Source organism: Dorea sp. Marseille-P4042, assembly GCF_900290215.1.
Lineage (GTDB): Bacteria > Bacillota > Clostridia > Lachnospirales > Lachnospiraceae > Dorea > Dorea formicigenerans.
In genome coordinates this window covers 1,498,533-1,556,203 of record NZ_OLMI01000002.1, presented here as the reverse complement: position 1 = coordinate 1,556,203, position 57,671 = coordinate 1,498,533, and the positions used below count along the sequence as shown (strand labels likewise).

58 protein-coding genes and 4 pseudogenes (2 of these 62 cut by a window edge) are annotated in these 57,671 nt (G+C 39.8%); 29 read left to right on the top strand and 33 right to left on the bottom strand.

Annotated elements, in window-relative coordinates:
• Together dnaN and dnaA are read right to left on the bottom strand one after the other, a co-directional pair.
• Positions 1–564 carry the 5' portion of a DNA polymerase III subunit beta gene (gene dnaN / locus C7E02_RS13305; RefSeq protein ID WP_005342075.1) on the bottom strand. It extends 546 nt beyond the left edge of the window, so only the first 564 of its 1,110 coding nucleotides appear in the window; the start codon lies at positions 562–564; the stop codon falls past the left edge of the window.
• A gap of 340 nt (positions 565–904) precedes the next feature.
• Positions 905–2,293: a chromosomal replication initiator protein DnaA gene (gene dnaA, locus C7E02_RS13295; RefSeq protein WP_005334678.1), complete on the bottom strand. Its 1,389-nt coding sequence runs from the start codon at positions 2,291–2,293 to the stop codon at positions 905–907.
• Between the two features lie 193 nt (positions 2,294–2,486).
• Here dnaA and rpmH point away from each other — a divergent pair, with 193 nt between their 5' ends.
• From rpmH to C7E02_RS19840, 16 genes are all read left to right on the top strand, one after another.
• On the top strand, positions 2,487–2,621 hold the full coding sequence (gene rpmH / locus C7E02_RS13290) for a 50S ribosomal protein L34 (protein ID WP_005334681.1): 135 nt from the start codon (positions 2,487–2,489) through the stop codon (positions 2,619–2,621).
• A 49-nt stretch (positions 2,622–2,670) separates the two neighbouring features.
• Entirely contained in the window at positions 2,671–3,009 is a 339-nt protein-coding gene (gene rnpA / locus C7E02_RS13285; RefSeq protein ID WP_005334689.1) for a ribonuclease P protein component, read from the top strand.
• Between the two features lie 7 nt (positions 3,010–3,016).
• Complete coding sequence (gene yidD / locus C7E02_RS13280; protein ID WP_105309796.1) at positions 3,017–3,229, top strand: membrane protein insertion efficiency factor YidD; 213 nt, start codon at positions 3,017–3,019, stop codon at positions 3,227–3,229.
• A 33-nt stretch (positions 3,230–3,262) separates the two neighbouring features.
• A complete protein-coding gene (locus C7E02_RS13275) occupies positions 3,263–4,324 on the top strand; it encodes a YidC/Oxa1 family membrane protein insertase (RefSeq protein ID WP_242978826.1) in 1,062 nt (353 codons plus the stop codon).
• Between the two features lie 14 nt (positions 4,325–4,338).
• Positions 4,339–5,220, top strand: coding sequence for an RNA-binding cell elongation regulator Jag/EloR (jag, locus tag C7E02_RS13270; protein WP_105309794.1), 882 nt, complete (start codon positions 4,339–4,341; stop codon positions 5,218–5,220).
• Positions 5,221–5,484: 264 nt separating this feature from the next.
• Positions 5,485–6,897 (top strand): tRNA uridine-5-carboxymethylaminomethyl(34) synthesis GTPase MnmE, encoded by a 1,413-nt coding sequence (mnmE, locus tag C7E02_RS13260; protein WP_105309792.1) that lies wholly within the window; start codon positions 5,485–5,487, stop codon positions 6,895–6,897.
• Positions 6,863–8,785 (top strand): tRNA uridine-5-carboxymethylaminomethyl(34) synthesis enzyme MnmG, encoded by a 1,923-nt coding sequence (mnmG, locus tag C7E02_RS13255; RefSeq protein ID WP_105309791.1) that lies wholly within the window; start codon positions 6,863–6,865, stop codon positions 8,783–8,785. The genes mnmE and mnmG overlap by 35 nt, the downstream gene beginning before the upstream one ends.
• A gap of 135 nt (positions 8,786–8,920) precedes the next feature.
• Complete coding sequence (gene rsmG / locus C7E02_RS13250) at positions 8,921–9,640, top strand: 16S rRNA (guanine(527)-N(7))-methyltransferase RsmG (RefSeq protein WP_105309790.1); 720 nt, start codon at positions 8,921–8,923, stop codon at positions 9,638–9,640.
• Between the two features lie 1,062 nt (positions 9,641–10,702).
• Positions 10,703–11,467 carry a ParA family protein gene (locus C7E02_RS13245; RefSeq protein WP_005334704.1) on the top strand — a complete coding sequence of 255 codons (765 nt, stop codon included), beginning with the start codon at positions 10,703–10,705 and terminating at the stop codon, positions 11,465–11,467.
• A gap of 17 nt (positions 11,468–11,484) precedes the next feature.
• The gene (locus tag C7E02_RS13240) at positions 11,485–12,393 is read left to right on the top strand and encodes a ParB/RepB/Spo0J family partition protein (RefSeq protein WP_029731690.1); all 909 of its coding nucleotides are present in this window, start codon (positions 11,485–11,487) and stop codon (positions 12,391–12,393) included.
• A 1-nt stretch (position 12,394) separates the two neighbouring features.
• The gene (locus tag C7E02_RS13235; RefSeq protein WP_005334708.1) at positions 12,395–12,934 is read left to right on the top strand and encodes a DUF4446 family protein; all 540 of its coding nucleotides are present in this window, start codon (positions 12,395–12,397) and stop codon (positions 12,932–12,934) included.
• 14 nt (positions 12,935–12,948) lie between these two features.
• The gene (gene serS, locus C7E02_RS13230; protein WP_005334710.1) at positions 12,949–14,235 is read left to right on the top strand and encodes a serine--tRNA ligase; all 1,287 of its coding nucleotides are present in this window, start codon (positions 12,949–12,951) and stop codon (positions 14,233–14,235) included.
• 2 nt (positions 14,236–14,237) lie between these two features.
• Positions 14,238–15,113 (top strand): DUF3881 family protein, encoded by an 876-nt coding sequence (locus C7E02_RS13225; RefSeq protein ID WP_005334712.1) that lies wholly within the window; start codon positions 14,238–14,240, stop codon positions 15,111–15,113.
• Between the two features lie 1,240 nt (positions 15,114–16,353).
• Positions 16,354–16,812, top strand: coding sequence for a DUF4869 domain-containing protein (locus tag C7E02_RS13220; RefSeq protein ID WP_105309789.1), 459 nt, complete (start codon positions 16,354–16,356; stop codon positions 16,810–16,812).
• Entirely contained in the window at positions 16,813–17,379 is a 567-nt protein-coding gene (locus tag C7E02_RS13215) for a Fis family transcriptional regulator (protein ID WP_242978825.1), read from the top strand.
• Positions 17,366–17,617 carry a hypothetical protein gene (locus tag C7E02_RS19840; RefSeq protein ID WP_005342094.1) on the top strand — a complete coding sequence of 84 codons (252 nt, stop codon included), beginning with the start codon at positions 17,366–17,368 and terminating at the stop codon, positions 17,615–17,617. The genes C7E02_RS13215 and C7E02_RS19840 overlap by 14 nt, the downstream gene beginning before the upstream one ends.
• Positions 17,618–17,663: 46 nt before the next feature.
• Here C7E02_RS19840 and C7E02_RS20515 read toward each other — a convergent pair whose 3' ends face one another.
• A complete protein-coding gene (locus C7E02_RS20515) occupies positions 17,664–17,819 on the bottom strand; it encodes a response regulator (RefSeq protein ID WP_304412965.1) in 156 nt (51 codons plus the stop codon).
• Between the two features lie 250 nt (positions 17,820–18,069).
• Between C7E02_RS20515 and C7E02_RS13205 the strand changes: the two genes are divergently transcribed.
• On the top strand, positions 18,070–19,830 hold the full coding sequence (locus tag C7E02_RS13205; RefSeq protein ID WP_005342096.1) for a diguanylate cyclase domain-containing protein: 1,761 nt from the start codon (positions 18,070–18,072) through the stop codon (positions 19,828–19,830).
• Positions 19,831–19,926: 96 nt separating this feature from the next.
• Here the strand turns inward: C7E02_RS13205 and C7E02_RS13200 are convergent, their stop codons facing one another.
• The 3 genes and pseudogenes from C7E02_RS13200 to C7E02_RS20510 form a co-directional block, all read right to left on the bottom strand.
• Positions 19,927–21,330: an alanine/glycine:cation symporter family protein gene (locus tag C7E02_RS13200; protein ID WP_005342099.1), complete on the bottom strand. Its 1,404-nt coding sequence runs from the start codon at positions 21,328–21,330 to the stop codon at positions 19,927–19,929.
• Positions 21,331–21,491: 161 nt separating this feature from the next.
• Positions 21,492–22,787, bottom strand: a complete 1,296-nt coding sequence (locus C7E02_RS13195) for an ATP-binding protein (protein WP_105309788.1) — start codon at positions 22,785–22,787, stop codon at positions 21,492–21,494.
• A gap of 281 nt (positions 22,788–23,068) precedes the next feature.
• Positions 23,069–23,203, bottom strand: a pseudogene (locus tag C7E02_RS20510) (GNAT family N-acetyltransferase); the annotation flags it as partial.
• Between the two features lie 6 nt (positions 23,204–23,209).
• Here C7E02_RS20510 and C7E02_RS19330 point away from each other — a divergent pair.
• Positions 23,210–23,425: a hypothetical protein gene (locus tag C7E02_RS19330; RefSeq protein ID WP_162496217.1), complete on the top strand. Its 216-nt coding sequence runs from the start codon at positions 23,210–23,212 to the stop codon at positions 23,423–23,425.
• A gap of 21 nt (positions 23,426–23,446) precedes the next feature.
• Here C7E02_RS19330 and C7E02_RS13185 read toward each other — a convergent pair whose 3' ends face one another.
• Complete coding sequence (locus tag C7E02_RS13185) at positions 23,447–23,677, bottom strand: DUF6061 family protein (RefSeq protein WP_105309853.1); 231 nt, start codon at positions 23,675–23,677, stop codon at positions 23,447–23,449.
• 130 nt (positions 23,678–23,807) lie between these two features.
• Between C7E02_RS13185 and C7E02_RS13180 the strand changes: the two genes are divergently transcribed.
• From C7E02_RS13180 to C7E02_RS20695, 9 genes are all read left to right on the top strand, one after another.
• Positions 23,808–24,017 carry a plasmid mobilization protein gene (locus C7E02_RS13180; RefSeq protein WP_242978824.1) on the top strand — a complete coding sequence of 70 codons (210 nt, stop codon included), beginning with the start codon at positions 23,808–23,810 and terminating at the stop codon, positions 24,015–24,017.
• Positions 24,018–24,253: 236 nt separating this feature from the next.
• Complete coding sequence (locus tag C7E02_RS13175) at positions 24,254–24,613, top strand: ArsR/SmtB family transcription factor (RefSeq protein ID WP_105309787.1); 360 nt, start codon at positions 24,254–24,256, stop codon at positions 24,611–24,613.
• A 59-nt stretch (positions 24,614–24,672) separates the two neighbouring features.
• A complete protein-coding gene (locus C7E02_RS13170) occupies positions 24,673–26,796 on the top strand; it encodes a heavy metal translocating P-type ATPase (RefSeq protein WP_105309786.1) in 2,124 nt (707 codons plus the stop codon).
• Between the two features lie 16 nt (positions 26,797–26,812).
• The gene (locus tag C7E02_RS13165; protein ID WP_105309785.1) at positions 26,813–27,331 is read left to right on the top strand and encodes a DUF6921 family protein; all 519 of its coding nucleotides are present in this window, start codon (positions 26,813–26,815) and stop codon (positions 27,329–27,331) included.
• Positions 27,332–27,341: 10 nt separating this feature from the next.
• Positions 27,342–27,881, top strand: coding sequence for a pilus assembly protein PilX (locus tag C7E02_RS13160; protein WP_105309784.1), 540 nt, complete (start codon positions 27,342–27,344; stop codon positions 27,879–27,881).
• On the top strand, positions 27,878–29,422 hold the full coding sequence (locus C7E02_RS13155) for an FAD-dependent oxidoreductase (protein WP_105309783.1): 1,545 nt from the start codon (positions 27,878–27,880) through the stop codon (positions 29,420–29,422). Before C7E02_RS13160 ends, C7E02_RS13155 begins: the two co-directional genes overlap by 4 nt.
• Positions 29,419–30,132 (top strand): 2Fe-2S iron-sulfur cluster-binding protein, encoded by a 714-nt coding sequence (locus C7E02_RS13150; protein ID WP_330406790.1) that lies wholly within the window; start codon positions 29,419–29,421, stop codon positions 30,130–30,132. Before C7E02_RS13155 ends, C7E02_RS13150 begins: the two co-directional genes overlap by 4 nt.
• A 330-nt stretch (positions 30,133–30,462) precedes the next feature.
• Positions 30,463–30,852, top strand: a complete 390-nt coding sequence (locus tag C7E02_RS13140) for a DUF5301 domain-containing protein (RefSeq protein WP_105309781.1) — start codon at positions 30,463–30,465, stop codon at positions 30,850–30,852.
• 288 nt (positions 30,853–31,140) lie between these two features.
• Positions 31,141–31,443: a hypothetical protein gene (locus C7E02_RS20695; RefSeq protein ID WP_330406789.1), complete on the top strand. Its 303-nt coding sequence runs from the start codon at positions 31,141–31,143 to the stop codon at positions 31,441–31,443.
• On the opposite strand, the gene C7E02_RS13130 is transcribed toward C7E02_RS20695, so the two are convergent.
• From C7E02_RS13130 to C7E02_RS13010, 26 genes and pseudogenes are all read right to left on the bottom strand, one after another.
• The gene (locus C7E02_RS13130; protein ID WP_105309780.1) at positions 31,438–32,244 is read right to left on the bottom strand and encodes a class I SAM-dependent methyltransferase; all 807 of its coding nucleotides are present in this window, start codon (positions 32,242–32,244) and stop codon (positions 31,438–31,440) included. The two genes, C7E02_RS20695 and C7E02_RS13130, sit on opposite strands and share 6 nt — an antisense overlap.
• Positions 32,245–32,263: 19 nt before the next feature.
• Positions 32,264–33,997, bottom strand: a complete 1,734-nt coding sequence (locus C7E02_RS13125; protein WP_005342586.1) for an ABC transporter ATP-binding protein — start codon at positions 33,995–33,997, stop codon at positions 32,264–32,266.
• Between the two features lies 1 nt (position 33,998).
• Positions 33,999–35,771, bottom strand: coding sequence for an ABC transporter ATP-binding protein (locus tag C7E02_RS13120; protein ID WP_105309779.1), 1,773 nt, complete (start codon positions 35,769–35,771; stop codon positions 33,999–34,001).
• Positions 35,772–35,881: 110 nt separating this feature from the next.
• Positions 35,882–36,481: a TetR/AcrR family transcriptional regulator gene (locus C7E02_RS13115; protein WP_105309778.1), complete on the bottom strand. Its 600-nt coding sequence runs from the start codon at positions 36,479–36,481 to the stop codon at positions 35,882–35,884.
• An 817-nt stretch (positions 36,482–37,298) separates the two neighbouring features.
• Positions 37,299–38,762, bottom strand: coding sequence for an ABC transporter ATP-binding protein (locus tag C7E02_RS13110; protein WP_105309777.1), 1,464 nt, complete (start codon positions 38,760–38,762; stop codon positions 37,299–37,301).
• An 11-nt stretch (positions 38,763–38,773) separates the two neighbouring features.
• The gene (locus C7E02_RS13105; RefSeq protein WP_105309776.1) at positions 38,774–39,508 is read right to left on the bottom strand and encodes an energy-coupling factor transporter transmembrane component T; all 735 of its coding nucleotides are present in this window, start codon (positions 39,506–39,508) and stop codon (positions 38,774–38,776) included.
• A gap of 4 nt (positions 39,509–39,512) precedes the next feature.
• Positions 39,513–40,115: an MptD family putative ECF transporter S component gene (locus C7E02_RS13100; RefSeq protein ID WP_105309775.1), complete on the bottom strand. Its 603-nt coding sequence runs from the start codon at positions 40,113–40,115 to the stop codon at positions 39,513–39,515.
• 30 nt (positions 40,116–40,145) lie between these two features.
• Complete coding sequence (locus tag C7E02_RS13095; protein WP_105309774.1) at positions 40,146–41,888, bottom strand: ABC transporter ATP-binding protein; 1,743 nt, start codon at positions 41,886–41,888, stop codon at positions 40,146–40,148.
• A complete protein-coding gene (locus tag C7E02_RS13090; protein ID WP_105309773.1) occupies positions 41,881–43,668 on the bottom strand; it encodes an ABC transporter ATP-binding protein in 1,788 nt (595 codons plus the stop codon). The genes C7E02_RS13095 and C7E02_RS13090 overlap by 8 nt, the downstream gene beginning before the upstream one ends.
• A gap of 79 nt (positions 43,669–43,747) precedes the next feature.
• On the bottom strand, positions 43,748–44,362 hold the full coding sequence (locus C7E02_RS13085) for a TetR/AcrR family transcriptional regulator (protein WP_158683039.1): 615 nt from the start codon (positions 44,360–44,362) through the stop codon (positions 43,748–43,750).
• Between the two features lie 130 nt (positions 44,363–44,492).
• Positions 44,493–44,774, bottom strand: a pseudogene (locus C7E02_RS13080) (metal-dependent transcriptional regulator); the annotation flags it as partial.
• A gap of 104 nt (positions 44,775–44,878) precedes the next feature.
• A complete protein-coding gene (locus C7E02_RS13075) occupies positions 44,879–45,286 on the bottom strand; it encodes an ATP-binding cassette domain-containing protein (protein ID WP_203226962.1) in 408 nt (135 codons plus the stop codon).
• On the bottom strand, positions 45,243–45,713 hold the full coding sequence (locus tag C7E02_RS20690; RefSeq protein WP_278336561.1) for an ATP-binding cassette domain-containing protein: 471 nt from the start codon (positions 45,711–45,713) through the stop codon (positions 45,243–45,245). Before C7E02_RS20690 ends, C7E02_RS13075 begins: the two co-directional genes overlap by 44 nt.
• Before the next feature lie 144 nt (positions 45,714–45,857).
• Positions 45,858–46,115: pseudogene (locus C7E02_RS20685) on the bottom strand (ATP-binding cassette domain-containing protein); the annotation flags it as partial.
• Between the two features lie 79 nt (positions 46,116–46,194).
• A complete protein-coding gene (locus C7E02_RS13065; protein WP_105309769.1) occupies positions 46,195–46,917 on the bottom strand; it encodes an energy-coupling factor transporter transmembrane component T in 723 nt (240 codons plus the stop codon).
• Entirely contained in the window at positions 46,914–47,498 is a 585-nt protein-coding gene (locus tag C7E02_RS13060; RefSeq protein WP_105309768.1) for an MptD family putative ECF transporter S component, read from the bottom strand. Before C7E02_RS13060 ends, C7E02_RS13065 begins: the two co-directional genes overlap by 4 nt.
• Before the next feature lie 24 nt (positions 47,499–47,522).
• The gene (locus tag C7E02_RS13055) at positions 47,523–49,253 is read right to left on the bottom strand and encodes an ABC transporter ATP-binding protein (RefSeq protein WP_105309767.1); all 1,731 of its coding nucleotides are present in this window, start codon (positions 49,251–49,253) and stop codon (positions 47,523–47,525) included.
• A 2-nt stretch (positions 49,254–49,255) separates the two neighbouring features.
• Positions 49,256–51,004 (bottom strand): ABC transporter ATP-binding protein, encoded by a 1,749-nt coding sequence (locus tag C7E02_RS13050; RefSeq protein WP_105309766.1) that lies wholly within the window; start codon positions 51,002–51,004, stop codon positions 49,256–49,258.
• A 92-nt stretch (positions 51,005–51,096) separates the two neighbouring features.
• Positions 51,097–51,306, bottom strand: a complete 210-nt coding sequence (locus C7E02_RS13045) for a cysteine-rich KTR domain-containing protein (RefSeq protein ID WP_080656560.1) — start codon at positions 51,304–51,306, stop codon at positions 51,097–51,099.
• Positions 51,303–51,998, bottom strand: coding sequence for a TetR/AcrR family transcriptional regulator (locus tag C7E02_RS13040; protein WP_242978823.1), 696 nt, complete (start codon positions 51,996–51,998; stop codon positions 51,303–51,305). The genes C7E02_RS13045 and C7E02_RS13040 overlap by 4 nt, the downstream gene beginning before the upstream one ends.
• Before the next feature lie 554 nt (positions 51,999–52,552).
• Positions 52,553–53,017: a sigma factor-like helix-turn-helix DNA-binding protein gene (locus C7E02_RS13035; RefSeq protein ID WP_105309764.1), complete on the bottom strand. Its 465-nt coding sequence runs from the start codon at positions 53,015–53,017 to the stop codon at positions 52,553–52,555.
• A 285-nt stretch (positions 53,018–53,302) separates the two neighbouring features.
• Positions 53,303–54,556, bottom strand: coding sequence for an ATP-binding protein (locus C7E02_RS13030; protein ID WP_105309763.1), 1,254 nt, complete (start codon positions 54,554–54,556; stop codon positions 53,303–53,305).
• Between the two features lie 145 nt (positions 54,557–54,701).
• Positions 54,702–54,991 (bottom strand): annotated as a pseudogene (locus C7E02_RS20500) (radical SAM mobile pair protein B); the annotation flags it as partial.
• A 41-nt stretch (positions 54,992–55,032) separates the two neighbouring features.
• Complete coding sequence (locus C7E02_RS13020; protein ID WP_105309762.1) at positions 55,033–55,662, bottom strand: ABC-2 transporter permease; 630 nt, start codon at positions 55,660–55,662, stop codon at positions 55,033–55,035.
• On the bottom strand, positions 55,650–56,513 hold the full coding sequence (locus C7E02_RS13015) for an ABC transporter ATP-binding protein (RefSeq protein WP_105309761.1): 864 nt from the start codon (positions 56,511–56,513) through the stop codon (positions 55,650–55,652). Before C7E02_RS13015 ends, C7E02_RS13020 begins: the two co-directional genes overlap by 13 nt.
• Positions 56,514–56,528: 15 nt before the next feature.
• The gene (locus C7E02_RS13010; protein WP_028087677.1) at positions 56,529–56,900 is read right to left on the bottom strand and encodes a GntR family transcriptional regulator; all 372 of its coding nucleotides are present in this window, start codon (positions 56,898–56,900) and stop codon (positions 56,529–56,531) included.
• Positions 56,901–57,016: 116 nt separating this feature from the next.
• On the opposite strand from C7E02_RS13010, the gene C7E02_RS19225 reads away from it, so the two are divergent.
• Together C7E02_RS19225 and C7E02_RS13005 are read left to right on the top strand one after the other, a co-directional pair.
• On the top strand, positions 57,017–57,190 hold the full coding sequence (locus tag C7E02_RS19225; RefSeq protein ID WP_155961796.1) for a hypothetical protein: 174 nt from the start codon (positions 57,017–57,019) through the stop codon (positions 57,188–57,190).
• Between the two features lie 379 nt (positions 57,191–57,569).
• Positions 57,570–57,671 carry the 5' portion of a TnpV protein gene (locus C7E02_RS13005; RefSeq protein ID WP_081646537.1) on the top strand. The gene runs 27 nt beyond the window's last position, so 102 of the gene's 129 nt are visible here — the first part of the coding sequence; it begins with the start codon at positions 57,570–57,572; the stop codon falls past the right edge of the window.

Genomic DNA, 57,671 nt, shown 5'->3' with positions numbered 1-57,671 from the left:
ACTTACTGGATTTTTCAATTCAATTTTACGGATAGAAATTCGATGTCCATCCAAAGATGCAACTCTTAAAACATTATCTTTTATTTCAAATAATTCTCCGGTCATTAATTTGTTGCTTTCTGTGTCAGCAATAGAAAAGATAGTCTGACGAATAACTTCTTTCAAAGTAAACTGTGAAATTGCTATAGAATCATCTTTCTCAATAATTGGAAGATAAGCAAATTCATTGCCAGGTTTTCCGGAAATATCAAATTTTGCTTTTTCACACACAATAGTTGTCTGAAGTCTGTCATCAGTTTCTATAGAAACTTCATTATCCGGAAGTTTTCTAACAATTTCAGAAAAAATCTTTGCATCAATGGCAATCATACCACGATCAATGATCTCACCTGCAATTTCTGTCTGGATGCCAAGTTCCATATCGTTGGCAGTCAACTTAATAATGTCAGTAGTGGCATCAATTAAGATACATTCCAATATTGGCATTGTTGTTTTTCCAGGAACAGCTTTAGAAACAATATTAACTCCTTTTACAAGGTCTGATTTGTTACATACGATTTTCATATGTGTAAAACTCCTTTCCCACGTTACGCATATATAGAAATAAATAAATTTTTTCCGCCTTATTCGCCTTAGGGGCTGTGGATAAGAGGAAAACCCCTGCGCGCCCAGTAAACTTAGGCGTTTCGCGCTTTGATAAGTCTGTGAAATTAAACTGGAAAATGTGTGGAACTGCTTTGGAAAACATTTTTGTTGCTTTTTGGAAAAATGGACAAAAAATCACTTCTCCACACCATATCCAAATAAATCAGAGGATTTTCCACGCACTGTCCACATACTATCCACACAAGTAACCAAAAATGTGGATAATGTGGATAAATTGTGGATAACTATATGGAAAATCCTAAGCCGGGTTGATTTTCTTCTTTATTATATTGATTGTATTCGCCATCATCTCATCTGATTCGATATCCTTGGCGATCTTTTCTACTCCATATTTGACAGTAGAGTGGTCTTTACCTCCAAGAACTGCACCAATTCCCTTCAGGGCAGTATCGGTCATAGTACGCATCAGATACATACAGATCTGACGTGGAACGGCAATCTCCGAATCACGTTTTTTGCTTTTAAGGTCAGCAACGGTGATACCAAAATGATCCGCAACGATATCAAGTATCAGTTCCGGAGTAACTTCTCTTCTATTATCAGAAGAAATAATATCTTTTAATGCTTCTGCTGCAAGAGCAATATCAATCGGATTATTATTGTTGTTGAGCTTATAGAGGGCAATGAGTTTATTCAGAGAACCTTCCAGCTCACGGATGTTGGATTTGACGTTGGCTGCAATATAGTCCAGTACATCATTCTTAATGTTATATTTTTCCAGATGATCCAGTTCAATCTTCTTCTGGAGAATTGCCATACGTGTCTCATAATCCGGAGATGAGATATCAGCAATGAGACCCCACTCAAAACGTGTGCGGAGTCTGGATTCCAGTGTCTCGATATCTTTCGGAGGTTTATCACTGGAGATTATGATCTGTTTTCCAAGTGTATGAAGGTGATTGAAAGTATGGAAGAACTCTTCCTGAGTACTTTCTTTACCTATTATAAACTGGATATCGTCAATCAACAGAACATCAATGTTCCTGTATTTATCACGGAAGTTCAGCATGGCAGATTCATTACCGGCTGTTTTACCATTCCTCAGGGCATCAATCAGTTCGTTGGTGAACGTCTCACTGGTTACATATAATACTTTTTTCTTCGGATTCTTGTCCAAAATGAAGTGTGCAATGGAATGCATCAAATGGGTTTTTCCAAGTCCAACACCTCCATATAAAAAGAGAGGGTTGTACACTTCACCGGGAGATTCGGCAACGGCCAGTGAAGCTGCATGAGCGAAGTTGTTATTTCCGCCTACAACAAAAGTATCAAAAGTATATTTTGGATTCAGCCCTGCTTTCTCTGCTAAGGACTTCGTCTTTTTCTTTTGACCGTTATCAATAGATGCATTATGAATTTCATTCAGTTTATCGTCATCTTCCGATACAAACTGTATCTCGTACTCTTTGCCTGTAATCTCAGCAATACATACCATGAGTGGGAGACGGTACTTCTTATCGATGTATTCAACACTGGAATCCTTGTTCACAAGAATATAAGCAGTGTCATCGATGACATCGTAAACTTTCAGCGGCTTTATCCACGTATTAAAGGATACATTCAGCAGCTCGTGTTCCACTCGTAAATGTTCGATGATCTCAGGCCATTTTTCTTTCACTTCGTTCATTTTAAACAAACTCCTACTTCCCAAGTCTACTCTTTATCTATTTTACATCAAAATATGTATTTAAGCAATTAAAAAGTAAAGAAAATCATCGGTAATGCTTGACGTATCAAGATTTTTTTTATATAATCAAAGCTGATGTCTTAAGAAAAAAATATGGGGCAACCCTTGGAAAAATATAAGGAGGTGGATATCTATGAAAATGACATTCCAGCCAAAAAAGAGACAAAGATCTAAAGTACATGGTTTCAGATCAAGAATGAGTACTGCAGGCGGAAGAAAAGTACTTGCAGCAAGAAGAGCAAAAGGAAGAAAGAAATTATCAGCGTAGGCCGCATATATGTGGCCTTTTCTTCTTTCAAAAAATAGGAGATTAAAGCATGAAATATTCCGAATCATTGAAAAAACATAAGGATTTTCAACATGTATATAAAAAAGGAAGTTCTTATGCGAACAAGTATCTTGTCATGTATGTACTGGAGAATCAGACGGAAGGTAATCGATTGGGAATATCTGTAAGTAAAAAAGTGGGAAACAGTATCGTAAGACACCGATTAACTAGGTTGATCCGAGAAAGTTACCGGCTACAAGAAGACATGTTCAGCAGTGGGCGCGATATCGTAGTTATCGCAAGAGGTGCAGCTAAGGGTAAGAATTACCGCGACATAGAGAGCGCACTGATCCACCTGGCACGTCTTCATAATATATATAAGGGGTAATTGCGTGATGAAAAAGATTCTGCTTGGTATCATCAGATTCTATCAAAAGTATTTATCAGGAGCAAAGGGATATTCTTCCTGTAAGTATTATCCGACCTGTTCCAAATATGCGATAGAAGCAATTGAAAAGTACGGGGCCTTTAAGGGAGGTCGTCTTGCTGCCTGGAGAATCTTGCGTTGCAATCCTTTTTCAAAAGGAGGATATGACCCTGTTCCTTAAAAAGAATTACAAAATCCGATGGAGGAAAAAGAGATGGTAGGAAGTTTACTAAGTGCAGCAAATTGGCCGATTGTCGGACAGATCTGCTGGGTATTAGGTAAAGTCATGAATTTTATCTATACGATGTTAGATGGCGCACTTCCAAGTGACACCGGTCTGGTTGGTATATCTATTATCCTGTATACGATTCTTGTATATACCCTGATGCTGCCGATGACAATTAATCAGCAGAGATCATCTAAGATGCAGGCCGTTGTACAGCCGGAAGTCATGGCTATCCAGAAGAAGTACAAGAACAAAAAAGATCAGGCTTCAATGCTGAAACAGCAGGAAGAGATACAGCAGGTGTATGACAAGTATGGCGTATCCATGATGGGAGGATGCCTTCCGTTACTGATTCAGATGCCGTTTTTGTTCGCATTGTATCCGGTCATTTACAGAATTTCTGATTACGTACCAAATATTACAGCTCAGGCAAATAAGTTTCTCACAATTCCGGATATGACAATCACTCCGGGTAACATGCTTAGCATGGCAAAAAGCGGAGAGACAATGGGATATTCAGCGGTAGCGCTGGTTATCACAGCAATTTTACTTCCGGTATTATCTGCATTTACACAGTATCTGAATATGAAACTGTCTATGGCAGTAAATGGTTCTAACAGACCGGCAGATAAAGATGACCCGACAGCAGCAACAATGAGAACTATGAATATGACAATGCCTCTGTTCTCACTGGTTATGGTATTTACATTACCGACTGGTATCGGTATATACTGGATCGTCAGTGCAATCGTACGTATGGTTCAGCAGGTATTTATCAACAAACATCTCAGTAAGATGTCAGTGGATGACATGATCGAGAAGAATAAAGAAAAAGCGCAGAAGAAGAAAGAAAAACGTGGCGAAAAAGCAGAGAAGATCAACGCTATGGCTCAGACAAATACAAAGAGTATCAAATCTTCTGCAACAAAGAGTTCTTCTATGTCTGATATAGAAAGAGAAGAAAAGCTCGAAAAAGCAAGAGCAAATGCGAAACCGGGAAGTCTTGCTTCAAAAGCCAACATGGTTAAGAATTTTAATGAGAATAAGTAAGGGGGCATATATTCATGGATTACATTACTGTAACAGCAAAGAATCTTGATGATGCGATTACAGAAGCGTTAGTTCAGTTAGAAGTAACAAGTGATCGTCTTGATTATGAAGTTATCGAAAAAGGAAGCGATGGTTTCCTTGGATTCGGTAGAAAACAGGCCGTTATCAAAGCCCGCAGAAAAGAAGAGCCTGTAGTCGAAGTAAAAGCTGAGAAAAAAGAAGAGAAACCTGTAAAGGTCGAAAAGGCAGCAAAAGGTGAGAAGACAGAGCATGCAGAGAAAAAAGAACCAGTAAAAACTGAGACTAAGAATGAATTTAAGAAAGAGCATAAGAAAGAGAAAGATTTCAAAAAAGCTCCGAAAAAAGAAGTAAGAGAAGAGACAGAACTTGCAAAAGTTGAGCCGGCTACAATTGAAGCTTGCGAGAAATTTGTAGAAGATGTTCTGAATGCCATGAATATGGAAGAGGTAAAGGTTACTTCTACAGTTGATGAGGAAGGTGCACTGAGCATCACTATGGAAGGTAAGAACATGGGTATCCTGATCGGTAAGAGAGGACAGACACTGGATTCTCTTCAGTATCTTACCAATCGTGTAGCTAACAAGATGCAGGATGGATACGTTCGTGTAAAACTTGACACAGAGGATTATAGAAGAAGAAGAAAAGAGACTCTTGAGAATCTTGCAAAGAACATTGCAAGCAAGGTAAAGAGAACAAGAAGAACAGTTGCACTTGAGCCAATGAATCCATATGAGAGAAGAATCATTCACTCAGCACTGCAGTCTGATCCGGCTGTATCTACACACAGTGAAGGTGAAGAACCTTACAGAAAAGTCGTTGTAACACTGGCAAGAAGATCCGGTGGCTCTCATAATTATGAGAAATACGACAAATAGAAGATAAAATTACAAAGCAGGGGTTTAAAAAACCTCTGCTTTTTTGTACAATAAAATAATGATGCCAGGATAATTCTACGATGTAGCCTCCGGCAGAATTGCAGAGGTGAGCAGTAGAAGTATGTCATGCAATTGCATGAAGCGCACCTCGCAGCAAGAATGCCTCGGCATTCTTTAATGAGGTAAAGAAGTGCGAGAGTGCACAGCACGAAGCAGTTCGTAAGGCATCATGTGTACAGGTGAAAATAACAGGGAGGATATAGAATGAGAAATGAGTCTGGCACAATCGCAGCCATATCTACCGCCATGAGTAATTCCGGAATTGGAATTGTCAGAATGAGTGGAGAAGAAGCTGTCGAGATTGCAGAGCGCATATATAAAGGAAAAAATGAAAAAAAGCTGTCAAAACAGCCTACGCATACCATTCACTACGGGTATATTGTAGACGGAGAAGATACGATTGATGAAGTGCTTGTGATGCTGATGCGTGGACCGCACAGCTATACAGGAGAAGATACTGTGGAAATCAATTGCCATGGTGGTGTGTATGTTGTGCGAAGAATTTTGGAGACGGTGATAAAATATGGCGCAAGACCTGCAGATCCAGGCGAATTTACAAAGCGCGCATTTTTAAATGGAAAGATGGATCTGTCCCAGGCAGAGGCGGTAGGAGATCTCATTTCCTCAAAAAATGAGTATGCACTTCGAAGTTCCGTCAGCCAGTTGAAGGGGAATATTAAAAAAGAGATCCAAAAAATACGTGAAGAAATTCTGTATCATACAGCATTTATCGAGACAGCACTAGATGATCCGGAACACATCAGTGTGGACGGTTATGGCGAGAAGCTTGAAGTTGTCGTGGAAGATCATATGAAGAGCTTGAAACATTTATTATCCACTTGTGATGATGGAAGAATGATCAAAGAAGGAATTAAGACAGTCATCGTAGGAAAACCAAATGCCGGAAAATCTTCCCTGTTAAATGTGTTATTAGGTGAAGAGCGTGCAATTGTAACTGAGATTGCCGGAACAACGAGAGATGTACTGGAAGAGCATATGAATCTGCAGGGAATCTCATTAAATATCGTAGACACAGCAGGAATCCGTGATACCGAGGATGTGGTAGAGAAGATTGGTGTAGACCGTGCAAAGGAAAATGCAAAGGATGCCGACCTTATCATGTATGTCATTGATGCATCAGCGCCACTGGATGAGAATGACGATGATATTATGCGTATGATCTATGGTAGAAAAGCTATTATTCTGTTAAATAAAGCGGATCTTAATACAATTCTTGGAAAAGACGAGATAAAGAAGAAATATTCCGAGATTAATCAGTTAGAAAGTTGTGAGATTTTTCCTGCAATTATAGAGATATCTGCGAAAAACGGGCAGGGAATCGGTGAATTGGAACAGACATTGAAAGAGATGTTTTTTGAAGGAAAAATATCTTTTAACGATGAAATTTATATTACAAATGTGCGACATAAAACAGCATTGAACAATGCTTATGAGGCATTAAAAAAGGTAAAAGAAAGCATAGATATGGGTATGCCGGAAGATTTTTATTCTATTGATCTGATGGATGCCTACGAAGAACTTGGAAGTATAACCGGAGAGACGATAGGAGAAGATTTGGTCAATGAAATATTCAGCAAATTCTGTATGGGAAAATAAAGACGAATATGATATTGCAGTAATTGGAGCAGGACATGCAGGCTGTGAGGCAGCTCTGGCGGCTGCAAGAATGGGATTTAAGACAGTAGTATTTACCGTCAGCGTGGAGAGTATTGCCATGATGCCTTGTAATCCGAATATTGGAGGAAGTTCAAAAGGACATCTTGTCAAAGAAGTTGACGCTCTTGGCGGTGAGATGGGCAAGGTCATTGATAAGACATTTATTCAGTCAAAGATGTTGAATCAATCAAAAGGACCGGCAGTACATTCACTGCGTGCCCAGGCAGATAAGGAACAGTACAGCAGAACAATGAGGAGAGTGCTGGAAAACCAGGAAAATCTGGATGTCAGACAGACGGAAGTGGTAAATATCCTGACTGAAGAAGTTTGTGAAAGTGGGAAGAAAAAAGTAATTGGTGTTCAGATACTCTCTGGGGGTATATATCGAGTAAAAGCAGTCGTATTGTGTACCGGAACATATCTCCGTGCGAGATGTGTATATGGTGAAGTCAGTAATGCAACCGGTCCGAATGGTTTGCAGGCTGCAAATCATCTGACAGAATGTCTGAAGAATCTTGGAATTAACATGTACCGTTTTAAGACAGGAACTCCGGCAAGAATCGATAAAAGATCTATAGATTTTAGTAAAATGGAAGCGCAGTATGGTGATGAAAGAATCACACCATTTTCATTTACCACTAATCCGGATGATATTCAGATTGACCAGGTGCCATGCTGGTTAACCTACACTAACGAAAAGACACATGAGATTATCCGTAATAATCTGGATCGTTCTCCATTATATTCCGGAATGATAGAAGGAACAGGACCGAGATATTGTCCATCTATTGAGGATAAAGTAGTAAGATTTGCGGACAAGAACAGACATCAGGTATTTATAGAGCCTGAAGGAATTGATACAAATGAAATGTACATCGGAGGTATGTCCAGTTCTTTACCGGAGGATGTCCAGTATGATATGTATAGATCTGTTGCAGGTCTGGAACATGCCAAGATTGTAAGAAATGCATATGCAATTGAGTACGATTGTATAGATGCAAGACAGTTAAAGCCATCACTGGAATTCAGAGAGATTGAAGGGTTATTTAGCGGAGGACAGTTCAATGGAAGTTCCGGTTATGAAGAAGCTGCATGCCAGGGATTGATTGCAGGTATCAATGCAGCAAGAAAGCTTCAGAAAAAAAAAGCAGTTGTGCTAGATCGATCTCAGGCATATATTGGCGTTTTGATTGATGATCTGGTGACAAAAGAAAGTCATGAACCATATCGTATGATGACATCCAGAGCGGAATACCGGTTACTTCTAAGACAAGATAATGCAGATCAAAGACTGACGGAGATAGGATACGAAATCGGATTAATTTCACAGGATAGATATGAACGTTTAAAATTAAAAGAAAAACTGATTGAAGAAGAAGTATCACGTGTAGAGCATGTGCATGTAGGAACAAGTGAAAAGGTTCAGAATTTACTTGCGAAGTACCAAAGCACGCCGCTAAATTCAGGAATTTCACTGGCAGAACTTATCAGAAGACCGGAATTAACTTATCAGGTACTTGCTACAATCGATGAGGCAAGACCGGAATTTCCAAAAGATTTGTCAGAAGAAGTCTCTGAACAGGTAAATATATCAATTAAATATGATGGATATATTAAACGCCAGAAAAAACAGGTAGAACAGTTCAAAAAACTTGAAAATAAGAAAATACCAGAAAATATAGATTATGATCAGGTGAAGAGTCTTAGAATCGAAGCAGTTCAAAAATTAAAAAAATTCCGTCCGGTTTCTATTGGACAAGCTTCTAGAATTTCCGGAGTATCACCTGCAGATATATCTGTATTACTTGTATATCTAGGCGGCAGGTAAAATAATTCGAGATCAGTATATTGTGCGTATTTTGCAAAAAGAATGCCGAGAATATTTTTAAATTAATATATGAAGAACTGAATTAATATGGATAAATAGAAGAATATAGAAGAATGAAAATAGTTAGGAACAGATATGAAAAATAAAGAACAGAGATTAATCGAAAATATGAAAATGATATCTGTAGAACTTACGGATAAACAGGTATCTCAGTTCATCAAATTCTATGAAATGCTTGTAGAGTGGAATAAGGTTATGAACCTCACAGGAATTACAGAATATGATGAAGTAGTTATGAAACATTTTGTGGATAGCTTGTCTATTGTGAAAGTAAATGGATTTGATAATGTAACGTCTATTATTGACGTAGGAACTGGAGCAGGATTTCCGGGTATTCCACTAAAAATAGTATTCCCAGAGATAAAAATTACATTATTAGATTCATTGAACAAGCGAATTAAGTTCTTAAATGCTGTTATAGATGAACTTGAGCTGGAAAATATAGAAACAATACACGGAAGAGCAGAGGACTTTTCGAAGAAAGAAGATTACCGTGAACAATATGATCTGTGTGTTTCCCGTGCAGTAGCAAATCTGGCGACTTTATCAGAATATTGTCTTCCTTATGTAAAAGTAGGTGGATGTTTTATACCTTATAAATCCGGAGAAATTGATGAAGAGTTAAACAACTCAAAAAAAGCAGTACAGATATTAGGCGGAAAAATCGAAGAAGTGGTAAAATTCCAGTTGCCAGATACAGATATCGGAAGATCATTTGTAAAAATAAAGAAGAACAAGAATACTGCAAAGAAATATCCACGAAAAGCAGGCTTGCCGGCGAAAGAACCATTATAAGATTGAGATGTTTCACGTGAAACATTATATAAAAGTATAATAGTAATAGTAAATAGAAAAAGGACTTTCTCAAACAGGTCATTTCAATTCATTGCTGCGTCGTATATCAGCTGGGAGTCAATCCCTCAGCTGATATACCCTCCGGCAGGATTGCAGAGGTGCTCAGTAGAAGTATGTCATGCAATTGCATGACGCGCACCTCGCAGCAAGAATGCCGAGGCATTCTTGAATATTATATCAAAAATTAAACTCGTCTCAAAGAGACTCAGACAATAATTTTTGATATAAAACTATACTCGCAATGAATTGAAAAACAACCTATGTTTGAAAAAGTCCTTTTTCTATTATATATCGTAGTCACTACTTATATATAAGAATGTTTCACGTGAAACGTTGAAAAGAAGTGAAGATAAGAATATCCATTTCAATCCTGTGTTAAAGGCGTATATGATTATATCAAAATTAAACTTGTCTCAAAGAGACTCAAACAGTAATTTTTGATATAAAACTATACTCGCAATGAATTATAAAAACAACCTAAGTTTGAGGACTCTCTTTTTCTATTTCATATCCATAACTATTTTGTATATAAAAATATGTTTCACGTGAAACATGAAAAGAAGTGAAGATAAGAACGTCCATCTTAATTCATTAGTGCGTTGTATAAATTATATCAAAATTAAATTCGTCTCTACGAGACTCAGACGATAATTTTTGATATAACACTATACTTGAAATGGATAAAAAAAACAACCTAAGTTTGAGAACTCTTTTTTTATTTCATATCCAGAACTTTTTTTATATAACTATGTTTCACGTGAAACATTAAAAAGAGTAAAGCACAGATTCGTTACTCTCGACGCGAGAATAAAAGTAATGGGAGCGTAGTAGAAATATGTCATGCAATTGCATGACGCGCACCTCGTAGCAAGAATGCCGAGGCATTCTTGAATCTTATATCCTTATTTTCACAAATTCAGACAAAAAACTATGTTTCACGTGAAACATTTGTGGTATACTATAACTTGTAACGAAATGTAGAATGAAAGGTGAATTAATAATATGGGGAGAATTATTGCCGTAGCTAATCAGAAAGGCGGAGTTGGTAAGACTACCACATCTATCAACCTTGCAGCTTGCCTTGCTGAAAAAGGGAAAAAGGTTCTTGCTGTTGATATGGATCCACAGGGAAATCTCACCAGTGGTCTGGGTGTAGATAAAGATTCTGTGGAAAAGTCTATTTATGAACTGATTATTGGAGAAGTTGATATCAAAGAAGTAATTAATAAAGAAGTTCTTGAAAATCTTGATATTATTCCGACCAGTATTGATTTGTCAGCAGCAGAAATTGAATTGATTGGTGTAGATGATAAAGAATATATTCTTAGAAATGCAATTGATCAGGTAAAAGATCAGTATGATTTTGTAATTATAGACTGTCCACCATCTTTGAGTATGCTGACGATTAATGCTATGACTACGGCAGACTCTGTTATTGTACCGATTCAGTGTGAGTACTATGCATTGGAAGGACTCAGCCAGTTAATACATACAGTTGAATTAGTAAAAGACAGATTGAATTCAAAATTAGAAATAGAAGGTGTCGTATTTACAATGTATGATGCCAGAACGAATCTGTCTCTTCAGGTAGTTGAGAATGTGAAAGACAATCTGCAACAGAATATATATAAAACTATAATTCCTAGAAATATTCGACTGGCAGAGGCACCAAGTTACGGATTGCCAATTAATAAGTATGATCCAAAATCAACAGGAGCAGAAAGCTATATGAGATTGGCTGATGAGGTTATCGAAAGAGAAGAATAAAAAATAAGGAGGTTCCCATGGCTGTTAAGAAAAAAGGATTGGGAAAAGGACTTGATAGTCTGATTCCTGAGAAATCAAATAAGCCATTAGCAAAAGAGCCGGCTGAAGAAAAGAGGGAGTCTGAGTCTGGTTCTGGTATTCAAATGATGAAAATCAATATGGTTGAGCCGAATCGAGATCAACCGCGTAAAAAGTTTGATGAAGATGCAATTCTTGAACTGGCAGATTCAATTAAACAATTCGGAGTACTGCAACCGCTTCTTGTAAGAAAGAATAAAGATTATTATGAGATTATTGCAGGAGAGAGACGTTGGAGAGCTGCCAAACAGGCCGGAGTCAAAGAAGTCCCTGTTATTGTAAAAGAGTATACAGAACAGGAAATAGTAGAAATCGGTTTAATTGAAAATATCCAGAGAGAAAACTTAAATCCAATTGAAGAAGCAATGGCATTTAAGAGATTGTTGGAAGAATTTAATCTGAAACAGGATGAAGTGGCCGAGCGTGTATCAAAAAGCAGAACTGCAGTCACAAACTCTATGCGACTTCTGAAATTGGACGAGCGTGTTCAGCAAATGATTATTGATGACATGATCTCGACCGGACATGCAAGAGCATTACTTGCAATTGACGATAAGGATGAACAGTATAATCTGGCAAACCGGATATTTGATGAAAAATTAAGTGTACGTGATACAGAAAAGCTTGTAAAAGAAATCAAAAATCCGAAAAAGCCAAAAGAAAAAGTAAAGACCGTAAATGATTTCATTTATAAAGACCTTGCGAATAAAATGAAAGAAGTTATGGGTACAAAAGTTAGTATAGCATCTAAAGGAAATGGAAAAGGTAAAATAGAGATAGAATACTATTCTGATGAGGAATTAGAACGAATGTTCGATATGATTATGAGCATTGGAAAGGAAGAATAATATGGAAAGCAAGATACTGAATGCACTGGGGATAGATCCAGCATTTATTTTCCTGTTTATGCTGATTCTATTCGTAGTTTTGTTTATACTATATGTAAATGTAACCATGAAATACAATCGTTTGAAAAACAGCTATGCAACATTTATGAAAGGGAAAGATGGAAAATCCCTTGAGCAGAGTCTGAAAGATAAATTCGAGGAAGCAGAGGCGGTTCTTAAGTTTACAAAGCAGAACAGAACAGAAATCCGTGAGTTAAACCGTAAATTAGAGACAAATTACCAGAAAGTCGGAATTGTAAAATACGATGCATTTAACGAGATGGGTGGAAAACTGAGTTTTGCACTTGCTATGCTGGATGGAAATGACAGCGGCTGGATCATCAATGCAATGCACAGTCGTGAAGGATGTTACACTTATGTGAAAGAAATCGTAAAAGGTGAAAGCTATGTAGAGCTTGCTGAGGAAGAGGCAGAGGCACTGGATAAAGCCATTTTCCATGATATAGAAAAGATTGAAAAAAGCGAGATTATTGAAAAATAAGGAGGATATGAGAGATGTTAGATATCAAATTTGTCAGAAATAACCCGGAGGTCGTAAAACAGAATATCAAAAATAAATTCCAGGATGATAAGCTTCCACTGGTTGATGAAGTTATCGAATTAGATCAGAGAAATCGTGAGATTAAACAGGAAGTAGAGGCTCTTCGTGCTGATAAGAATCAGATTTCCAAACAGATTGGTGCATGTATGGCACAGGGAAAGAAAGAAGAAGCAGAAGAGTTAAAGAAAAAAGTTCAGGAAAATGCAGAACGAGTAGAGGCTTTATCTAAAGAAGAAAAAGAAGTAGAAGCTAAAATCAAACAGAATATGATGATTATTCCAAATATTATCGATCCTTCTGTACCAATTGGAAAAGACGACAGCGAGAACGTTGAAATTGAAAAATTCGGTGAGCCGGTCGTACCTGATTACGAAATTCCATATCATACAGATATTATGGAAAGCTTTAATGGAATCGACCTTGAAAGTGCCGGAAAAGTAGCCGGAAATGGATTCTATTACCTTATGGGAGATATTGCAAGACTTCACTCTGCAGTTATTTCTTATGCAAGAGATTTCATGATCGACAGAGGATTTACTTACTGCATTCCTCCATTTATGATCAGAAGTAATGTAGTAACAGGAGTTATGAGCTTTGCAGAGATGGATGCCATGATGTACAAAATAGAGGGCGAAGACCTGTATCTGATCGGTACAAGTGAGCATTCCATGATTGGTAAATTCATCGATACAATGCTGACAGAGGATCAGCTTCCACAGACACTTACAAGTTATTCTCCATGTTTCCGTAAAGAAAAAGGAGCACATGGTATTGAGGAAAGAGGAGTATACCGTATCCACCAGTTTGAGAAACAGGAAATGATCGTTGTATGTAAACCGGAAGAGAGCAAGATGTGGTATGACAAATTATGGCAGAACACAGTAGATCTGTTCCGTTCTATGGATATCCCGGTCCGTACACTTGAGTGCTGCTCTGGAGATCTGGCAGATCTGAAAGTAAAATCCTGTGACGTTGAGGCATGGTCACCAAGACAGAAGAAATACTTCGAGGTCGGAAGCTGCTCTAACCTTGGAGATGCTCAGGCAAGAAGACTTGGAATCCGTGTAAAAGACGCTGATGGAAACAAATATTTTGCAAACACACTGAATAATACTGTAGTAGCACCACCAAGAATGCTGATTGCATTTCTGGAGAACAATCTTCAGGCAGATGGTTCTGTAAGAATCCCAGAGGTACTTCGTCCATATATGGGTGGTATGACTGAAATCAAAAGGAAATAAAAATGCATCAATATCTGAATGCCATAGGATTTGGCAGCATGAAGTCAAAAAAAGAATTATATGAGATACTGGATAAAGTAGAACAGCAATATACGTGTCATGAGCTTGTATATCAGGACGAAGAATTAGATTTTTGTGAATATCAGAAGGAATTCGGACCTGGAATGGGGATATGTCTGTGCGGAGACATGGATTCTGTGGATAACTTTACGAAAAGATATTATTATCCATATTTTCTTGGAACAGGAATCACGTCCTATGCAGATATCACGATTGAGCGCAGAATGGACAGAGAGGCCTATGTAGGAATCTGTGAAGATGCAAAAATCGGAATTACGATTATATTTTATCTGCAAAATGTGCCACAGTATTTGAAGGAAAAGCAATTGAGCGGTAACAAGATGAACTATACATCTGTAACGCTTGCAGGATTATGCGAGTCAGGGACTATATTGCTGCCGGTAAAGAAAGATCATTCACAAAAAGAACGACAGAGAGAAGAGGTGTATAACCGCATGCAGCTTCTCTCTGCTGCAAAATCTGGAGATCCCAATGCAATCGAGACGCTCACACTGGAAGACATTGATACTTACTCAAAGGTGTCAAGGCGACTGGTGACGGAAGACGTATTCAGCATTGTGGATACATACATCATGCCGTATAGTGTGGAGTGTGACCGATATTCCATATTAGGTGAGATCCAGGAACTCCATGAAATCGTGAATGAGTATACAGGGGAAAATGTTTACGTGATGAAATTAGACGTAAATGGCCTCGTATTTGACGTTTGCGTGCCGAGACAGGGACTTCTTGGGGAACCGGCAGTAGGACGCAGATTTAAGGCGAATATGTGGCTTCAGGGCTATATTAATTATTAGTATCTGACTATAAGATGATTATAAGACTGAAAATGTAAGATAACAAGAGAGCAGGGGATTACCTGCTCTCTTGTGTATTAGACGGTTATGTATCACACACTAAAATCATGAAACATCATCAGAAAACAACTTGATAAAATATAAATATACAGAATATTCTATGGAAATAATACAATTATAAATTAATTAAAATAAATATCATAAATAGTATTGACAAAATAAAACCTAGATGGTATTATATAGTCAATCCAAAGGAAAACAAAATATCAAATCAAAAAAGATTTAATATAAGATATGATCAAAAAAATTAAATGATAAAGAAGAACCAAAAAAGTTCAGTAAAAAAATTTAATGAAAAGATTAAATTGAAAATTAAATCAACAAATTTTAGATTAAGATAGAATAACCTAAAATACCCCAAAAGGTTAAATCGAAATTCGTATAAGAAGATTTGATAGAATAATTCCTTAGGAATCATCGATAGAAGTCCTGACGAGAAAGGGACGAACGAAATAGAAAGGAAGGAGGCTTAAACCGTTGGACAATTCAGAATCTATAAATAGTCAATATGTTGGTGGTATGGCAAATGGAAGTTCCCACAGAATAAGCCTTAACCATAGATCATAAAAATCCGGTAAGAAGATTGAATAAAAAAAGATAAATCGGAGAAGAAAAGATAACCGGTATAAAAGAGAAAACATTTGCAGAACATATTGAGGATAAAGATACCGCAGTAATTCAAGGAATTAGAAGATGTGTAAAGAAACATCGAACTAATCGAGATTTATATAAAAATGAGTTCTATAAAGAAGAGATGCTATAGACGGAATAGCTGGATGGTCGTAGAGTATATTGAAGAATCTCATGGAAGAGAATGATAGCGATAACTACTATGAGAAAGTTATAGATAGGGAATAGTAAGGAACTTCAATATAGAAGATGAGGGTTATATAAATCAAATCAATGAAGCGTAAATCGGCGACTTTGAATTACATGTTATAGTTCTAAAAGAAAGGAAAACAGGCAGGGAACAAGATCAACAGAAACCTCCGATAATAAAAAATATGAATATAATGAAATTTAATATAAAGTAGCCATTATAATTAAGGATAATTATAATGGCTACTTTAATGTGGAAAACTTTTCAGAAATCCTGGATGAAGTGGAAATCATATATAATAATAACAAAGTGACTTACAGGGAAAAAGGTTATATTAAAAATAACGATAGGCGGAGTTTTATGCTTACTATTGTATATGGTGATGAGCCAAAATGTATTTACAATACAAATGTTTATTTTAAAAATACTTATGAATCGGAGTGGATGGAATCCAGTCTGGCTAAAGAGATGATAAAAGATATTGATAAATCAGAAGTTGTCAGTAGTGAGTGTATTGTAAGCCCGGTTTTAGGGCAGATACCACCAGAAAGATTATCAGGTGGTGTAAAAACATTATTGCTGATTCTGAACGAACCAGATAAGATATTCAATGCATCAACATGTGGAGATAACTGTGCAAAATGGATATTGGAAATCGGTAAAAGAATTGACGTGACAATTAATCTCAGACATATGATGAGCTTTGGAAAAGACACCCAATTTGATATAGAGGTTCAAAATGGTGGAAAAATCGTACATTCTATGAGGGAATTATTACCTTTAGCAAGTAAATATTTAAATGAAGCAGGAGTAAGATAAATGAAAGGTTCACATAGAGTAATTGTAGAATCAAAGAAAGTAAAATATGATTTTGTTTTGAAACGAAATATTACAATTTTAACCGGCGATAGTGGTTCTGGGAAAACGGTATTAATAGATCTTATTCGTGATTATAACAGATATGGAACGGACAGTGGAGTTTTTCTTTCTTGTGACTGTGAATGTAAGACGATTAATAATGAAGATTGGGAAAGACAGATTGAGGAAACATCAGGAAACATTATATTTATCGATGAAGGAAATCGTTTTTTAATTTCGAAAAGATTTGCAGAACTTGTAAAGCAATCAGACAATTATTTTGTACTTGCAACGAGAGAAAAACTTCCTACACTTTCTTATAGCATTAATGAAATCTACGGATTCCGTGAGTCAGAAAAATTTCGTGAGGCAAAACAAAAGTATAATGAGATATATCATTTATATGGGGAGATATCTGAAAACAACCCTGTGAATCCTGAGTACGTAATTACAGAGGATTTGAATTCAGGATATGAATTTTTTGAACATTTGTGCACAGAAAAAGGTATAAAATGTGCTTCTGCTTAAAGCAAATGTAGTGCCTGAATTAAATGTGAATGTTATTCTCAAACAACCGGAAGATTATGTAGACAGTAAGAAATATGTAAGCTGGGAGAGATATTTTACGGATTTATTAGTGGATAATACAAGGAATAGTCCAATATGGGCGTATTCTAAGAGAAAATTGCAGAAAATGTATTTGTCATCAAAGGTGGTAAATGCTGTGAAAAAAATTATGAAATTAATTGAGTGGGATAACTCTTGATGATAATGTGGAAAAATACATGAATCAGAGACTATAACGTGGAAAACTAACAGGAGAGAAGAAAAGGAAGAATCTTTGCGGTTGTATCATAGCCATTCAAGATTGGCATCTGAATATCCATAAGAATCAGATCATAGTATCCTTCATCCGATTCTTCCAGTTTATCAAAACATTCCTGACCGTCTTTGACCCAGTCAATCAGAAAACCCTCTTCTTTTCATAGCTCTATCACGATTTCAGCATTTAATTCATCGTTATCTTCAATAATTTAAAATTATGTTAAGAACTAATTGCATTTTACACCAACATTTCCATTGTACGCAAGGAAAACGTTATCAGTACAATGGAAAAACGTCCTATAACTTTTTGGCAAAATCTATTCAAATTTTTAACTTCTGTGATATAATGCTTTATTATAAAAACATCAGATAGATAAAATGAGGTAAAATCAGGTGAAGAAAAAAACGCTTGTTCCTCTTATCGTTTTTTTACTGGGCATATGCCTTGTTAGTTTAGTTGTATACAAAACAGATACCCATGAAAAAGAGCAGAGCCGCACAACAGCACAATTAAATGCAACAACCTATGGGGAACGTATAAAGAATGAGATTACAAATGGAATAGAGATTACAGATGTTCTGAAACAGCTTTTGATCAGTGAAAATGGAGAAATCAATCAATTTGACACAATTGCAGAAAATATTATGTCGGATTCTGTTGAAAGCGTACAGCTTGCTCCGGCTGGCATTGTAACGGATATTTATCCGGCCGAGGGAAATGAGACAGGTAAGATTGATCTGATTCATGATAAAGACCGTGGTGGAATTTCCATATATGCAAGAGATCATCATACAATCGTTACACAGGGGCCTTTTGAATTGAAACAGGGGGGATATGGAATTGCTGTCCGCAATCCTATTTATCTGAAAGATGAAAACGGACAGGAATATTTTTGGGGATTTACCATTGTTATCCTTCGTGTTCCGGAAATTTTTTCAGACGCAACAAGTGCACTTTCGAAGTTTGGATATGAATATAGTCTTTCAAAAACGGATAATCCATGGAGTGATAATTATAAAGTTGTTTATCAGTCAGATCGTCAGTTAACGAATCCGGTTTCCTATGACTTTACGATAGGAGAGGAGAACTGGAAGTTTGAAGTAACGCCTGAAAATGGCTGGGGAAACAATACATTAATAGCAGTAATCGGTGTTTTCTTTATTGCGATTACCTTGCTTTTGGCAGTTCTTACCCGGGTATGGCTGGTATCAAAAGAAAATAAAAACAAATTTCAAATACTGGCGTACACAGATTCTCTTACAGGTATTTACAACCGCTATGGATTCGATGAACTGGCAGAACAGATGATTACTAAAAATCCGGAAGCAAAATTTGTGGCTGTACTCCTTGATATTGATGATTTTAAGTTTGTTAATGATATCTATGGGCATGTCTGTGGAGACAATGCATTAAAGAGTCTGGCAGACAGTATGAAAGCTTTTTTCCCGTCTGGTGCGTTATTAGGAAGAAACGGCGGCGATGAGTTCGTTATTCTTTTAAAAGATTATTCCTACGATGATGTAAAAGAGAAGCTACAGCAATTCACTATGGCTCCAAAGACATTTTCATACAAGGGAAAAGAACATCAATTTTATATTTCTCTTGGATATGCGGAATATCCGACATTTGCGTCTAATCGTTCACAGCTTATGCGCTGTGCAGATGCAGCCCTTTACGAAATAAAACTTCATGGGAAAAATGGCTGTATGGCTTATAAGGAAGGGCTTGAATTAATGGCTCGTAAACAACTTGGATTTGCATTCAAGGATATCTCCGAGAACCTTCCAGGAGCATTTATCATATACAGAGCAGACAAAGAAGATGACGAACTCTTTTATGCAAATCAGGAGTTTCTTCATATGGCCGGATATAAAGATATGGATGAACTATTCAGACTTACAAAGAAAAGTTTCCGCAACCTGATACGCGAAGATGAGCAGAAGAAGATAGAAGCAAGCATTTGGAAACAGATTGATAATGGCAATGAAAATGATTATATCCACTTTCATTTACGAAGAGCGGATGGAGCGTATCTGCCTGTGCTTGACCATGGGAGAATTGTTGAGAGCCAGCAATATGGCAAAGTATTTTATGTATTGTTCATGGACTGGGAGGATATGAATAGTCATTACAGTGAAAAATTTTCCGGATAATCAAAGGAAATATTGTAAAAAATATTGTTGTAAATAGAAAAATCCTGCTCATATTCATATATTGAACAGGATTTTGTCTTTTTGATTTTGTTAAAATTAGCTCCAGAAATCTGTTTTTTGACGAAGACCGATGTCTGCACTTTTAAAAACCGGGTTGATTCCTTGTTTTAGCTGTGCTTCATAATCTTGGATTGCTTTAAATGCAATCCCTGATAAGATCAGGATAACCGGAATGTTAATGAGCGCCATAACCCCCATCAGTACATCGGAAAGATCCCACAAAAGAGACATCTCCATTCCTGCGCCCAGAAAGATTACAAGTGCCGATACCAGTCTGAAGCCTTTCATAAAAGCTTTTTCCGGCTGTTTTTTGTGAATATAGATTAAAAGATTGTCACAATAGAAACAGTTTCCGAGCAGAGTTGTAAATGCAAAAAATACCATTGCAACTGTAATAAAGATCGGCCCGAAAGAACCAAGTGATTCCTGAAGTGATGCCTGCACCCATGGTGCTCCCTGCAATTCTTTTGCCGGATCTATTCCGGATGACATACACATCATAGCTGTTGCTGTACAAAGCAACAAAGTATCAATAAATACGGATAACATCTGTACCAGCCCCTGTTTTACCGGATGGCTGACATTTGCCGCAGCTGATGCATTCGGAGCCGAACCGATACCTGCCTCATTGGAATAGAGACCCCGGCGGATTCCCTGCATCATGGCCGAACCGGAAAATGCTCCGAAAATTGCTTTAAAATCAAATGCTTCTTCAAAAATGCGCACAAACATTGCAGGCACATTCTGAATATTGATAATTACTACCAGAAGTGAAATCCCAATATAAGCAATCCCCATTACCGGTACAACCATTGACGTTACTTTTACGATACGTGATCCGCCGCCAAGCAGACACCAGCCCGTCAGCACTGCCAAAATTCCACCGATGATCCAGGGACTCATCTTTGCATCATAAAAAGAAAATACTGAAAATGTAGACTGCAGATTATAAGATGCCAGCATATTAAAGCCAAATGCGTAGGTTAAAATCATTGCAACGCAGAAAACAATTGCCAGCGGGCGATAATGAAGTGCCGCTTCAATATAGTAAGCCGGTCCTCCATAACAGCTTCCGTCTTTTCCTTTTTTCTTATAAATCTGTGCCAATGTACTCTCGATCAGTGCAGATGCACTTCCGATGATCGCAATCACCCACATCCAGAATACAGAACCAAATCCACCTATACAAATCGCCGATGAAACCCCGACAATATTTCCCGTTCCCACACGGGATGCTGTTGAAACCATAAGTGCTTGAAAAGAGGAAATTGCCCCTTTATCCTCCGGCTTTTCCATCACGGATCCACAAGCATTCTTAAATAATCTTACCTGCGGAAATCTTGTGCGGACTGTAAAATATACTCCCGCACCAATCAGTAGAATGACCAGCAGCTTGCTGTACATAAAAGAACTGATTGTACCAATAATTGTTTGAAACATACCTTCTTTCCTTTCCCTGTTTGCTGTCAATATATTAACGGAAAGAAGATGAATTTGCAAGTTTTTTTACATTTAAAATTGTTGTTGACGATAGGGAAAGATATCAGTTTTGTTTTGAAAAAATTAAATATTCTCCATAACTAGATCCTTTATAACATTGTTTATTTTTCAAGAATTTGCGGATCAAGGAGGAAGTCATAAATGTTTACAGTCAAGATACCATAGTCATCATAATAGGGCTGTACAATATCTTTTGTGATAACAATCTTTTTGAAGGAATCATCAATTTTCCTGAACGGTCTGATTTCCTGAATGCGTTTCGTTTCATCTGGCAGCGAGTAAGCCGACTGGATATAGTATCTGGATGAACCAAGATTGCATACAAAATCAACTTCAAGTTGTTTACGGATAACCTTACCTTCCTGATTTCTTTCTGCAATTGGTATTACGCCCACGTCCACACTGTAACCACGCATACGAAGTTCATTATAAATCACATTCTCCATAGAATGAGTCTGCTCAAACTGACGGAAATTGATTCTAGCATTGCGAAGACCAAGATCGGAAAAATAATATTTCTTAGGTGTTTCAATATATGCTTTTCCTTTAATGTCATATCTTTGTGCTGATTCAATCAGGAAAGAATCCTCAAAATAATCCAGATATTTCTTAATGGTAGTGGAAGTGATTCTGGATTTCTTTACCGTCTTGAAAGTATTCTTCAATTTTTCCGGGTTGGTCAGCGAACCGATGGCAGAGGAAAGAATATTCAGAAGATCTTCCAATTCTCCGATATTCCTCACTTGGTTACGTTTGGTAATATCTCGAAGATAAATCTCATTGAACAGATTCTGCAATGCAACTGCCTTATCGTTTGCTCCCTCACGAAGAACAACTAGAGGAATACCGCCATACAGCATATATTCAGATAATCCCATGTACTTATCACCGCTGTAAATGGTCATAAACTCAGCAAAACTCAGGGGATACATATGAACCTCGTCACCACGACCGGCGAACTCGGTGGCTATATCTTTAGACAAAAGTTTTGCATTACTTCCTGTCACAAATACATCCATATTATCTTTGCGAAGATAGCCATTCAAAACAGCTTCAAAACAATCTAACATCTGAATTTCATCAAGCAGCAGATAATACATTTCTTCACCTACAACTTTGGAACGGATATAAGCCATAAACTTTTCGGGGTCAACTCCACGCTTTTCCTTTTCAATCTGAATCAGGCTTTCGCCAATCAGATAAAGATCATCGGCTGAATCAAAAGCAAAGCGAATGATGTGGTCAGCATCAACTCCGCTTTCTAATAAATGATGATAAAACAGATTATTCAGTAAATAGGATTTTCCACATCGACGAATACCAGTAATTACCTTAATCAATCCATTATTCTTTCTTTTTATCAATTTATCCAAATAAAAATCTCTGCGAATCTCCATCTTAAAACCTCACTATAAAAGATTTTTGCAACATGTTGCATTTTTCTATTCTAGTATATCCGGATGGACTTCAAAAATCAATATATCAGCCGGACATTGAAATAGATTTTTGTAACTTGTTGCGTATTTCTATTCCACAATCATATTATATTCTTCAGAAGCAGTGTTTATCCCGCATTTTAGTCGTGTTTTTTCATTACTTCATCGTCTTCGCCAGTGAATTGAGCAATGCCCGCAGGGATTCTCGTATGCTCTCAATAGTCTATCTCTTATCCCATTTTCTATTTTTGTTTCCATAGCATGGTGTACTCTTTTTCACCAGTAGCTTCATCCAAATCTTCACATTGAATAATGAACCCTTCTCTTTGGTAAAAAGAAATTGCTCTGGCATTCTTCTGGTATACATTTAATCGTATGTGGCGATGGGAGCAACATGGCTCTCTACCATACTTCCATCTGCCGGAATTGGCATGCAGAACAATTTCCTTTCTCAGCTTGCAGATTTCAATTATCTGAATATCGGTGGAACGAGTTTCTGGACACCGCATGTTATTTTGATTTCCAGAGCCGCCGTTTCTTTGTATTTGCACAAACATATGATGAATTTTCCGGAAATATTGTGGTTAATAGCGATTTAAACTGTTGTATTTGTTTAAAAATTAAAAAATATCTAATGAGTCTTCTGCATCTACCCACATCTGCAAATTTCCATCAAGATATAATTTTGCATATTCAAGAGGTTCATCAATGGCGAGTGCGTTTAATGCACAGTCTGATCCTGGTGTGGTTTTTAAGTTCTTTTCAGCTTCCCAACAGTCAATAGGGGAAATGTACCCACTCGTGTCATTTTCCCACTTGCTAGACGTTGCACTGGGGCAGCGCCCCCTAATACCCCCACCCGTACCATTTTGCAAAACGACAAAATGATTGCCCCACAGACGGCGCAACAAAACTAAAACCACTGACGAACAATTTTGTAATTTCTTCACGGTGAGGAAGTTTTGAAAGGAGAAATAATAAATGGCTGAAAAAGATAGAGTTCGCACAAAGCAATTCCGTTTTACTTTGCTTCCAGAGGAAAATGCTATGCTCACAAAAAATGCTTTTGAGTACGGCTTATCGAAATCGAAATATTTAAGAAAACTGATTCTTGCAGAATCGTTGGCAGGTAAGCAGTGGCACATGGATGGAGACCAGGCAAAGCAGTTGAAATACGATGATGCAACCTGACTTTCAGAGTTGAATAGTAAAATATGGTGCTAAGCCAAGGATTAAAACCTATGGCTTAGCATTTTTTTGATTTCTCCATCGCTCAGAAAATAGGGCATCAGTGGCAGGTTGCAAAGTATTAAGCAGTTAAAGACAAAAATCCAAGAAGATATTTACTAATCTTATTGACATAGAACAAAAAATGAATATAATCATAGTTGAATAACTATTCAACTGTGATTATACGAGGTGAGTGTATGTCTAAACCGTCTTATATTTGTAATTGTGATGTGATTCATGAGGATATTGTGAATGATGTGAAATCCAAGATGCAACCCAAAGATGATTATATCCAGTTGGCATCTTTATTTAAGCTATTTGGAGATGGTACCAGAGTACAAATCTTACACGCTCTGGAACAGAGTGAGATGTGTGTATGTGATCTTGCTGTGCTACTGGGGGTAACAAAATCTGCAATTTCGCATCAGTTAAAGGCATTACGCCTTGCGAATCTGGTAAAATTCCGTAAAGAAGCACAGATAGTTTACTACTCGCTGGCAGATGATCATGTGAAAGAGATTATTGACAAGGGATTTGAGCATCTTTGGCAGAAATAATATTTTTTAACATTATAATTGAGTAATTGAACAACTAAACAAATTATAAGGAGATTATCATGAAACGCATATTTCTATTAAAAGGGTTGGACTGTCCAAATTGTTCCGCAAAAATTGAAAAAGAAGTCGGAGAGTTGGATGGAGTGCAATCCTCAGTGGTAAATCTGATGAAGCAGACGCTTACAATCAATGTTGCCCAGACAGCCGCAGATACGATAGCCAGTCAGATTGAAACGATTGTCCACAGCCATGAGCCAGATGTAGAAGTTTCCGAAATTGTACAGGAATACTATATACCTGCAAAAAAACAGGATACCAATACATCCTATAACAATGAAGACAAGAAGTTGACGATTCGTTTAGCGATTGGCGCAGCAATCTATGGTATTGGTATGGCATTGACAGTTTTTGCGAAAGTGCCACTGCCTGTCGAGTTAGCTTTTCTCATTGTTTCTTATGTTATTCTTGGTGGAGATGTTGTATGGCAGGCTGTGAGGAACATTTCAAAGGGGCGTGTATTTGATGAACATTTTTTGATGAGTGTTTCTACGATTGGGGCTTTTGTCATTGGTGAATATCCAGAAGCAGTTGCTGTTATGTTATTCTATCAGGTAGGTGAATTTTTTCAGTCATTGGCTGTTAAGCGTTCCAGAAAATCTATATCAGACTTAATGGATATACGTCCAGATTCTGCTACAGTAAGAAGAAATGGGGAATTGATTACAACATCTCCAGAAAATGTCTCCATTGGTGAGATTATTATTGTAAAGCCTGGTGAAAAAATTCCATTAGACGGTGTGGTATTGGATGGAGATTCTATGCTGGATACAAGGGCCTTAACAGGAGAATCAGTTCCGAGAAGTGTTCATAAAGGAGACGAAGCACTTTCCGGTTGTATGAATCAGACGGGTGTCTTAATGATTAAGACAACAAAAGCATTTGGTGAATCTACGGCTTCAAAGATTATTGATCTTGTGGAAAATGCGTCAAGCCGAAAAGCACCAACAGAAAATTTCATTACTACATTTGCACGTTATTACACTCCTGTTGTTGTAATCTTAGCAGCTATTCTGGCAATTCTGCCACCGATCCTTTTTGGTGGAGGTTGGACAGAGTGGATTCGCAGAGGATTTGTTTTCCTTGTGGTATCTTGCCCATGTGCATTGGTCATTTCAATTCCGCTGACTTTCTTCGGAGGTATTGGTGCGGCATCTAAACGAGGTGTTCTTGTAAAAGGAAGTAATTATTTAGAGGCGCTTAATAATGTCAGCATTATTGTGTTCGATAAAACTGGAACACTTACAAAGGGTGTTTTCAATGTGACTGATATTCTGCCTGCAAATGGATTTTCAAAAGAACAGGTTCTGGAGTATGCGGCCCAGGCAGAGAGCTTTTCTAACCATCCTATTGCAAAATCCATTCTTGCTGCTTGTGGAAAAGAAATTGATCAGTCAGTGATTTCTGATTATAAGGAAATTTCAGGATATGGAATCAGTGTAATGGCAGGGGAAAAGAAAGTTTTTGCTGGCAATACGAAACTTATGGATTCAGAGCATGTGAAGTACACAGCCTGTGAAAAAGTTGGTACAAAGGTTTATGTAGCAGTAGATGGTCAATATGCCGGATGCATTTTGATAACAGATGAAGTAAAGCCGGACAGCAAAAAAGCAATTTCTGATTTGAAACATATCGGTGTGGAAAAAACAGTCATGCTTACTGGTGATGATGAAAAAATCGGAAAGGCTGTTGCGGAAGAATTGCAGTTGGATGAATATTATGCACAACTGTTTCCTGATCAAAAAGTGGAAAAGGTTGAGCTTTTAGACAGTAAAAAGAGACAGGGAAGCAAATTAGCTTTTGTTGGTGATGGTATCAATGACGCTCCTGTCCTTGCTCGTGCGGATGTTGGTATCGCAATGGGTGGTCTTGGTTCAGATGCGGCCATTGAAGCTGCAGATGTAGTTCTGATGACAGATGAACCATCTAAGCTGGTGGATGCGATTGATGTGGCAAAAGCGACAAAACAGATTGTCATGCAGAATATAGTGATTGCTCTTGGGATTAAGAGTGTATTCCTGATTCTTGGCGCTCTTGGTATTGCGGGAATGTGGGAAGCTGTATTTGGTGATGTAGGCGTTACCATAATTGCTGTTTTGAACGCAATGAGAATTTTGAAAAAATAGGAAATGAGGTGGGAATGTGAAACGAAAACTGATTCTGTTAGTTGTTACGATTGTTTTTCTTGTAGGTTTTGGTGTCATATTACATTCACCGCCTTCTATGATTGATGCAGTCACAGGAGCAACACCGAAGTCAAAAAAGGCGGCTCAAGCCTCCGCACAGTTGGAAGGCTCTTATGTTCTCGGTATTAATATGATGTCAGATGGTCTCGACAACGAGAACGCCCGGAATAAATTAAAAGAATTGGCACTGGACGATTCGGAAACAAATGAAACAGATCTCATGAAAACGGACATTAGTTTTCGGTTATATGTATCTGAGACGGATTATCCGCTTGTCAGTTATGCTAAGAAACTCTGTGACAGGTTGAAACAGGCCGGTTTTTCCGTAGATCTGAAAGAGTACAGTAACACAATGATGCTATCAAGAGTGATAAGTGAAAAGTATGATGTATTCCTGGCATCGGATGATTTTATTGACGTTACAACGCTAACACAGATAGACTATATGATCATGGACAGCGAAGAAATGAGGTGAGCGGGAATTTATGAGAAAATGGAATACGATTTTGTCTGTTTTAATGCTTCTCATTTTTATGATTCATGGAATCATGGGCAGCTTTATGCTGAACGGAGTTGGAAGTAGTGCAGGGAAACTTCTTGCATGGATTGGTGTTGGTATTCTTGTTGTGCATACGGTGATGGGTACCGTCCTGACAGTTCAGAGTTTACGGGCAGCGAAACAATCCGGAAAAATGTATCTGAAACAGAACGCCATATTCTGGGCGAGACGAGCCAGTGGGCTGGCAATACTGATCCTGCTGTTCTTCCATATTGGCTTGTTTGGAAAGGTGCAGAATGGGACATATATTTTGTTCCCTTTTACAACGGTAAAGATGGTAACTCAGCTTTTGTTCGTGGCGGCAATCTTTGTTCATATTTTTATCAATATCCGCCCATTGCTCGTATCGCTGGGAATCATCAGTTATAAAGAACGAAGGGGTGATATTTATTTGATTCTTTCGGTGCTCCTTCTGTTTATAGCGGGCGCAGTTATTTTCTATTATATTGGGTGGCAATATCTATGAGTAAGACAATTATTATTATAGGTGCAGGACTGGCAGGACTTTCAGCGGCTTTGCAGGCAGCGGAAAATGGATGCAATGTAAAACTGGTTTCCTCATTTCCATCAGAGCGGGCGCAGTCTGTTATGGCGGAGGGCGGTATCAACGCAGCTTTGAATACAAAAGATGAAAACGACAGTCCCGAAGAACATTTCACAGATACAATAAAGGCGGCTTGCGGTCTGGCAGACCCAAATGCAGTTTGGGGAATGACACAGGCAGCACCGGAGCTGGTGCACTGGCTGCTAAAACTTGGAGTTAAATTTAACATGAGTGGCTATGATGATGTGGATCTGCGGAATTTTGGCGGGCAGAAAAAGAAACGGACTGCTTTTGCACAGAGCGATACCGGGAAGCAGATCATGACAGCTATGATAGACGCTGTTCGCAGGAAAGAAGCATCTGGTATGGTAGAACGGTTCAGCCATCATTCTTTCCTAACACTTCGTCTGTGTGGCAATATTTGTTGTGGCTGCGTAATCAGGGATGAATACAGTCAGGAGACTGTGGAATTACCGGGGGATGCGGTTATTGTTGCCACCGGTGGTATGCACGGATTGTTTGGGAATACAACAGGTTCGCTGTTCAATACGGGAGAAGTAACCGCAGAATTGTTCCGGCTTGGTGTTCCTCTGGCAAATGGTGAAATGATCCAGTATCATCCGACTACTGTGGAATGCGGCGGGAAACGTATGCTTATCAGCGAGGCAGCTAGAGGGGAAGGCGGCAGGCTGTTTGCTCTCAGAAACAATCAGCCGTGGTATTTCATGGAGGAAAAATACCCGGAGCTTGGAAATCTGATGCCCCGTGATATTACCGCCAGAGAAATATGGAAGGTCAGCCATGAATCCGAGGTATTTCTTGATATGACGGAAATATCGAAGGAGGTCATTTCAAATAAGCTGTCTGGCTTAGCAGATGACTGCATGACATATCTGCATAAGGATATCCGGAAGGAACCGGTGCCTGTTTTGCCAGGAATCCACTATTTCATGGGTGGTATTCTTGTGGATGAACAGCACAGAACGTCGATTCAGAATCTTTATGCTGCCGGGGAATGCTGTGCCCAATATCATGGTGCAAACCGTCTGGGTGGTAATTCCCTGTTGGGCGCATTGTACGGAGGACGTGTTGCGGCAAAGTCAGCCTGCGAACAAGCTGACGGCGTAGTTTTATCTTGTGCGGCGCAGATAGATATTCCACCAGTGCAGAAAATTGTGGGAACAAAACAATTAAATCAGGCTATGCAGGATTCTCTTGGGGTTGTTAGAAATGGAAATTCCCTGTTAAAAGGGATTCGGAAAGTGCAGGAACTAAAAGGAACTCTGCCGTTGCTTGGTCTTGCAGTTCTCCAAAGCGCCTTTGCCCGAAAAGAAAGCCGGGGAGCGCACTGGCGGGAGGATTATCCTGAATGCAACAACAGGGATTTTCTCAAAACGACGGTGGCACGATTTGACGGAAAGCAGATACAAATTTCCTTTATGTCTGTTCCAGAGAGGCGGTGATTAACTTGGTATATAAAGTACGGATTCGGCGACAAGAGAATCAGAAATCAGACAGCTATTGGCAGGAATTTGAGTTTGGTGGAAGTGAAAATAGTTCTATTGCCGCTGTCTTAAACGAATTGAATAGTCGTAGCCCACTGACAGATGCATGTGGGAATACGGCTGCTCCTATTGGATGGGAATGCGGTTGTATGGTACGGAAATGCGGAGCGTGTGCCATGCTGATCAACGGACTTCCCCGGTTGGCCTGCTCTACATTTCTGAATATACTAAAGAGCAGTACCGTTACGCTAGAACCACTCAGTAAGTTTCCTCTTGTCAGGGATCTGATTGTTGACCGGTCATTCCTGTTTGAGAACTTGAAGAAACTAAACCTTTGGTTGGAAAGCGAAGCCTATATGATTGAATTTACACACGAACCGAGGTATCAGTCGGCTCGCTGCCTGATGTGCGGGTGCTGCCTTGAGGTTTGTCCAAACTTTTCTTCAAAGGGTACTTTTGCTGGAGCGGTTGCAGCGGTCAACGCTTTTCGGATTCTGAATGAAGAACAGGAAATAGGCCATCGAAACGATGTTTCAACTCAATATAAGGAAAATTATTTTGAGGGATGCGGGAAATCATTAGCTTGCCATAACATTTGCCCAATTGGTCTACCTGTCGAAGAATTGATCGTGAGGTCAAATTCGGTAGCTATTTGGGGAAGACAGTGAGTATCAAAACGCTGATTAAAAAAACATGATTAACCTACATCAATCAAATTGCTTATAACACAAATGTTGTTCGATTTTCTTCTAATAAGGATTGGGGAGAACTACAAGCAAAATATTTTGAGTTAATGACACTGTTTTGCCAGTTTGCGTTGCGAGAGAACGGAGAGGAAAGCTCTGGTATAAAAAGATTCTGGAGCTGATGCCAAAGGATGATTCCTCAAGTGTATAATGATTAGTCTTTCCTAATACTGATAGAGCGTACAGTTGAAATACGATGATGAAATATGATAAAGTAAAATTGAAAAATCGGTATTTGGAGGTAATATGCTTATGAAAAAATTTCTTTCTTTGTTTTTGTGTCTTACTTGTGTGCTGACTTTAGTTGCGTGTGGAAAAAAGGTAGCTCCTATTACGTTACCTCAAACCGATGAGATTACATCTATTGATATAACTTTTGGGGAAAATACAGTAAGTCATTCAGACAAAACTTGGATAAGTGAAATAATCGCCGATATTTCCAGTTCTGAACCGACTAAGAAGGAAAGTGTTCAAGACTGTCCACAAGTGGAAAGTTATATCAAAATTGACTTCCAGTTTGAGACAGGAACAAGTACTATCTTTGCGTATGAGGATAGTGGTAAATACTATGTTGAACAGCCTTATCAAGGAATTTATAAAATTGATAGCCAACTATTCGAAAGGTTACAAGAAACTGATTAATTCCAGTTGTGCGCCCAGCTAAGGGTGTGTAGTCAAGCCGGTGGGATTCCGGTTTATCCAAGGTTTAGCCAACCAGATAATAGCGAGTCTTGGGATGGTGCCGGTAACGGCATCTGACAAGCGTAGACAGCAAGAAAGCAGGGTTGAATAGTGATTTCAAATGAATGGTAGGTGGTCGGACAATCCCATAGTACTGTAGAAATCGGGCAATGCCGATGGAGGGAAGGGGATTGCATAGTAAAGGTCTTACTGAGGACACATTATCCGTACTCAGGGACGGAGGAAATAATGGAAACGAAATTAGTAAGAATAGCTGAGATATCGGCAACATCAAAACATCCTATATTTACATCAGTGTACCACTTGATAAATGAAGATATGCTAAAGCAATGCCATAAGGAATTAGATGGGAACAAAGCAGTCGGAATTGACAAGGTAACTAAGGATGAGTATGGGAAGAAGGGAGCATATCATTTACCGACAGCCCCCTTTATTATATCGCCTATTTTGTTCTTCTCCAACTCTTTGACAGTAAAAATACTCCGTTCGACAATAAATTTCTATCTCTCTGATATTGTATATCCACTATAGTTTTAGATGTATCATCTTTACCATTTTGAATTGATCAGAAACTGTCATACTGACCTTTGTGGATAGCTTTAAGCCATTTTTAGGAATGTAACGATAGTATGGTTCCTCCGCAATCACCTTCACATTACCCCCGATCTTTGCTGCCAGTTCTTCCGCTGAATCCACATAAAAGAACATTTGTGCATCGGCATGGCCGACCTGTTTCATATATTTTTTCTTCATCATGGTCATTCCTCTTTTGTTCACCGTATCAAAAACAACTTCCATATTTCCAAATTGCCCAATCATACGCAGAAGGGCAATGACCTTATGTTCCTCAAAATAATGAAACAACCCGCCTGCAGTAACGAGAATGGGAGCATCAAGTACATCATTGCGAACTTTTATAATCCAGTCCTTCACAAAGGCATCCCCGGAAATATAGAATTCCCTCTCTGGTTCGGGAAGAAGTCCTCGCCGGTATTCGATTACATGAGGCAGATCCACGGCATACCAGTGTGTCTTTCCGTTATCACATCGGTGATAGGTTGTCTCCAGACCACAGCCCAACTGGACAATCACACCGTCCGGTCTGCGTTCCAGAAAAGTCCGAATAATCCGATCCATATTGGCAGACCGGGAAGCAGAGGCCAAGAGGGTGTACTGGTTCTGCATATTCTGTTTAATCAAGTCTGAAGGCAGCCTGTTTTTCAATTCTAATGTTTTTCTATCATATAAAATTTGTGGGCAATGCTCACTGGCATAGATTCTGCCCATCATAGGGACAAACAGGGTATCCTCCACAACGCCTAATGTTTGCATAACCAGCCCTCCTTTTTCTTTATGCAAGTTTCCAATTCTGGCTTTCTGTCTGCAGTTTTACCATATGGGCATATACACCATTCTTTTCTTCCAGATCCTTTGGTGATCCTTCTTCTGCCACGGTGCCATCAGAAAGGACAACGATCTTATCCGCTCCGGCTACGGTACGCATTCTGTGGGCGATAACCAGAACAGTTTTATCTGCGATCAGACGGGAAAGGGCTGTCTGTATCAGAGTTTCATTTTCCACATCCAGGGAAGCAGTCGCTTCATCCAAAAGAATGATCGGCGCATTTTTCAGAAATGCACGGGCAATAGAGATACGCTGGCGCTCTCCGCCGGATAGTTCACAGCCATTTTCTCCGATATTGGTATGCCATCCATCCGGCAGTTTTTTGGCAAATTCATCCACATTGGCAAGTTTCGCAGCCGCAATGACCTGTTCATCTGTGGCGTCTTTGTTTCCGATTCGAATATTCTCCATAATCGTATTGTCAAACAGTGTGACATCCTGGAATACGATGGCATACAGAGAAAGCAGTGTTTCCGGGTCTATTCGGGATACATCCATACCTCCCACGGTAATCTTTCCTCTGTTAATATCCCAGAATCTTGCAGCCAGCCGGGATACGGTTGTTTTCCCGCCGCCAGATGGGCCGACCAAAGCCGTAACCTCTCCCTGTTTTGCCGTAAAGGAAACATCTTTCAATACGGTTTCTCCGGTATTGTAGGCAAACCCAACATGGTCAAAGACAATATCATACCCCTGATTGGAAAGCCTGTCACTGCCTTGCTGGATCGGATGATCGAGAATCTCATTCATTCGGGCAATGTTGGTTCGTGTACTGATGACTGCCGCAAGATTCTGGAGCGCGCCCTGCAGAGGGTCATACAAACGGGATACTACCAGAAGGAACATAAAGAATGTAAGCACGGAGAGGCTTCCTCGCATGAGCAGAACAGCTCCCACCAGCGCAACCGTTGCAATACCAAGCTTCAGCACCAGCGATGCGGAAACCACAAAAGCAGCAAGACCAAATTCATTGAGGATGGAACGATGCTCCACAGCACGGATCTTCTTTTCCAGCCCTTTTAAATATGCCTGCTCCGCATTATTTGCTTTCAGGTCACGTACCGTTTCGATACACTCCTGTATCCCGTCTGCGCAGGCCATCTTTACATCCATGGCTTTCTGATTCAGATTTTCCTGAATCTTTGCGGAAAATCCCACAATCGCAAAGGCAACCGGCAGAACCCATAAGGCAGCCAGCGCCATTCTCCAGTCTGTAAAGAGCAGACCGATGGAAATCAGGATCGTAGAAATGATTGAACCTGCAAGCTCAGGGATAAAATGTGAAAAACTCTGCTCCAGGAAGGTGCAGTCCGCCATAATGGTACTGGTAAGATCGGCTAAATCCTTTTTCCCGAAAAAAGAAAGGGGGATTTTGCGCAGATGCTCTGCCAGAGTAATACGGCGGATGCCGCTTTCTTTGTAAGTGGCAAAATAGGTGGCATTGTATTGAAAGAAAGTGGTCAGCAGTATCAGGCCGATACACACCACGCAGCCTGCCACATAAAATGGAATTTTCCCACCGGGAACACCCCCGTTCATCAGATCGCTGACCAGGTAATATAAAAGTCCTACCGGGAACATAAAAGACAGATTCTGAAGGACACAGGCCAGGCATCCTTTGATCAGGTCTTTTGCCCCCCGTTCAGACAGGGCATATTTTTTCTGCAGTTTTTTGATCATATCACTGCACCTCCTTTGTTACCTTCCATTGCACGGAAGTCTGGTAATTTTTCCACATACGGCTGAAAATGCCGTCTTTTGCAAGCAATTCACGGCTGTTCCCGCACTCGGCAACCTGTCCGTCGCAAATGACAAAGATCTGATCCACATTTGTTACGGTAGAAAGCCTGTGGGCAATCATAATCACCGTTTTTCCCTCGGAAAGTTTTGAGAAAGCAGCCTGTACGCGGCTTTCGTTATCCGGGTCAGCAAAGGCAGTGGCTTCATCCAGAATGATAATCGGAGCATTTTTCAGCATCACACGGGCAATGGCAATTCGTTGCTGCTCGCCGCCGGAAAGATAGACACCCTTTGTACCAATGACCGTATCCACACCCTGTGGGAGTTTTTCCAGAATATCATCGCATTGTGCGTGATGAAGGGCAGCCAGAACTTCCTCACGGGTAGCTTCCGGTTTTCCCATACGCACATTTTCCAGAATGGATGCCTTGATCAGACGGCTATTCTGAAATACGAAAGACACCGTGTTCATGAGTTCCTCTTTCGGGATGTCTTTCACATTAACACCACCGATTTTTACCATTCCGCTCTGTGGATCAAAGAATCGGGAAATCAGGTTGGCAAGGGTTGTTTTTCCACCGCCGGATGGGCCTACAAAAGCTACCGTCTGTCCTGCAGGAATGGTGAGTGAAATATCTTTTAATACTTCTTTTTCTCCATCATAGCTGAAATGAATCGATTTCAGCTCCACGGAAGCATTTTGCGGATGCATAGGATGTCTGGTTTCCTCCAGAGGCTTCAAATGCAAAACGCTGTCAATTCTCTGTAAAGCGTCATCTACGATCATGGCATTTTCACTTTGGAACATGATGCGTGTCAGTGTAACAGAAATAACCGGTGTAATGATAATATAGAAAATGAGATCCAGTAAGAAACTGGAAGTCACACCCTCTTGCGTAAGCAACAGTCCTCCGGCGATCAGTGTGGCAAAAACTCCGTTAATTGCAGCTGTATAGAACATCATCGGCGTCCGAAGCTGCTTGGTATAAGCGATCACCCATACTTTATACCGGTCAATGGAGTCTTTAAACTTCTTAAAGGAAAAGATCGTCTGGCCAAAGGTTTTTACCACCGGAATCCCGCGGACATACTCTACCGCTTCATTGGACATATCATCCAGCGCATTCTGGTATTCTTTCATCTTTTCCTGCATCTGCTTTCCGGTCATTGTCATCATGATCAGAAAGCCCAGCACAACCGGAACAAGGCTCAATAGTCCCAGTCTCCAGTCAAACACGAACAACAGCACCAAAAGACCGCAGGGGGTTGCAATGGCATTGGCTCTGTCGGGAAGCTGATGAGCGAGATAGGTTTCGGTGGCTGCGCTGGATTCGTTGACAATCTTGCGCAGTTTTCCGCTGCCAAAACTCTCGGCAAATCCAAGAGGAAGCTTAACAATATGCTCCATGGTCTGGATACGCAGGTTTGTGGCGATACGAAATGCTCCCAAATGGGAACACATCAGCCCGGCTATGTAGACAAGCACCGCTATAACCGCAAACAATACTGCCATCCAGCCATTACCGGTCAGGTTCTGTGCCTGGGCAAAATTCGGTGCCACCTCCAATACTTCCTTGATCATTTTCCAGATGTAATAGAAGGGTACCAGAGCAATCAGGGCACTGATTGCAGAAAGCACCCAGGAAGCATAGGTCAGGTACTTATGGCTGCCTGCAATTTCCAGCAGGCGTGATAAATTAGATTTTTTTTTCAAAAAAATTCCTCCTTTTCTTTGTGTTTATGATAAAGAGAACACGTCTATGTTCTTACAATATCCGAATTTAGATTAGCTATAGCTAACTGCTGAACAAAAATTATAAGGCATTATTGCCCCATAATTTTCATCCATCCTGCTGTATAAAAGGCGCGCATTTCTCTAACGTAGTTTTCGGCATCTTTGAGCGGCATTTCGTGGATGATCAATTCAAAAAAAGTATGAAACATTCCGGTGATTAGAATATGCTCCAGCGAAGGATCGATATGCGGAGAGGGCCGTCCAAGCTGCCTTAAGACATCCTGATAGGCATGCGTCCCATCTACCTCAATCTCCACCATTTCATCAATTAGCCCGGCAAATTTTGTTCCTTCCGAACAGCAGAGGATCAGTTTACATTCCTCTAAATGTTCGTACGCATAATAGAGAATATCGTACATGCAGATTCCCGAAATATCACTCATGACTTCCGGCTGCTGGGCGGCTGGTAGTTCGGCGAACTCCTGCTGTGCCTTTATAAAACGGTTACGAATATATTCATAATGTTCACCAACGATGGATTCAAAAAGTTCTTCTTTGCTTTTGTAATATCCGTAAAAGGCTCCGGTAGTCATTCCCACGGATTTCACAATATTCCGCAGAGAAGCGTCTTTATATCCTTTTTCTAAAAATTCCGCTTTCGCTGCCCGGTGGATATTTTCTAAAGTCATTCCATTTCCGTTTATTTTTCACACCTCCTATATAACAGTGCTATATAACACTGTTATAATTTTAATCTCTAAAAAAGATTTTGTCAAGAGTAACAAGAAATAATTGCATAAAAACAGTAATCCAAACATCCTTCTGCACTTTATTACTGATAAAATTTTTAAATACTGGTTTTTATAACAGTTTTATTTTTTCTAATAAATGATAAGCAGGGTGGAGAACGGCAGCCGATACCGGAAGAAGGCTTGTCCTTTTCCCGACAAATATCGACAAACAAAAAACCGCAAAGGCTGTTAAACCTTTGCGGCAGTAAGAAAAATAAGAGCTATGTTGTAGAGCTAAAACTTCTACATTAGGGGCGTGAGAGTGCCACCAGCAGCAGAATATTTTTTTGAGAGACTATCTTCATTCCTGTATGAAATTATGTAGGTAGTTGCTGCTTTGAATAAGCAGTGACACTCATAGATTTTCTTGGCCGTTTCTTGTTGTAAATCGGTAAGACGAAGAAAACCGTGATTGTCTATTGTAAGGTATCTACCATTTTTCAAGACAGTCATTGCTCTTCAGATGATTAGCTTGCTAACATCTAATTATCGAGCTATATCAGTAGAGCAGACCTCAACTTTCTTTTTAGCTACTATTAAGATTGTCTCCAAATAAGCCTTCATCGCAGGGGGATAAATTCATTCATGAGAACAGGTTTTCACCGATCTGTCTGCCATTCTCCTCTAAATCAAGCACAGTTAATTTCCCATATTACCACCACCTCATTTATTCCTCAAATATTCTTATAGGTTGTATCATTAAAGATAAATTACATTAGACGTTGAAATACTCGGACACAAATCGGATGTTTTCTTCTGTCCAATTACCGCTATACATAACTTTTCCGCTCTCCATGAATATGAAATAATCACAGCAAGACGCTACTAGTTCGGGATCGTGAGTAATAATAAATTGTGTCTTTCCAATAGACCTAAGCCGATTGATACTTTTTGCTACCTCTTTCATGTGGCGATAGTCCAAACCGCTGGTCGGTTCGTCAAATATGATTATTTCTTTGTTTGAGGCAATAGCACTCGCAATAGCTACTCTTTGCCGCTGCCCGCCGGAAAGCGACATGGGATGAGCATCTCTGTAATCAATCAAATCAAGAACAGTTAATATTTCTTCCGCCATAGAAGTTTTTTCCTCTGCTGGCAAATTATTTATTCCTAGCAGAACTTCATCTATGACACTCTCTGTGAAAAGCTGGTGATTAACATCCTGCATAACCAAATAGCAAAGACGTAGCCGTTGTTTTACCGAATATATCTGTCCATTATAATTCAAGGTCCCTGCCGCTTTCTTTTCTAAACCACATATACAACGGGCAAAAGTGGTCTTGCCAGCTCCATTGTCCCCTAAGATGGCAACACATGTGCCTTTAGGAATATCTAAGCAGTCAATATTTAGCAGTTCAGTTCCATTAATTGAAAAATGAAAATTCTGAAATTCCAGTGTTTCCAGTGTATTTATAGATTTTCTGCAATGTGGAATAAAGCTATAGGCTGCCCTAAGCCCCATTTTGTGGAACTCGGCAGGCGGTTTCTTCCAAAAAATAGAGGCCTCAAAATCCCCGGTAATTCTTCCACCCTGAAAGAATAGAATTCTGTCTGCAATATTACGCAGCCATGCAAGTCTGTGTTCGGCAATAATAACTGTTTTCCCCTGTGCTTTCCAGCCGATTAAAATTTCTTGCAAATCACGTATTGTTCCAATATCGAGATTGGAAGTAGGCTCGTCCAAAACAAATATATCTGGCAGTAGAGCATTAACTGAAGCACAGGCAATTTTCTGTTTTTCCCCACCAGAAAGGGCAAACAGGCTTTTCCCAATCAGTTTTTCAATATGGAGAGAGTCCACTGTACTGTTGAAACGACCTAAAATATCTGTTTTTTCCATTCCAATGTTTTCACAGGCAAATACTATTTCCGTATCTGTCAGAAGTGTATAAAATTGTGACTTTGGATTTTGAAATACAGAACCAATAACAGGCGCTAACTCATGCAGTTCAACCTTACTGGTATCTTTTTGTGATACCATAACACGCCCATTCAGATCACCATCGTAATAAGCTGGAATCAGGCCATTTATAAGTCTGCTGAATGTTGTTTTGCCGCTACCGGATTCTCCGCAAAGAAGAACGATCTGTCCCTTTGGGATTTGGACGTTTATATCTCGTATAGCAGTTCCATTTGTTGCATTGTCGTAAGTAAATGATACCTGTTTGATCTCTATCACATTTTCACCTCCTACCACCCAAATGCAGAAGATAAGGCATACAGAGTTATCACGATGGTGCAAAACAACATTGCAATTGCATCCTGCCAATGAAAACCAATCGGGCACACATTAGTACGCCGGTTAGGCGCATCCAGCCCCCTTGTTAAAGCGGATGCTGATAACTCATTACCTATGGAGAGCAGTCCCGTCAATAAAGGAACCATACGATATTCCAGCATTTTCGTTGGATTACGCCATGAGCCAACATTTCTTAGCCGCATTGCATCACGAATCGCGGAATATTCTTCTTTGATTGTAGGGAAGAATCGGAACATCACTGAAACCGGAATCGTAAAACTTTTAGGGATATGTAAGCTATCCATAGCAGCAACAAATTCACTTACAGTCGTAGTTAATATCAAAAAACTAAACATCGACATACCCGGCAATATTTTTGTAAATATTGCTATAATTCCGGTAAAAAGAATATTTACGATTGCCGGGAAATGCTCCATTGCATAATCCGGGAGAATAATGGAAATCATATACAGTACAGCATAATAAGTCGCTATTGCATATTTTTTCAAAATAATAAATGCTGCCAGCGGGATTAGTGCCATACAAGGAAGCACATAGCGCATAACCCCTGTATTGTCGCTTGCAATCATCACAAACGAAACCGTAACACAAAGCAGGATTTTCGTGCGCGGATCAAGATACATCTGCCTGATCGTGGGTTTTGTGTCGTATAATATTGATTTCATTTCGTTAAAGTACCCCGCTCCTGATAAAATGTTTTTTGAAGACAGACTTACCTAACAGGCCACCCAGTAATCCGCCAAGAAAGGCTGATAGAGCAAGCAGGGGAAGTACCCACCATTCACTGAAATAGCTCTGCATGAGCTGCATATACTCTGATCCGTATGTAGCCGCCTTTCCTTCAAGATATTCTGTACTTGCCAACACCATAGAGAGGACATTCCCATTTGCACCAATGCTGGCAATCGCAAAAGCAAGAATCGCCAGATTCGGTTTCTGGTATTTTCCCAAACGCAATAACAACTCTGCAATCAGTGCAAAAACAATCCCAAGAACCAGCGTATAAATTCCAACACCTGCCAGTGCAAGCAAAACGCCATATACAATATAGGTAATCAAAACCATGCCAAATTTTTTTATCTTCATAAAATACAGCATCATTGGAATCCCTAAAATAAATGAACTTACTAACGGCACCAGCATACTGACTGCCGGTATTAGTCCAAGTACGGCTGCCACAAGCAGGTTCAACACGAAGTAGACTGCGGTAAAAATCCCGACATTTAACAAGTCTTTTCCATTCAAACGTGTGGTATTTTTTTCTTTCCTCATGTTTATTTCCTTTCTTTGTCCTCTAAACTTTTATATTTGTGCTTTGACAGTCCAATCCATACTTTCATTTTGCAAAGAATACAAGCGGTGATATAAGCCGGATTGCCTCAACAACTCATTGTGTGTGCCTTCTTCTACTAAATGCCCTTCCTTCAAAACGACGATTTTATCGCACTCTACAATGGAACGCAGTTTATGGGCGATAATTAGTACTGTCTTGTCTTTAATTAATTTGCCAATAGCCTCTTGAATTTTCGTTTCATTTTCCGGATCAATAGAGGCGGTACTTTCATCCAATAAGATAACAGGAGCATCTTTCAAAAAGGCACGAGCAATCGAAAGCCGCTGTCGTTCACCTCCGGATAGGGTTTTTCCATTCTCACCAATGATCGTGTCATAACCCATAGGCAGCCGGTCAATAAATTCATCACACTGGGCGAGCTTTGCGGCGGCAATGACTTCTTCCCGTGTTGCATTTTCTTTACCGATTTTAATATTGTTGTAAATGGTGTCGTTAAACAACACGACATCCTGAAAAACAATAGAATAGTTCTTAAATAATGTTTCAGGCACAATCTCGTTTACATTGATTCCACCAATCTGTACCTCTCCATGTTTTACATCATGAAAACGTGCAGCCAGTTTGCACAGGGTACTTTTCCCACAACCGGATGGGCCTACAAGTGCCGTGATTTCCCCCTGCTTTGCTGTAAAAGAAACATTGTGAATGACATCTTCCTGATTATAACCAAAACTCACATGATCGAAAGTAATATCATACTGTCCGATTTGAATGTCCTCCTGTCCCTGTTGTTCCGGGCCATCCAGCAGATCCCGGATTCTTTTGGCGCTGACAAGAGAATATATCATTTCGCCAAGCATCTCACACGCTTTTGTAAGCGGCTCATAAATTCTGACAGCCACGAACAAAAAGATCAGAAATGTAATCAGGCTGATTTTGTCAGAAGCCAGCAGCATCGAGCCGGAAATAATAACAAAGCCAAGACCAATACGCATAACATTGTAGGAAATGGAAATGGACAGCCCCGCTAAAAGTTCATGCAGAACAAGTCCCGGTATAATCTTCTTTATTTTGGCAGCAAGCATCTTCTGATAATTTTCCATCTTTGGAGATGTACGCAAAACTTTTATATTTTCCAGGTACTCCTGCAGGCCGTCGCTGATCGCCAGTTTTTTTTGCTTGTTTTTTTTGTTTGTCCCCTCTGAAATAAGTTTGCACAGAGACATAGCAATTACCGCCAATGGCAGGCAAGCAGCTAAACTAAGCGCCAAATACCAGTTATAAACAAAGAGCAGTACAAGAGCTATCATGCCGGAGCAGAGGTCGCTAATTAATTCTGTTAATGTGTTTGCAAGCGTATTAGCAGTAGTTGCAACATCATCCATGATAACGGAAGTCAAATCGCTTAAGTCTCGTCTTTCCAGATAGGACAGAGGAAGTTTGCGTATTTTATCTGCTAATTCCATACGCAGGCGCATATCTTCTTTTCCTGATGTGTAGTATTTTTTACGGTATGTCAGCCGATATGTAAGAAAAATAATCACCATTAGGGCCAGCGAGACACCAAAATACCACCAAAGAGAAATATACGCCTGCGTGTAACCAAAATAGCTGTTCAGCATCTCATTTGTTACCATTGCCAGCAGAATAATCGGAAGCAAAGTGGCAAGATTAAAAATTGTCATGCAAAGGCTTGCTTTCATGACGGCTTTGCTTCCTTCTTCACTCAAATGAAATATTTTTTTAAGCATCCTTTTTCCCTCCAATCCGCCATGAAATACTGTTCTGATATTCATGGAACATGTGGGCATACACTCCGTCCAATTTCAATAATTCGTTATGAGTTCCTCTTTCTACAATTGTTCCACGCTCCAAAACACAAATCTGATCTGCATGAACTACTGTGGACAAACGATGTGCAATCATCAAAACAGTCTTTCCACGCAACAATTCGTCCAGTGCCTTTTGAATTAAGTGTTCGTTTTCTGCATCAGCAAAAGCTGTCGCTTCATCAAGAAGCACTACCGGTGCATCCTTCAAAATTGCACGAGCCAATGAAATGCGCTGCATTTCTCCCCCTGAAAGATAAACGCCCTTTGTTCCAATCACCGTATCTGCGCCATCCGGCAGCTTTTCCAGTATGTCATCACATTGTGCTAAATGGAGCGCCCGCAGTATATTATCCCTTGATGCTCCAGGCGTATAAAATGCCACATTATCCGCAATGGACATTTTGAAAAGGTTTGTGTCCTGAAAAACAATGCTGACCTGATTCATCCATTCGTTATAATCCATATCTCTGACATCAATACAGCCTACTTTTACAGAACCGCTTTGTACATCCCAAAATCGGGCAATCAGATTTGCTATCGTACTCTTTCCGCCGCCCGATTCCCCAACCAAAGCAGTAATTGTGCCTTGTTTGATCGTAAGAGAAATATCATCCAACGCTTTCTCTGCTCCTTCCTCATAAGAAAAGGAAACGTGGTCTAACGTGATATTATAATTGTCAGGACGCTTTGTAACGGCAGCTTGCGGTAATGGCTGTTCATTCAATATTTTTTCAATCGCATCCAGCGAGGAACTTGCAACCATCATGTTAGAGGAGCTTTTCATAATCCGGTTCAAAATAGTAACTACAGCGGGAATCAGTACCGCGAAAAAGATAAAACTCAATATCATGCGTTCCGGGTCGCGGCTGCCATTAAATAGAATTATGCCTCCCGGTATCAAAAAGAAGAAAATCCCATTGATAACGGTATTGTAAATGCTGTCGCTGTTTTCCATAGAAAGTGCATACTGGATCACATAATCGCTGTATTCTTTTACAGCTGCCTTATAGCGCCGAAAGGAATTAGCCGTCTGCCCGAACACTTTCACAACAGAAATTCCTCGGACATATTCCGTAGCCGCATTGCTAATATCCTCCGCAGACTTTTGGTATTGCTTTGCAAGCCCTTCACTTGTGCCTTTCAACATAGTCGCAAGAACGCCGAAGCCAATCAGAATAGGGAGCAAGCAAATCAAAGATAACCGCCAGTCATACATGAACATAAAGACCAGAAATGCAACTGGAAGAACCGCCGATTGTACAAAATCCGGTATCTGATGGGAAATTAGTGTTTCCATGTTATCGGTATTCTTTTCAATAATCTTTCTTTGCTTTCCACTTGGATTAAGCGAGTGATAGCCCAATGGAAGCTGCCCAATATGTTCCACTAAATGAATTCGGATTTTCGCCACAGTATTAAACGCTGTAATATGGGAAAAGAGCAGTGAAAATCCATACGTTCCAAATGATGCCGAAATCAGAAAAACGGCCTGCCATCCCAATTCTTTCATGTATGCCTGATCCAGCTTAGAAAAATCTCCTAAAGACTGGACAATTTCTTTTCCAACGTTATAAACACAAACAAATGCACTCAAATTCAATACAGCAGCAACAGCCGCCAATATGATTGAAAGTACCATTGTGATTTTGAATCTGCCCATATAACTGAACAAACGGGCAAATACGCCTCGTTTTTTCATCGTATCATTCCTCCTTATAGCAGTTAGCAACTTCTAACCCTCTGTCAAAAATAAATGCCGGTAAACGGCACTTATTTTTCTAACGGAGAATTTTATCCCACCCAATATCGAAAAAGTATTTTAATTGTTCAACATAGATCCTTGCATCCTCGCGGTTCATGCCGTGTGTAATGGGTTCAAAATAGCCATACAAATTTGAACTCACCAAAATATGCACAAGTTCCGGCGTTACCTCTTTCCCATGAATCATGATCCGGTGTCCCATTTCGCCCATGAGCTGCATCATGGATTCTACAACAATGTCAACTAATTCATCCAGATAATTTTCATAAAAAGAACCGCCAGAACAAACGATCAATAATCTAAATTCATCAAAGTGATCATAAATATAGTCAACGAAGTTTACCACGTTTTTCTCAGAATCAGGCAATATAACCTTCTTATCCTGTTCTGGCAAAGAGTGAAATTGAACCTGCTGTGTTTTTAGTGTTTCTTTGAAGCTCTCCGCAACTGGAGATACCAGAGCACAAAATAATTCATTTTTTCCTGCATATCTTTTCGCCAATGCTCCCCATGTTACACCTGCGTTTTTACAAATCACATTCGTAGATGCTTTTTCATATCCACGCAGCAAAAATTCTTCTTTTGCGGATTCCAAAATGCGTGGATCAATACTTGTATCTGGCTTAGACACAATCTCAATCTCCTTTCTCCTTTACCTAATACTGAAAGCACCACTTTCGATAGTGGTGCTTTCAGTATAGTGCCTTAATCGCTATTTGTCAATAAGAACTTTATAATGGTTGTAATAAAAAGAATTGACCAGGAACAGCACCTGCTGCGATAAGCTGTTCCGTAAAGAAGCAATGACGTTCATAAATCTTTTCGGCAACCTCGCGGCCTACATCGGTCAAATGGAGAAGGTGATCTTCATCCATTGTGAGAAAGCCGCCGTCTTTCAGGGTGTTGACCGCCACACAAACACTCGGTTTTGACACTCTCATGTGCCGGGCCACGTCTACGGAGCGCACCATGCCGAGTTTCTTTCGGAGAACAAGGATGGCCTCCAGATAGTCCTCCCCGGACGGAGTTATTGCTGACTTCATAAACTCTTTTTGCTCTTGTTCCTGCCTTTTTTGTATTTCCGTAATCGCTTCACGGACAATGAAAGAGAAAATCTTGGTGTGCCCCTTTCTTTGAACTCGATTTCCTACATTTCTTGAATTACGGAGAAGAAATCCCGCAAGCGTTGTCGGTTATCAGCAGACCATCCGCCGCTCCATTTAATCCTCCCCATCTCCATGAAAATAAAGAAATTGCAGCACTCGGCAATCAGTTCTGGATCATGTGTGATGATGAACAGCGTCTTACCCATCGCAGAAAGTTGGCGGATATTTTCCGCCACTTCAATCATGTGGTGATAGTCAAGTCCACTTGTCGGTTCATCAAATACTAATATTTTCTTTCTCGACGACAATGCGCTTGCCACAGCAACACGCTGTTTTTGGCCGCCGGAGAGAGAAAGTGGATGCAACTCCTTTAGGGGAAGTAAATCCATACTTTTTAAGATGTTTTCAGCTTCTGGTCGATTTTTTTTCCTCACTTCCCGGCATACCAATCAAGACTTCTTCTTCCACACTCTCTGTAAAAAGCTGGTGGTTCACATCCTGCATGACAAGGTAACTGTTTTTCAATCTCTTTTTGCGGTTTAATACTTCACCTTCTATACTAATCTCACCGGTAGCTTTCCTCTCCAATCCGCAAAGGCACCGGGCAAAAGTTGTTTTCCCGGTACCATTGTTACCGATAATTCCGACAACAGCTCCCGCAGGAATAGATAAAGACGGTATATCCAAATCCAGTACGCCATTATAGGAAAAATGAAAGTTTTTCACTTCCAATATGCCGTTTCCATGACACAGGGGTGGCACTCTCTCGAATGTTACTGGCACAATGGAACGAAGTCCTCTCTGCTTAATTACCTCTACCGGAAGGTTCCAAAACTGCTTTGCGGGAACATCCTCCACAATTTGCCCATCCTCCATATAGATCACCCTATCAGCAACCGCTTTCAGATAATTCAAGCGATGTTCCGCAATGATTACAGTTTTTCCATTGTTCTTCCACACAGCGATAATATCCGCAAGTATCTGTATAGAACGGCAGTCCAGATTTGAGGCAGGCTCGTCTAAGACCATCACATCGGGGTCGGGCATTGTAACAGAAGCACAGGCGATTTTTTGCTTTTCACCGCCGGAGAGGTGAAACAAATTCCGTTCCAGCAAATTATCAAGGTCAAAATCATGAGATATTTGTTCCAAACGCTTTTTAATATCGGGAACAGGCCAGCCCATATTCTCGCAGCCAAATACGATCTCACTGGTAGAATCCACATTAAAAAACTGAGAGAGCGGATTTTGAAATACCGATCCTACCAGCTTTGCCGTTTCGCAAACAGGCTGTTTTTCTGTGCGCTGTCTTTATAGCCAAACGATACATTCTGAAATTTAATCATAGCAGACCTCCCTAACAGATAAGATAGACAAGAAATACGCCTGTCATTAAAAGTAGTAAGCATATATCACATGCCTTGAATCCAATTGTACAGTAATTGCTTCGCTCATTCTGACGGCCAAGACCTCTCGTAACAGCAGCGGCAGACAATTCATCACCGATTTTTACCAAAGAAATGATCAATGGCACAAGGCGATATTCTGCCATCGCAATAGGGCCTTTTCGAATTCCAATTCCCCGAAGCCGCATAGCATCTTGAATGGAAGCATATTCATCTCCTACGGCTGGGAAAAAGCGAAACATGATGGAGATGGGAATGATCAATTTCTGACTGATGTGCATTCGTTTCATAGCCGCAATAAATTCGCTTACCCGTGTTGTTCTGAGCATATAATACGCAAACATAAATCCGGGGACAATTCGGGTAATCATGTGACTGAAAAATCGAATCAGAAACCCGCCGAGGCTCATGCCGGATATATACTGTAAGAAAAATTCCGCATTCCACGAAACCACATATAACACAAGGTAAATAACCGCTGTTTTCGTCATTCTTGCATTCAGTAGAAACAAGAACGCAAGAATGGCCAGAAATGGTTTTAAGTAGACAGAAACACCTTCTGTCAGCGATGTCAACATGACAATATTGAAAATCAGCAGAGCATAGAGCTTTGTCCTTGGGTCGAAGGAAACAACGGATAGTTGACTGTGTTTTCCCGCTTTGTCTGCCATCATACGATCCCCGCACGTTTGAAATGCTTTTTTAAGATAGCGCGGCCAATATACGCGCCTACGATTGCGCCCACAATCACACACACAATGTCAACGGGAATCATATAGCTTTTCACTACGGCAGACACGGCCTCCACATAGGCGTCCCCCTGACTGGCGCGGTAGCTTTCCAGATAAGCATCTTTATAAAGGAACAGGATAACCTGGGAACCAATGACCCACTCGCTGAACACGCAATAAGCAATCAGCATATGTTTCCAGCTTTTGTATTGCCCGACTCTCAGGATAAAATCAGCGGCAAGCCCGCAGATCAGGCTCGTGCCAATGGCGTAAGGCCCATATCCCATCATGAAAGTCGCAATTCCCATAAGCAGACAAAGAATCGTGACCATTCCGAATTTATCTGTCTTAGTAAAAAACAGGATGCAGGGGATTCCTCCGAGGACGGCAAGTACCACCGAATAAAATACCGTCATGACTGGTATAAATCCAGTAATCCCGGCAATAAAAAATGCGATGAAATAAAGTACTGCAAAAATACCGATATTGACAAGATCCTTAACTCCAATTCGTTTCTTTTCCATTTTCGTTGTCCTTTCTATTGTTAATTATATTTTCCATCCGATTGCCTGTTTGCGTCGGCCAATGAAATCGGAATAGATTCCGCCTTGTTCCATGAGCTGCTCGTGCGTACCCTGCTGGACAATCTTTCCTTTATTCAGTACAACGATCTGATCCGCGTTCCGAACCGTTTTCAGTCGATGGGCAATCATAATGACCGTTTTATCTTTTGTAAGAGCTTCAATCGCCGCCTGCAAACGGTCTTCGTTTTCCGGGTCAACGTTCGCCGTTGCCTCATCAAAGATAACAATGGGGGCGTCCTTTAACATGGCTCTGGCAATGGAAATCCTTTGCTTTTCACCGCCGGAAAGAGAAGCGCCGCCTTCGCCGATTACGGTGTTATAACCATCCGGCAGAGTTGAAATGAAATCATCACAGCAAGCCTTCTTTGCGGCTTCAATAACCTCCTCATGGGTGGCTTCCAGTTTTCCAAACTTGATATTATTCTCAATCGTATCATCAAAGAGATAGACATTCTGGAATACCATACTGATGTTTCTCAGCAGACTGTCAAAGGTATATTCCTTCACATCCTGTCCGCCGATGGAGATGCCGCCGCTGTTTACATCCCAAAAGCGGGCAATCAGATTGCAAAGTGTCGTCTTGCCGGAACCGGAAGGCCCGACAATCGCAGTCAAACTCTTATCCGGGATTGTCAGAGAAACCGATTTTAGAACAGGCCGTTTCTCATAAGAGAATGTTACGTTATGAAACTGAATGTTGTGGGAATCCGGTGTAATGGTACGTCTTTTTTCATCCATAACCGGAACATCATCAATCTCGTTTGCCCGGTTGATGGAATTTTCTGTAATACGCAGATTTGCCATGCTGCTGCCTGCGATTTTAAGTTGTTCATATACCATAAAGGACGCAACCATCATCATCAAACAGTATACCAGCGACATACTGCCATCCAGATAAAAGCAGACCGAAGCAAATATGACCAGCACGCTGAACAGATACAGAATTACCTGTTGGATTGCTACATATGGATTCATCGCTTTTTCCAGTACCATGTTTTTACGGAAGCTTTCATCAATGGCATTGTCAACCTTTTTCCCTTTGTTAAAATCAAGGTTGAAGGCTTTTACAACGCTCATTCCCTGAATCGCCTCCAGAACCGTTTCCACAAGCATGGCCTGTGCTGCCTGTCTCTTCGGCACGTCTGATCTGGATTTCTTCTCCATGAGAGAGACCACGACAAGGAACAGGATAATCCCCACAAACACGATCATACCGATACGCCAGTCAAAAATGAGAATCGCAAGGCAGAAAACAAACGAGGTCAGAAAACCACCAAGAGAAGTAACCAAAACAACAGGTGCGGCATTTTCTACATCACTCAAAATCGTGGTGGCGATTGCCGTGATATTGCCCAAACTGTTTTGGTTGAAATAGCCCATAGGAACCACTTTCAATTTATCACCAATCTGCACACGTTTATCAGCAACCATAAAATATCCGGCATGGGTACGCTGAAGTTGCGATATGTACTGTGTCACGATTCTGCCGGCAATGCTTAATACCATAATCCCAAATGCAGCCAACGAAGCAGAGTTATCTGTATTTCCTGTTACCAGTGCATCCAGAATCATGAAAAGTGCGCCAAGTTGAGCCGCATAAAAAACTGCATTGATAAATCCCCAAATAATCGAATTGCGGATATTCTTTTGCTCAGAACCAGAAAAGCTCCAAATTTTCTTAAATACGCCAATCATTCTTAATCACCATCCTTTGCTCCAATATGCGCGTTCCACATCTCCTGATATAAAGGAGACCTGTGTAGCAATTCATCATGCGTTCCTATATCTTCAATTCTGCCCTCTTTTACAACAACAATCTGATCGGAATCGGTAATGGTGGAGAGCCGGTGTGCGATTACAATCAAGGTTTTTCCAGAAACCAGCTTTCCAATGGCCGTCTGTAAAACAGCCTCATTTTCCGGGTCAAGATATGCGGTGGCCTCATCCAAAATTACGATAGGAGCATTTTTCAGCATAGCGCGGGCAATGGCAATTCGCTGGCGTTCACCGCCAGATAAATGACCACCGGCGCTGCCGACACGAGTGTCATATTCCTGTTCCAGTTCCTGAATAAATTCATCGCAGCCCGCATCTCTTGCGGCCTGTTCTACTTCGGCATCCGTAGCACCTTTCCGTCCCATGCGTATATTTTCCCGCACCGTATCATCAAACAGATAATTGTCCTGTGATACATAGGCAATATGATCTGCAAGCTGGTTCTGCGGTATTTTTTTCAGGTCGCAGCCGCCAAGCGTGATCTCGCCTCCGCCCACATCCCAAAATCCTGCAATCAGCTTTGCAATGGTGCTTTTTCCGCTACCAGACGGTCCAACCAATGCGGTCACAGTTCCGGGTCTGATTTTCAGCGTAATTCCATGCAAAATCTCTTTCTTATCCGCACGATAGGAAAATGTCACCTGATTCATTTCAATGGTCAAATCCTTCAACTCGACTTCTTCCATCGGGCGAACCAGTTCTTCCTTATCCAAAATTCCGCAGACCTCGCCGACTACCGTTCCCATTGCGGCGATACTGTCCATATAATTGCTGGCGGCGAGGATAGGGCCGATGATTCCTAAAGAAATAATAATAACTGTAATAAAATCCGTCATAGCAAGACTGCCACCCGCATAAAATAGGAACCCAATGGGCAGTACGGTTAAAAGCGTTGCAGGACAAATGGCAGTATAAGCAGACATGGGCCACTGGCAGCTTTTCATCCAGTTATAGAAATAAGACGCATCATAATTTACTGCATCTGTATATTTTTGATATGATTTTGCGCTTTGACTGAATGCTTTTATCACCTCAATACCGTTTACATACTCTACAACGGCATTATTCATCTGCTGGCTTGCTTGAACGGAACCCTCATACTTTGCCGGATAGGTGCGAAACATAATCATTACAAAACACATTCCCAGGGGTAGAGTAATCAGAGTAACTAAAGCCATCCGCCAGTCCAAAACAAAAACATAAATCAGCAGGATAACGGGAATCAACATATTCGCCGATATTTCCGGTATCATATGAGCCAATGTTGTTTCCAATCCCTCGACACGGTCAACAATGGTATCCTTCAGCCGCCCGGAAGGGGTGTCTAAAATCACACCCATAGGCAGGCGGGAGAGTTTTGAAAGCAGTTTTTTGCGAATTTCTTTCAAAACCTCAAAGGTGGCGGTATGCGATACGGATGTTGACCAAATGGAAAACAGCACTTTCAGCAAATATCCAGCTGCCGCCATCAGGCAGTATGCGGCAAAGAATGAAATCTCTTTTGTGCCGCCAATCAGTGCGATCAGCATTCTTGCAACAGCAAAATAAGGAATAATTCCAGCCGCAACACCCAAGATTGCCAGAACGATTGATAGTGCATATTTTTTCTTTTGTTTTCCGGCCAATCCCATTAACCGGGATAACGGATTTTCTAATTTCCTTTTGTCCATAATAAACCTCCTTGTTCTCACTGTAGTTAGATTTAGCAAACCGTTTTGCAAAAAAGAAAAGCCGATAATTTGAGGAATTACGTTCCATCAAATTATCGGCTCGGCGTCGCTGCGTCTGGCTCGGATGATAATTGAATGACCATATTTTTAATATCTACAATGCTTTCCCGGTTGCACTTCCGGCAATATAACGGCCATCGGTGCGCCTCGGTATCCGGGTGGATTTTTGTACGAGTCTTTGCTCCGCAAGCAGGGCAATAAACCCATCCATCGGTGTCTACCCAAGTTTCAGTGTCAGTCAAGAAACACTCCCCCTTTCTCCATTCACTTGCTCTGCTTCATCACCCTCAAAAATCGTTTTCCAACCAGTGTTGTAAAACTTTCTTAACTTGCCGATATGCTCAGATGCCCGTTCCTGCGGCATGTTATGGATCACGATTTCAAATAAACCTGAGTAAAAGGCGTATGATAAGATGTGTGCTAATTCTGGTGTTAATCTTCCAGAAGAAAAAGCATCGTTATTCGTTTGCTCAATGAATTTCGTGGTACAATCTGTATCAATTTCAACAAGTCTGTGTAAAAATTCCTGATAGACTTTCGTTTCCCCACTCATCAAAAGGATTTTGAATATATCAAAATTTTCATAGATATACCCGAAAAACTTTTGAAATCCTTCGTCTGCATACGACCTTTCATTCACTTTCTGCACTTCGCCCGGCAGAGTTTTGAAGCCTTCCAAAGCATTTTTTAAATAATTGCAAAGACCATCTGCCACAGGTTCTACTAAAGCACGATACAGGCTTTCTTTGTCGGGGTAACGGATGTAGATGACACCTTTGGTATATCCGGCCTTTTCCGCAATGATGCGCAGAGAAGTATTTTCATAACCGTTGGCTAAAAATTCTTCTTTTGCACACTCCAACAGTTTCTCTGTTACACCTTCTATGCGCTTTGCCATTACATCACCTCCACAAATTAATTCTACTGGTATCAATTCCACCGGTATCAATATACCATGAAGTACTTTCGCTGTCAATAGGGCAGTTCAAATTGTTATTACAATACCTAACAAAAAACAATATGGCAGATTAAAAAACTCTGTAGGTGCTTTCCGTGTGTTCACCAGCTCACTCAGCCCAACCGGTTTGCTGCCCATAACTAATGGCACCATCTAACACTTGGTTCACTATATAACAATCAAGTATAAACTTTCTGTTTTACAAACAACTTATTTAAAGATATTGTAAATTAAGCATCAAACTTCTATTAGGTGGCTAAAATCAAAAGGCGAAAAAGCACGAGAAATTTTGTGTGGAAATGGAATCCCTTTATTTTATGAAAAAGAGTATTGAGAATCTGAACTTTTATCTCTATATACAAGATATAAAATCTCTCATCGCAAGAAATTTTACATTATTTCATAAGAATTCAGACCTCTGTAAAATATAAAAACAACTACATATGTAATAATTGTACCGATTCATTATATTTCAAATCACAAAGCAGGGTGGAGTTTGTTCTCACACCCTGCTTTGTGAATATCATGAACTACTCGAAGATCTTTTTCACTTTTTCTTTCAGCCTGTCCATACGTCTGTAAACCGCCTTTTCGGTAATCCTCAGATACCTGGCGATTTCATGAGTGCTATACCCCTGGATCTTCATCAGAACGATTTGAAGGGTAAGCCTGTCCACGATGATCAGTACATGATACAATTCCTGATTCTCAATATGATCCGGGAAGTCCTGTACTGTTTTCGGTTCTGCCTGATCTGTGGATGCTGCTACCGTATCCAGATATGTACCTGTTTCCTGCACACGCTCATAATAGCGTCTGTCTGAATTAAATGCCTGACGGTCATAGAGACGGATTGCTTCAATTATATCTTCGGAAACACCGCTGTCTCTTAAAATCTTTTCTTCTTTCTCTTTCCAGAGCTTCCATTTGCGCTCTGCTTTTCCATGGTTCCTGTCTTTTTTAACATTAGATTTTTCAGTAAAGAAAAAGAGCATATGGAATTGAATCCATACACTCTATGATTACTGGAACTTTATTTCATTTTTAATTCAACAAACTTTTGTTTATCTCGTTCTTAAGTTCATCTTTATTCTCGTATGTTCTCACTATCGGAATCGTACTCTGTCTGTTCTACATAATCTGCGGAACAGTCTCGTTTGTACGGATAAAAAAATAATCTGAGCCACGGCTGTTCCAACATGAAATCAGCCGTGGCCTTATTTATATCATTTCACTCTTTTTTGAAATAGAACAACACCACAGCAACAACTCAAATCGACTTAAAATTCCAGACTATTCGCATTCAGCAAGAAATACTTCATTCCCATGATGACAAAACCTTCATCATTTCTCCAAGGCTTTTTGCTGCCATTTACAATGACGATCTTCTTGAAAGAGTCCGGGATATTACGCAGAGAATTGAACTCCTGCGTCTGTTTTTCTTCCGACGTCATGTCATATGCAACCTGGATATAGTATCTCTGGTTTCCTTGATTCACCACAAAGTCAACCTCCAACTGCTTGCGAACACGTTTGCCATCTTTATCCTTATCGAAGATATCCACGACACCCACATCAACATTGTAGCCCCGGATCAACAGCTCGTTATAAACAATGTTCTCCATAATATGAGTAGGCTCCTGCTGTCTGAAATTCAGACGTGCATTTCTCAGTCCCAGATCAGTAAAGTAGTATTTCAGATTTGCACCGATATACTTTCTGCCCTTAATATCGTATCGGCTTGCCTTGGAAATCAAAAAGGCATCTGTCAAATGGTCGATATGCTTGGAGATGGTTTTATTAGCATAAGTCATCTGGCGCTCACTGGCAAAGGTATTGGCAATCTTTGAAGGGTTGGTCGGTGCGCCGATTGCAGATGCAAGCACATCAACCAGAATCCCAATCTCATCCACGTTCTGAATCTTATTTCTTTCAATAACATCCTTCAGATAGACATTTGCAAAGATGTTCTTCAGATAGTCCGCTTTCTGTCGTTCGCTCTGGAAACTTATAATCTGCGGCAATCCTCCGTAAATCATGTAGTCATCCCAGGCATCATCATAATCGCCGTCATAGACAGAATAAAACTCTGCAAAGGAGAGAGGATAGATTCTAATCTCATCACCTCTGCCACGGAACTCGGTCACAATGTCGCTGGACAGGAACTTGGAATTACTTCCGGTGACATACACATCAATATTGCTCATGCGGAGCAGGCTGTTCAGCACTTCCTCAAATCGTGGCATGAACTGCACTTCATCTAAAAGGAGATAGTACTTCCCGTCGTCTTTCATGGCATCCTTGATGTACTTGAAGCATACCTTGGGATCTCTTAATTCTTCGTTCTCAATACCATCCAATGCAATTTCAATAATATGATCAACATCAACGCCGTTCTCCAGTAAGTATCTCTTAAAGATGGTAAACAGCAAAAAGGATTTGCCACATCTACGAATGCCGGTAATCACCTTTATCATTCCATTATCTTTTCGCTCAATCAGCTGCTGTAGGTAAGCGTCTCTTTTAATCTCCATCGTTACACTCCCCATTTCTGTGCATCTGCACACTTTTTAGTAATGAAATTCTATCACAGAACGACCTGAATTTCAATATGTATTCCCATTTTATGTGCATCTACACACTTTTATGTAATGTTGATAAATATATTTTCAGATTTTTTTGATTGCAGTGTCTATAATCGACTACGTAACGTGGTACAAGATCAGGATATTTCCCGGCGATATAATCCATAATTGTCTTTTTGAAACCGCCTCGAAGATTGAGGTTTTCGAGCCAGAACAGATCGCACTGATCCTTTACCCGCTCAAAGATTGCTTCAAAATTCGTGATACCGGGGATACGAAACAAACTGTACGGATACCTGCCTCATATACCTGCTTCATAGCAGCGATACGGTGCTCAATGCTCGAAGCAGAATCCATATCGTTCTTGAAATTTTCATCTAGTGTGGCTCGGCTGGGTTTGCTATTTCTGAATGGTAATTGCAGATTTAATTCTTGCGACTATATCCAATGATGCTTATTATGAGGGAAATTCCAAAAATCAAAATTGCCGCTATCCCTGTGATTAGCACATATGAATGAACAGAATTTACCATAGCAGCCATTCCCGGCCCATCTTCAAAATATTTTACAAAGTAAAACATTGGAATTACCACAATCAATCCCATAGTTTGCGCAGAACGAAAACCAAACCAATAAGTTAATGGCAAGCAAATTCCTGTCCATAATAATGGGATAATAATTGCTGCTGCAATCGAAAATAACCAGATAAGCATATCAAAGTTTTGAAAAATTATGATGGATAAACTATTGAACGCAATGCTTCCCAAAATGCTGATTGCAACAGTATATATTACGGAAACATATTTACTTGCAACAACAGTAAAATTGCTTATCGGCATAGCTAATTGATATTTTTTCCAGCTTGCCTTTTCATCACTTGCGAAACTCATAATATTTTGCATACCGATTGTCATGGCAAACATAACGGAAGCAAATAAGCCAGCATAAATTCCAGCATTGAAAATAAGCAGAACAATAGCTGCTGCAATCAGAATAAGTTTCTTATCAATACTCTTGAAGAAAATGGATATGTCTTTATATATCAATCCTCGCATGATGTACCTCCTTTAACATAGAAAAGCATAATATCTTCTAATGTGGCATTATCCACAATGATGTTTTTGTATTTTCGTTTGAATGCTTCCTTGTCATGAACAAGACACTCCACGCTCATATTTGTAGTTCGGTGTATGATATAATCATCAGAGGAAAGCTGTGCAAATTTTTCTTTTCCGCACTTTGCCACGCCATAATTATAAACAAGATTATCTTTCTGTTCCTCGAAAATGATTTTTCCCTGATGAATTAAAATCACATAGTCTGCAATTTTTTGTATGTCCGAAGTAATATGCGACGAAAAGAAGATAGAGCAATCTTCATCTTGGATAAATTCCAAAAATAGGTCTAATATTTCATCACGCACAACGGGGTCAAGACCTGTTGTTGCTTCGTCCAAAATCAACAGTTTAGGTCTATGTGCCATAGCACAAATGATAGACAACTTCATTTTCATGCCTTTAGAAAATGTGCCAATCGTTTTCTTGGTCGGGATTTTGAATTTTTTCAAGTATTGTGAAAAAAGGTTACTATCCCATGTCTTATAAACTTCTTTCAAGATTTTTTCAATATCTGCGGCTGTAAACACATCATGAAAATTACATTCATCAAAAACGACGCCAATATTTTCTTTGACAGTTGGAATTGTATGGTCTATTCCAAAGACTTGTATCTGTCCGCTATCTTTGCTTAGTTCATTTAATATCAGATTGATAGTAGTGCTTTTTCCTGCACCATTCTCGCCAATAAAACCTACAATCCTGCCCTTAGGGACTTTGAACGAAACATTGTCCAAAGAAAAATCCTCGAATTGCTTGCATAAATTCTGCACCAAAATGTTGTTATCCATGCCTGTCACCTCTCGTTATTCCTCGTAAAATAGTTTTAGAATATTCGTCATTTGCCCAAGACTAATGCCATGTGCTCGACCAATTTCTGCGACCTTTTGTAAAAGTTCTTCAGCAATTCGTAACTGTTCCTCTTGAATAAATTCCCTGTTCTGTGATGCTACAAAACTGCCTTTTCCAGATACAGTTTCTATAAATCCATCTCTCGTTAAATCTTCATATGCTCTCTGAACGGTAATAACACTGATATGTAAATCTTTTGCTAAAGCTCTCATAGAAGGGAGGGCTTCGCCAGCAGATAATGTGCCGTCCATAATAAAACTTTTTACTTGCATACAGATTTGTTCGTAAATAGGCTTATCACTGCTATTACTTATGATAATCTCCACTTGCTCACCTCACCATGCGTACTTATCGTAATAAGTGTACTTATTCGATAAGCACAGTATAGGCGGTTTGTGTGAACCTGTCAAGAGAAAAGATGTAAATACATTCGGAAAAGCGAGTGGCTGTCTATCAAATTCAATTTTGTTTATTTAATACTGTTTCGGAAGAAGATATGCTGGCTTCAATGATAACTTATTTAGAAGAAGAAAATAAAACAGAGCTTTCGTCTATTTTGCAAGTATCAAAATTTGTATATTCTCCACAATGGGAATTTTCTGGGATTGTTTCATAGCAGCGAAAACTATATGCAAGTTTACGGGTGCCGATACGGTGTCGGAAAATCATTGAGGACAATTTGCAAGAATTGTCTAAGATTGCTTGTTAAATCTATATCGACGATGATGAGTATTATTTTTTAGGTATAAATGGAGTTGGTATGCTTCCAATTCAAACGGAATCACTTGAATTGGAGCACAAACATATTGTTAGTTGCGATTGGTTTTTGTCTTGTGTTATCAAGTGCCACAGAACCTTATTTTAAAGGGTTCTGCGGCTTTGACGTTTTTATCTGGGTGCATCTTAATTCATCAATTTATGCGGAAATAGTGTAAAAATTGGTGTAGTACACCGCTATTTATCAATAAGGCAGCTTATGGCTAAGTGAACACTATCTGAGAGAACATAAGAAAGCGGTTTATATTATTCTGCTTACAAGTGGCAGGCTGAATAGTTATCTTACAGATAGAGAAGAACCGGCACAAGAACGCTTTGAA

Excerpts from the sequence above, each read along its gene's own strand:
- dnaA (WP_005334678.1), bottom strand. The coding sequence starts at position 2,293 with ATGAACGAAGTGAAAGAAAAATGGCCTGAGATCATCGAACATTTACGA.
- rpmH (WP_005334681.1), top strand. The coding sequence starts at position 2,487 with ATGAAAATGACATTCCAGCCAAAAAAGAGACAAAGATCTAAAGTACAT.
- rnpA (WP_005334689.1), top strand. The coding sequence starts at position 2,671 with ATGAAATATTCCGAATCATTGAAAAAACATAAGGATTTTCAACATGTA.
- yidD (WP_105309796.1), top strand. The coding sequence starts at position 3,017 with ATGAAAAAGATTCTGCTTGGTATCATCAGATTCTATCAAAAGTATTTA.
- C7E02_RS13275 (WP_242978826.1), top strand. The coding sequence starts at position 3,263 with ATGGTAGGAAGTTTACTAAGTGCAGCAAATTGGCCGATTGTCGGACAG.
- jag (WP_105309794.1), top strand. The coding sequence starts at position 4,339 with ATGGATTACATTACTGTAACAGCAAAGAATCTTGATGATGCGATTACA.
- mnmE (WP_105309792.1), top strand. The coding sequence starts at position 5,485 with ATGAGAAATGAGTCTGGCACAATCGCAGCCATATCTACCGCCATGAGT.
- mnmG (WP_105309791.1), top strand. The coding sequence starts at position 6,863 with ATGAAATATTCAGCAAATTCTGTATGGGAAAATAAAGACGAATATGAT.
- rsmG (WP_105309790.1), top strand. The coding sequence starts at position 8,921 with ATGAAAAATAAAGAACAGAGATTAATCGAAAATATGAAAATGATATCT.
- C7E02_RS13245 (WP_005334704.1), top strand. The coding sequence starts at position 10,703 with ATGGGGAGAATTATTGCCGTAGCTAATCAGAAAGGCGGAGTTGGTAAG.
- C7E02_RS13240 (WP_029731690.1), top strand. The coding sequence starts at position 11,485 with ATGGCTGTTAAGAAAAAAGGATTGGGAAAAGGACTTGATAGTCTGATT.
- C7E02_RS13235 (WP_005334708.1), top strand. The coding sequence starts at position 12,395 with ATGGAAAGCAAGATACTGAATGCACTGGGGATAGATCCAGCATTTATT.
- serS (WP_005334710.1), top strand. The coding sequence starts at position 12,949 with ATGTTAGATATCAAATTTGTCAGAAATAACCCGGAGGTCGTAAAACAG.
- C7E02_RS13225 (WP_005334712.1), top strand. The coding sequence starts at position 14,238 with ATGCATCAATATCTGAATGCCATAGGATTTGGCAGCATGAAGTCAAAA.
- C7E02_RS13220 (WP_105309789.1), top strand. The coding sequence starts at position 16,354 with ATGCTTACTATTGTATATGGTGATGAGCCAAAATGTATTTACAATACA.
- C7E02_RS13215 (WP_242978825.1), top strand. The coding sequence starts at position 16,813 with ATGAAAGGTTCACATAGAGTAATTGTAGAATCAAAGAAAGTAAAATAT.
- C7E02_RS13200 (WP_005342099.1), bottom strand. The coding sequence starts at position 21,330 with ATGTTTCAAACAATTATTGGTACAATCAGTTCTTTTATGTACAGCAAG.
- C7E02_RS13195 (WP_105309788.1), bottom strand. The coding sequence starts at position 22,787 with ATGGAGATTCGCAGAGATTTTTATTTGGATAAATTGATAAAAAGAAAG.
- C7E02_RS19330 (WP_162496217.1), top strand. The coding sequence starts at position 23,210 with ATGGGAGCAACATGGCTCTCTACCATACTTCCATCTGCCGGAATTGGC.
- C7E02_RS13180 (WP_242978824.1), top strand. The coding sequence starts at position 23,808 with ATGGCTGAAAAAGATAGAGTTCGCACAAAGCAATTCCGTTTTACTTTG.
- C7E02_RS13175 (WP_105309787.1), top strand. The coding sequence starts at position 24,254 with ATGTCTAAACCGTCTTATATTTGTAATTGTGATGTGATTCATGAGGAT.
- C7E02_RS13170 (WP_105309786.1), top strand. The coding sequence starts at position 24,673 with ATGAAACGCATATTTCTATTAAAAGGGTTGGACTGTCCAAATTGTTCC.
- C7E02_RS13160 (WP_105309784.1), top strand. The coding sequence starts at position 27,342 with ATGAGAAAATGGAATACGATTTTGTCTGTTTTAATGCTTCTCATTTTT.
- C7E02_RS13155 (WP_105309783.1), top strand. The coding sequence starts at position 27,878 with ATGAGTAAGACAATTATTATTATAGGTGCAGGACTGGCAGGACTTTCA.
- C7E02_RS13140 (WP_105309781.1), top strand. The coding sequence starts at position 30,463 with ATGAAAAAATTTCTTTCTTTGTTTTTGTGTCTTACTTGTGTGCTGACT.
- C7E02_RS20695 (WP_330406789.1), top strand. The coding sequence starts at position 31,141 with ATGGAAACGAAATTAGTAAGAATAGCTGAGATATCGGCAACATCAAAA.
- C7E02_RS13130 (WP_105309780.1), bottom strand. The coding sequence starts at position 32,244 with ATGCAAACATTAGGCGTTGTGGAGGATACCCTGTTTGTCCCTATGATG.
- C7E02_RS13125 (WP_005342586.1), bottom strand. The coding sequence starts at position 33,997 with ATGATCAAAAAACTGCAGAAAAAATATGCCCTGTCTGAACGGGGGGCA.
- C7E02_RS13115 (WP_105309778.1), bottom strand. The coding sequence starts at position 36,481 with ATGACTTTAGAAAATATCCACCGGGCAGCGAAAGCGGAATTTTTAGAA.
- C7E02_RS13105 (WP_105309776.1), bottom strand. The coding sequence starts at position 39,508 with ATGAAATCAATATTATACGACACAAAACCCACGATCAGGCAGATGTAT.
- C7E02_RS13100 (WP_105309775.1), bottom strand. The coding sequence starts at position 40,115 with ATGAGGAAAGAAAAAAATACCACACGTTTGAATGGAAAAGACTTGTTA.
- C7E02_RS13095 (WP_105309774.1), bottom strand. The coding sequence starts at position 41,888 with ATGCTTAAAAAAATATTTCATTTGAGTGAAGAAGGAAGCAAAGCCGTC.
- C7E02_RS13090 (WP_105309773.1), bottom strand. The coding sequence starts at position 43,668 with ATGAAAAAACGAGGCGTATTTGCCCGTTTGTTCAGTTATATGGGCAGA.
- C7E02_RS20690 (WP_278336561.1), bottom strand. The coding sequence starts at position 45,713 with ATGGAGGATGGGCAAATTGTGGAGGATGTTCCCGCAAAGCAGTTTTGG.
- C7E02_RS13065 (WP_105309769.1), bottom strand. The coding sequence starts at position 46,917 with ATGATGGCAGACAAAGCGGGAAAACACAGTCAACTATCCGTTGTTTCC.
- C7E02_RS13060 (WP_105309768.1), bottom strand. The coding sequence starts at position 47,498 with ATGGAAAAGAAACGAATTGGAGTTAAGGATCTTGTCAATATCGGTATT.
- C7E02_RS13055 (WP_105309767.1), bottom strand. The coding sequence starts at position 49,253 with ATGATTGGCGTATTTAAGAAAATTTGGAGCTTTTCTGGTTCTGAGCAA.
- C7E02_RS13050 (WP_105309766.1), bottom strand. The coding sequence starts at position 51,004 with ATGGACAAAAGGAAATTAGAAAATCCGTTATCCCGGTTAATGGGATTG.
- C7E02_RS13035 (WP_105309764.1), bottom strand. The coding sequence starts at position 53,017 with ATGCTCTTTTTCTTTACTGAAAAATCTAATGTTAAAAAAGACAGGAAC.
- C7E02_RS13030 (WP_105309763.1), bottom strand. The coding sequence starts at position 54,556 with ATGGAGATTAAAAGAGACGCTTACCTACAGCAGCTGATTGAGCGAAAA.
- C7E02_RS13020 (WP_105309762.1), bottom strand. The coding sequence starts at position 55,662 with ATGCGAGGATTGATATATAAAGACATATCCATTTTCTTCAAGAGTATT.
- C7E02_RS13015 (WP_105309761.1), bottom strand. The coding sequence starts at position 56,513 with ATGGATAACAACATTTTGGTGCAGAATTTATGCAAGCAATTCGAGGAT.